The sequence below is a fragment of the Paenibacillus sp. MDMC362 genome (genome assembly GCF_003269305.1).
Classification (GTDB): domain Bacteria; phylum Bacillota; class Bacilli; order Paenibacillales; family Paenibacillaceae; genus Paenibacillus_AQ.
Genome location: NZ_QLYT01000036.1, coordinates 1 through 57,671, shown reverse-complemented (window position 1 = coordinate 57,671; position 57,671 = coordinate 1). Strand labels below are relative to the sequence as shown.

The 57,671-nt window shown below is 46.2% G+C and carries 36 protein-coding genes (1 of these 36 running past the window's edge); 28 read left to right on the top strand and 8 right to left on the bottom strand.

Features of this window, described 5'->3' with window-relative positions; genetic code table 11:
- On the bottom strand, positions 1–764 hold the 5' portion of the coding sequence (locus tag DP091_RS18585) for a flagellar motor protein (RefSeq protein WP_113059695.1). The gene continues 31 nt to the left of window position 1, outside the view; only the first 764 of its 795 coding nucleotides appear in the window; the start codon lies at positions 762–764; the stop codon falls past the left edge of the window.
- 302 nt (positions 765–1,066) lie between these two features.
- On the opposite strand from DP091_RS18585, the gene uvrB reads away from it, so the two are divergent.
- From uvrB to DP091_RS18550, 7 genes are all read left to right on the top strand, one after another.
- Positions 1,067–3,058, top strand: a complete 1,992-nt coding sequence (gene uvrB / locus DP091_RS18580) for an excinuclease ABC subunit UvrB (protein WP_113059694.1) — start codon at positions 1,067–1,069, stop codon at positions 3,056–3,058.
- A gap of 103 nt (positions 3,059–3,161) precedes the next feature.
- Positions 3,162–6,029: an excinuclease ABC subunit UvrA gene (gene uvrA, locus DP091_RS18575; RefSeq protein WP_113059693.1), complete on the top strand. Its 2,868-nt coding sequence runs from the start codon at positions 3,162–3,164 to the stop codon at positions 6,027–6,029.
- Between the two features lie 257 nt (positions 6,030–6,286).
- Entirely contained in the window at positions 6,287–7,789 is a 1,503-nt protein-coding gene (locus tag DP091_RS18570) for an S-layer homology domain-containing protein (RefSeq protein ID WP_113059692.1), read from the top strand.
- Between the two features lie 251 nt (positions 7,790–8,040).
- Complete coding sequence (locus DP091_RS18565) at positions 8,041–8,250, top strand: hypothetical protein (RefSeq protein ID WP_071219760.1); 210 nt, start codon at positions 8,041–8,043, stop codon at positions 8,248–8,250.
- A gap of 250 nt (positions 8,251–8,500) precedes the next feature.
- On the top strand, positions 8,501–9,577 hold the full coding sequence (locus DP091_RS18560) for a S1C family serine protease (protein WP_113059691.1): 1,077 nt from the start codon (positions 8,501–8,503) through the stop codon (positions 9,575–9,577).
- On the top strand, positions 9,577–11,511 hold the full coding sequence (locus DP091_RS18555) for a copper amine oxidase N-terminal domain-containing protein (RefSeq protein WP_113059690.1): 1,935 nt from the start codon (positions 9,577–9,579) through the stop codon (positions 11,509–11,511). The genes DP091_RS18560 and DP091_RS18555 overlap by 1 nt, the downstream gene beginning before the upstream one ends.
- Before the next feature lie 307 nt (positions 11,512–11,818).
- Complete coding sequence (locus DP091_RS18550) at positions 11,819–13,777, top strand: GTP-binding protein (protein ID WP_113059689.1); 1,959 nt, start codon at positions 11,819–11,821, stop codon at positions 13,775–13,777.
- A 338-nt stretch (positions 13,778–14,115) separates the two neighbouring features.
- On the opposite strand, the gene DP091_RS18545 is transcribed toward DP091_RS18550, so the two are convergent.
- A complete protein-coding gene (locus DP091_RS18545; protein WP_113059688.1) occupies positions 14,116–15,324 on the bottom strand; it encodes an MFS transporter in 1,209 nt (402 codons plus the stop codon).
- A 468-nt stretch (positions 15,325–15,792) separates the two neighbouring features.
- Here DP091_RS18545 and DP091_RS18540 point away from each other — a divergent pair, with 468 nt between their 5' ends.
- Both DP091_RS18540 and DP091_RS18535 read left to right on the top strand, forming a co-directional pair.
- Positions 15,793–16,890, top strand: a complete 1,098-nt coding sequence (locus DP091_RS18540; RefSeq protein WP_113059687.1) for a DNA alkylation repair protein — start codon at positions 15,793–15,795, stop codon at positions 16,888–16,890.
- Positions 16,891–17,636: 746 nt separating this feature from the next.
- Positions 17,637–20,150, top strand: a complete 2,514-nt coding sequence (locus tag DP091_RS18535; protein WP_113059686.1) for a U32 family peptidase — start codon at positions 17,637–17,639, stop codon at positions 20,148–20,150.
- 64 nt (positions 20,151–20,214) lie between these two features.
- Here DP091_RS18535 and DP091_RS18530 read toward each other — a convergent pair whose 3' ends face one another.
- Positions 20,215–21,261 (bottom strand): acyltransferase family protein, encoded by a 1,047-nt coding sequence (locus DP091_RS18530; RefSeq protein WP_113059685.1) that lies wholly within the window; start codon positions 21,259–21,261, stop codon positions 20,215–20,217.
- Positions 21,262–21,481: 220 nt separating this feature from the next.
- On the opposite strand from DP091_RS18530, the gene galU reads away from it, so the two are divergent.
- A complete protein-coding gene (gene galU / locus DP091_RS18525) occupies positions 21,482–22,354 on the top strand; it encodes a UTP--glucose-1-phosphate uridylyltransferase GalU (protein WP_113059684.1) in 873 nt (290 codons plus the stop codon).
- Positions 22,355–22,430: 76 nt separating this feature from the next.
- Here the strand turns inward: galU and DP091_RS18520 are convergent, their stop codons facing one another.
- From DP091_RS18520 to DP091_RS18510, 3 genes are all read right to left on the bottom strand, one after another.
- Positions 22,431–24,890, bottom strand: coding sequence for an O-antigen ligase family protein (locus DP091_RS18520; protein WP_113059683.1), 2,460 nt, complete (start codon positions 24,888–24,890; stop codon positions 22,431–22,433).
- A 109-nt stretch (positions 24,891–24,999) separates the two neighbouring features.
- Positions 25,000–25,731: an ABC transporter ATP-binding protein gene (locus DP091_RS18515; RefSeq protein ID WP_113059682.1), complete on the bottom strand. Its 732-nt coding sequence runs from the start codon at positions 25,729–25,731 to the stop codon at positions 25,000–25,002.
- Between the two features lie 24 nt (positions 25,732–25,755).
- Positions 25,756–26,532, bottom strand: a complete 777-nt coding sequence (locus DP091_RS18510) for an ABC transporter permease (protein WP_113059681.1) — start codon at positions 26,530–26,532, stop codon at positions 25,756–25,758.
- A gap of 218 nt (positions 26,533–26,750) precedes the next feature.
- Here DP091_RS18510 and DP091_RS18505 point away from each other — a divergent pair, with 218 nt between their 5' ends.
- The 4 genes from DP091_RS18505 (at position 26,751) to DP091_RS18490 (ending at position 34,785) form a co-directional block, all read left to right on the top strand.
- Positions 26,751–28,049: a nucleotide sugar dehydrogenase gene (locus DP091_RS18505; protein ID WP_113059680.1), complete on the top strand. Its 1,299-nt coding sequence runs from the start codon at positions 26,751–26,753 to the stop codon at positions 28,047–28,049.
- The gene (locus DP091_RS18500) at positions 28,033–29,109 is read left to right on the top strand and encodes a class I SAM-dependent methyltransferase (RefSeq protein WP_181469851.1); all 1,077 of its coding nucleotides are present in this window, start codon (positions 28,033–28,035) and stop codon (positions 29,107–29,109) included. Before DP091_RS18505 ends, DP091_RS18500 begins: the two co-directional genes overlap by 17 nt.
- 31 nt (positions 29,110–29,140) lie before the next feature.
- Positions 29,141–32,455: a glycosyltransferase family protein gene (locus DP091_RS18495; protein ID WP_113059678.1), complete on the top strand. Its 3,315-nt coding sequence runs from the start codon at positions 29,141–29,143 to the stop codon at positions 32,453–32,455.
- A gap of 65 nt (positions 32,456–32,520) precedes the next feature.
- Complete coding sequence (locus DP091_RS18490) at positions 32,521–34,785, top strand: alginate lyase family protein (protein WP_113059677.1); 2,265 nt, start codon at positions 32,521–32,523, stop codon at positions 34,783–34,785.
- A 90-nt stretch (positions 34,786–34,875) separates the two neighbouring features.
- Here DP091_RS18490 and DP091_RS18485 read toward each other — a convergent pair whose 3' ends face one another.
- Entirely contained in the window at positions 34,876–35,661 is a 786-nt protein-coding gene (locus tag DP091_RS18485) for a hypothetical protein (RefSeq protein ID WP_113059676.1), read from the bottom strand.
- 201 nt (positions 35,662–35,862) lie between these two features.
- Between DP091_RS18485 and DP091_RS18480 the strand changes: the two genes are divergently transcribed.
- The 14 genes from DP091_RS18480 to DP091_RS18415 all read left to right on the top strand — a co-directional run bounded on the left by DP091_RS18480 (position 35,863) and on the right by DP091_RS18415 (position 55,822).
- Entirely contained in the window at positions 35,863–36,972 is a 1,110-nt protein-coding gene (locus tag DP091_RS18480; RefSeq protein ID WP_113059675.1) for a glycosyltransferase family protein, read from the top strand.
- Positions 36,969–37,712: a sugar phosphate nucleotidyltransferase gene (locus DP091_RS18475; protein ID WP_113059674.1), complete on the top strand. Its 744-nt coding sequence runs from the start codon at positions 36,969–36,971 to the stop codon at positions 37,710–37,712. The genes DP091_RS18480 and DP091_RS18475 overlap by 4 nt, the downstream gene beginning before the upstream one ends.
- Positions 37,713–37,733: 21 nt before the next feature.
- Entirely contained in the window at positions 37,734–38,282 is a 549-nt protein-coding gene (rfbC, locus tag DP091_RS18470) for a dTDP-4-dehydrorhamnose 3,5-epimerase (protein ID WP_113059673.1), read from the top strand.
- Between the two features lie 14 nt (positions 38,283–38,296).
- Positions 38,297–39,319, top strand: coding sequence for a dTDP-glucose 4,6-dehydratase (gene rfbB / locus DP091_RS18465; RefSeq protein ID WP_113059672.1), 1,023 nt, complete (start codon positions 38,297–38,299; stop codon positions 39,317–39,319).
- Positions 39,316–40,200 carry a dTDP-4-dehydrorhamnose reductase gene (gene rfbD / locus DP091_RS18460; RefSeq protein ID WP_113059671.1) on the top strand — a complete coding sequence of 295 codons (885 nt, stop codon included), beginning with the start codon at positions 39,316–39,318 and terminating at the stop codon, positions 40,198–40,200. The genes rfbB and rfbD overlap by 4 nt, the downstream gene beginning before the upstream one ends.
- Before the next feature lie 78 nt (positions 40,201–40,278).
- Positions 40,279–41,205: a glycosyltransferase family 2 protein gene (locus DP091_RS18455; RefSeq protein WP_113059670.1), complete on the top strand. Its 927-nt coding sequence runs from the start codon at positions 40,279–40,281 to the stop codon at positions 41,203–41,205.
- Between the two features lie 111 nt (positions 41,206–41,316).
- Entirely contained in the window at positions 41,317–42,228 is a 912-nt protein-coding gene (locus tag DP091_RS18450) for a glycosyltransferase family 2 protein (RefSeq protein ID WP_113059669.1), read from the top strand.
- The gene (locus DP091_RS18445) at positions 42,225–43,625 is read left to right on the top strand and encodes an undecaprenyl-phosphate glucose phosphotransferase (RefSeq protein WP_113059668.1); all 1,401 of its coding nucleotides are present in this window, start codon (positions 42,225–42,227) and stop codon (positions 43,623–43,625) included. Before DP091_RS18450 ends, DP091_RS18445 begins: the two co-directional genes overlap by 4 nt.
- Positions 43,626–43,742: 117 nt before the next feature.
- A complete protein-coding gene (locus tag DP091_RS18440) occupies positions 43,743–44,624 on the top strand; it encodes a phosphatidylinositol-specific phospholipase C/glycerophosphodiester phosphodiesterase family protein (RefSeq protein WP_113059667.1) in 882 nt (293 codons plus the stop codon).
- A gap of 406 nt (positions 44,625–45,030) precedes the next feature.
- Positions 45,031–45,720, top strand: coding sequence for a heptaprenylglyceryl phosphate synthase (gene pcrB, locus DP091_RS18435; protein ID WP_113059666.1), 690 nt, complete (start codon positions 45,031–45,033; stop codon positions 45,718–45,720).
- A gap of 309 nt (positions 45,721–46,029) precedes the next feature.
- On the top strand, positions 46,030–48,360 hold the full coding sequence (gene pcrA / locus DP091_RS18430; protein ID WP_113059665.1) for a DNA helicase PcrA: 2,331 nt from the start codon (positions 46,030–46,032) through the stop codon (positions 48,358–48,360).
- A gap of 138 nt (positions 48,361–48,498) precedes the next feature.
- Complete coding sequence (ligA, locus tag DP091_RS18425) at positions 48,499–50,514, top strand: NAD-dependent DNA ligase LigA (RefSeq protein WP_113059664.1); 2,016 nt, start codon at positions 48,499–48,501, stop codon at positions 50,512–50,514.
- 361 nt (positions 50,515–50,875) lie between these two features.
- Positions 50,876–55,378, top strand: coding sequence for a S8 family serine peptidase (locus DP091_RS18420; RefSeq protein WP_113059663.1), 4,503 nt, complete (start codon positions 50,876–50,878; stop codon positions 55,376–55,378).
- 252 nt (positions 55,379–55,630) lie between these two features.
- A complete protein-coding gene (locus tag DP091_RS18415; RefSeq protein ID WP_113059662.1) occupies positions 55,631–55,822 on the top strand; it encodes a hypothetical protein in 192 nt (63 codons plus the stop codon).
- 63 nt (positions 55,823–55,885) lie between these two features.
- Here DP091_RS18415 and DP091_RS18410 read toward each other — a convergent pair whose 3' ends face one another.
- A complete protein-coding gene (locus DP091_RS18410; RefSeq protein WP_113059661.1) occupies positions 55,886–57,142 on the bottom strand; it encodes an MFS transporter in 1,257 nt (418 codons plus the stop codon).
- Positions 57,143–57,671: the final 529 nt, after the last annotated feature.

Genomic DNA, 57,671 nt, shown 5'->3' with positions numbered 1-57,671 from the left:
GAGGACGGAATGTCCGTGGTGCCTGCGGAAGCGAAGGAGGCTAGCTTTTTACGAACCAACAGCGGGTGCTCTCCGTTCTGAACAGCCATAATTCCTTCGAGCAGCAGCTCCATATTTGCAATTTCTTCTTCGGAACGTGCTTTAATCTTCGACGCAATGGGCAAAAAGATAATATTGGCACTTGCGACGCCGTATAAAGTAGCGGTAAACGCGACCGCGATCGAAGGTCCGAGACCGGTCGGGTCTTGCAGACTGCCCAGCACGTGGATCAATCCCATGACGGTACCTATGATCCCCATGGTAGGAGCATACCCCCCGGCAGACTCGAAAATTTTGGCATATCCTTCGTGCTTCTGCTCGGCGGCATTGATATCGAGCTCCAGGATTTGACGCACCATTTCCGGATCGTTGCCGTCCACGACCATCTGCATGCCTTCCCGCAGGAACGGGTCCTCGTGATCGGCCGAGATGCGTTCCAGCGCCAGCACCCCGTCTCTTCTGGCTGTAACCGACATATCGACGATGGCGTCAATCAGCTCGTCCGCCGAACGGTTGCTGCGGCCGAAGGCAAGCTTGAGCGCAGCCGGAATGGTGCGAAGCCGGGTAGCAGGGAAACTGACGATGACGGCAGCGATGGTGCCGCCGAATACGATAAGCGCCGCCGCACCTTGCAGCAGGCCGCTCAGATGCCCGCCTTCCCATAAAAACCCTCCGATCAACGCGGCCAAGCCGGCGAGAATGCCAAGAATAATCGTAATATCCATAACGCTGTATCATCTCCTTAAGGAAGTTAATTAACAATCATCGGTTCGCCTGAAGCTTGTTCGACATGGTTTCCGGAGCAGCCTGACCGGAGGAAGCTGAGGCTTGGAACATTCGTGCTGGAACTTATTAAAATTTAATTAAACTGTTTGCATCAAAAAAACGTAAAGGGTATAATGAGACGGGAACAAATATTCTTATTCCTTACGTAGACACCACTAATTTCCCATAGTATATCATCGGGAAGTTTCGACATATCTTTTAGCATGAATTTCATTTTAGAGTATGAGGGTGATGAAGGGCAATGAGCGATTTAGTTGTCAGTACCAAATCCTTTGAGATCCAGTCTGAATTCCAGCCGCAGGGCGATCAGCCCACGGCTATTGATGCGTTGGTCGAAGGACTTCGCCAAGGGAAAAAACATCAGACGCTGCTAGGTGCAACAGGAACGGGGAAGACGTTTACGATCGCGCAGACAATCGCCAAAGTAAACCGTCCCACACTCGTCATTGCACATAACAAGACGCTGGCTGCACAGCTGGCCAGTGAGTTTAAGGAATTCTTCCCGAACAACTCCGTGGATTATTTCGTGAGTTATTACGATTACTATCAGCCGGAAGCTTATATCCCTTCCTCCGATACGTATATCGAGAAGGACTCCAGCATCAATGAAGAAATTGATAAGCTCCGCCACTCTGCAACGAGCTCGCTGTTTGAACGGCGCGATGTCATCATTGTGGCAAGCGTATCTTGCATATATGGCTTGGGTTCGCCGCATGAATACGGCGAAATGCTGCTGTCGCTCCGGGTAGGCATGGAGAAGCCGCGGAATGAGATTCTGTCGCGGCTGGTTGATATCCAGTATCAGCGGAACGATATCAACTTCGTTCGCGGTACCTTCCGCGTTCGTGGGGATGTTATCGAGATTTTTCCTGCCTCGAAGGGGGAACAGGCCGTTCGCGTCGAGCTGTTCGGCGACGAGATTGAGCGGATCACGGAGATCGACGTCTTGACGGGCGAGCTGGTTGGAGAACGCGAGCATATCGCCATCTTCCCGGCGTCTCACTTCGTTACCCGCGAAGAGACGATGCGGGTCGCGCTCGTGAACATTGAACGCGAATTGGAAGAGCGCCTTGAGCTGCTGCGCTCGGAAGGCAAGCTGCTGGAAGCGCAGCGGCTGGAGCAGCGTACCCGTTACGACATCGAGATGATGAAGGAAGTCGGATTTTGCTCCGGCATCGAGAACTATTCCGGCCCTCTGACCTTCAGGGAGCCTGGGGCTACGCCATATACGCTCCTTGACTACTTCCCGGACGACATGCTGTTTGTCATTGATGAATCGCATGTTACGCTCCCGCAAATCCGAGCGATGTACAACGGTGACCGGGCACGGAAAACCGTGCTGGTCGATCACGGCTTCCGCCTGCCGTCCGCGCTGGATAACCGGCCGCTGAAGTTCGAGGAATTCGAGGAGAAAGTGAACCAGATCATCTATGTGTCGGCCACGCCGGGACCGTATGAGATGGAGCACTGCGATACGATGGTTGAACAGATCATCCGGCCGACAGGCCTGCTCGATCCGATCATCGATGTGCGTCCGACTGAAGGGCAGATCGATGACCTGATTAGCGAGATCCATGACCGCGTGGATCGTGACGAGCGTGTGCTCGTGACGACCCTCACGAAGAAAATGGCCGAGGATCTGACCGATTACCTGAAGGAAATCGGCATCAAGGTTCGTTACATGCACTCCGATATCAAGACGCTGGAACGGATGCAGATTCTACGGGATCTGCGGCTTGGTACATTCCACGTGCTGGTGGGTATTAACCTTCTACGGGAGGGGCTTGACCTTCCGGAGGTTTCCTTGGTAGCGATTCTCGATGCCGACAAGGAAGGGTTCCTCCGTTCGGATCGCTCGCTCATTCAGACGATCGGCCGGGCAGCCCGGAACTCGGAAGGTAAAGTTATCATGTACGGCGATAAGATCACCGACTCGATGGATCGGGCGATCAAGGAAACCGAGCGCCGCCGCAGCATCCAGGTTGCCTACAACGAGAAGCACGGCATAACGCCGCAAACGATCCGCAAGAAGATCCGCGATGTCATCGAAGCAACGAAGGTTGCGGAGGGCAAGGCGGATTATCTGGTGGGCGAAGGACAGAAGATGTCGAAGAAGGATCGTCAGAAACTGATCCAGCGTCTCGAGGCCGAAATGAAGGAAGCAGCGAAGAATTTGCAATTCGAGCGTGCGGCCGAGCTTCGTGATGCGCTGCTGGAGCTGCAAGCCGAATGAATTTGGAGAGATGAATGACAGGGGGGACGGCCTATGCGGTCGTTCTCTTTGTGAAAATATAAGCACCAACATGCATGCCATATGGAGTAGGAGATGATATCGTTTGGCAAGTGAAAATATTGTGATCAAAGGCGCACGTGCACACAATCTGAAAAATATCGACGTCACGATACCGCGTGACAAGTTCGTCGTTCTTACGGGGCTTAGCGGCTCGGGCAAATCCTCTCTCGCATTCGATACGATTTATGCCGAGGGTCAGCGACGTTACGTGGAATCCTTGTCCGCTTATGCACGCCAGTTCCTCGGACAGATGGAGAAACCGGATGTCGATTCCATTGAAGGCCTATCGCCGGCGATATCGATTGACCAGAAAACGACGAGCCGCAACCCGCGCTCTACGGTAGGTACCGTAACGGAAATCTATGATTATCTGCGTCTGCTGTTTGCCCGGGTGGGACATCCGCACTGTCCGGAGCATGGCGTGGAGATTACCTCCCAGACGGTCGAGCAAATGGTAGACCGCATTATGCAGTATCCCGAGAAGACGAGACTGCAAATTCTCGCGCCTGTCATTTCCGGGCGCAAGGGCGAGCATAAGAATCTGTTTGCCGATATTGCGAAACAGGGCTTCGTTCGGGTGCGCGTCGACGGAGAGCTGCGCGATCTGTCGGAAAGCATCGAGCTGGAGAAGAACAAAAAGCATACGATTGAGGTGGTTGTGGACCGGATCGTAGTTAAGGAAGATATAGAGGCACGTCTGGCCGATTCGATCGAGACCGCGCTGAACCTGTCAGGCGGCCAGCTTCTGGTCGATATCATGGGTCAGGAGGAGCTTCGGTTCAGCTCCAACTTTGCTTGCCCGATCTGCGGTTTCAGCATGGAAGAACTGACGCCGAGGATGTTCTCCTTCAATACTCCTTTCGGAGCTTGTCCGGATTGCGACGGACTTGGCGTCGAGATGATCGTGGATCCGGAGCTGCTTGTACCGGATATGAGCAAAAGCGTGGAGGAAGGCGCCTTCGCTGCATGGAGCGGGGGCACGTCGACTTATTATCCGCAGTTTCTGAAATCGGTCTGCGCACATTTCGGCATTCCGCTGGACAAGCCGGTCAGTACCTTTAGCCAGGAACAGATGAATAAACTGTTGTACGGTACAGGCAATGAGAAGGTTCACTTCCGTTATGAGAATGACTTCGGTCAGCGCAAGGAAGCGCATGTGACCTTCGAAGGCATCATTCCGAACCTGGAACGTCGCTACCGCGATACCAATTCCGAGGGTATTCGCGAATACATCGAAGGTTATATGAGCAGCAAGCCGTGCGATGTTTGTAAAGGTCATCGTCTCCGGAAGGAAAGCCTGGCGGTTACGATCAATGATCGTAACATGGCTTATGTGACCAGCCTGTCGATCGGAGAATCCCTGAAATTCTTCGATCACCTGGAGCTTAGCGAGAAAGAAAAACAGATTGCCAATCTCATTCTGAAGGAGATTCACAGCCGTTTGGGCTTCCTTGTCAATGTGGGCTTGGATTACCTGACACTCAGCCGTTCGGCGGGAACGCTGTCGGGCGGGGAAGCGCAGCGGATCCGGTTAGCTACGCAGATCGGCTCCAGCCTGATGGGCGTGCTGTACATTCTGGACGAGCCCAGCATCGGGCTGCATCAACGGGATAATGACCGCCTGATTTCCACGCTGGAGCATATGCGGAATCTGGGCAATACGCTCATTGTGGTCGAGCATGACGAGGACACGATGATGGCCGCAGATTATATCATCGACATCGGCCCGGGCGCAGGCATTCATGGCGGCCAGGTCATCGCGGAGGGAACGCCGAAGGAGATTATGAACGACCCTAACTCTCTGACGGGCCAGTACCTGAGCGGCCGTAAGTTCATTCCGGTCAGCAGCAAGCGCCGCAAGACCGATGGACGCTGGCTCGAGATTAAAGGCGCGAAAGAGAACAATCTGAAGAATATCAACGTGAAAATTCCGATTGGCGTCTTCACGGCGGTAACCGGCGTGTCCGGTTCAGGCAAGTCGACACTGGTCAACGAAATCCTTTACAAGACGCTCGCTCGTGATTTGAACAGAGCGAAAGTCCGTCCGGGGCAATACCGGGAGATGAAGGGTCTGGAGCATATCGAGAAGGTCATTGACATCGACCAGTCACCGATTGGCCGTACGCCTCGCTCCAATCCGGCGACCTACACGGGCGTCTTCGACGATATCCGGGATATCTATTCCCAGACGAATGAAGCGAAGATTCGCGGATACAAGAAGGGCCGCTTCAGCTTCAACGTGAAGGGCGGACGCTGTGAGGCCTGCCGCGGGGACGGTATCATCAAGATTGAGATGCACTTCCTGCCGGATATCTACGTGCCTTGCGAAGTATGTAAGGGCAAACGCTACAACCGCGAAACGCTGGAAGTTAAATATAAAGGCAAGAACATCGCTGAGGTACTGGAGATGACCGTTGAGAATGCAACGGATTTCTTCCAGAACATTCCGAAGATTCACCGAAAGATGCAAACGCTGATGGATGTCGGTCTGGGTTATATTACTTTGGGTCAGCCTGCCACCACGCTGTCCGGTGGTGAAGCCCAGCGCGTGAAGCTGGCTTCCGAGCTGTACCGCCGCAGCACGGGCAAAACGATGTATATTCTGGATGAACCGACTACGGGCCTGCATGTGGACGATATCGACCGTCTGCTCGTTGTCCTTCATCGCCTGGTGGAATCCGGGGAATCCGTGCTCGTCATCGAGCATAATCTCGATGTCATTAAGACAGCAGACTATCTGATCGACCTGGGTCCAGAGGGCGGCAGCGGCGGTGGTACCATCATCGCTACCGGAACGCCTGAGGATTTGGTGAAGGTGCCCGAGTCTTATACAGGGAAGTACCTGAAGCCCATCCTGGAACGGGATACGAAGCGAACTAAGGAATTGAACAAGGTGGAAGCGGCACGTTAACAGCTGCTCCCTCGCTTCGGTTAGGGAGACCGGATGAAATGGCAGCTTTTAAGACGAATCTGCTCCATGCTGGAGTGAACTGTGGGTACACAGCTTATTGCATTTCATATTTCAGCAGATGAACAAGGTTAGCGTAATAACAGAGTCCCTGGTTTTATTAACGGGGACTCTTTTTCTATTTTCATATCATCTTCCAATATCTTCGCATTCCAGGATATGGTATGATCTTGATGATTGCGACAAAATGGAGGGATTGTATGAAGAGGATCACCTGTTCCGTTCTGATAGCTCTGGCAGCAAGTGCTTTATACATAAACTCATCCGATAGCGTTCAAGCAGATGATGTTGTACCCGTCCCTGTTTCAGATAGGGGGCGCTTCGATGCACAGGAAGCCATTCCCCAGTTAACCGTGGAAGGACTCCATCCCGGTGACGGTAGTAGGGATCTCCATTCGAACGCGGCCATCACCCGGCAGGATTTTGTCATAATGATTGTCAAAGCTCTAAACCTTAGCACGGCTGAACGTCCGAAAGTCGCTACATTCAAGGATGTACCTAACGATCACTATGCTTTCTCCGCCATCGAAGGTGCGGTTCATGCAGGGCTGGTGAAAGGGGTAGGAAACGGTAGGTTTGGACTTGGACAATCGCTGACACGTCAGGATATGGCTGTGCTGTATCAAAGAGCTCTGCAAGGGATTACTGATAAAGAAAATTCGGACGGGGAAGCCAAGCAGCTGGAGTTATATGAGGGCTCCTTCAGCCCTTATGCTAAGGAAGCTATCGAACTGGCCATGGAATTAGGCCTCTTTCAGGAATCCGCGGCCGATGCTTGGAATCCCAAGGGGATCGTTACCCAGGAAGAAGCAGCTTTGGTTACAGCGAAGTGGTTGAAAGCCGTGGGGAACATCAGCTCCAATATGGCGGAGAATGAGGTGGAGACAGCACCAGAAAGTCCTCACCCGGTCATCCATGGTATCGTAACCTCAACATCGGGATCAACATCCACAACATCCTCCGTTCCCGGAACAGCACAGTCCCATACGGGGACAGAGAACTTGGCATCTCGGCCGGTGTTGCCGACAACGGCACCAACTGCTCCGACGGATCTGAAGTTCCGATATGTGAAGGGGCAGATTCAATTAACCTGGACAGCGCAACAAGGGGAGACCTACAATATCTATTTCAGCGAGAAGTCCGGGACGGGTTATACATTATTGTCAGACGGAGCGAATGTGAAGTCAGGCAGTTACGCAACATCCGACGTGCGTTTTCAGGAGACGGCTTACTATGTGGTCGAGGCGGTGAACAGTTTCGGCAAGAGTGGTTATTCTAACGAAGTTTCGAGCCGTCCGAATAAAATATCCAGTCTTCAGGCCATCCTAAATGAGGAAGATGAATCCATTGGTTTAACCTGGACAGATGTGCAGGAAGGCGTAATCTATCATGTATACTACATAGGACCTGACGGAGTACTGTACCGTTTGAATGAGGAGCCGTTAGTGAGCCGTTCATATCTTATTCCGAACCGCAATATGTTAGTAGGTCCGTCCGGCCGGTATGCGATCCATGTCGTTACTGTGAACGAATTGAATGTAAGCAGCGAACCGTCCAATGAGGTTGCGCTGGAGGTCAAGAAGGACCCGGAGGATCGGATTACGATCACAGATCCTTCCGTCGCGCTGCCAAGTGAGGACTTGGAGGAGGAAACGGCAACAGAGCAGGTATCGACTCCTGAGGAGTATGAGGCACAGAAGTGAATGTTTTCTCGATCCTGTCCGGACTTGGATATACGAAGCAGCCTATGCCTGAATCCATAACGCAAGCTTGATCTAGCCTCTGCCGTGATGAAAGTCATGCTAATATCTGAAAATTTGGTTAAAAATGAGAAAATTATATGACTTTTTTTGATTTTTAGGGGCGGAGGGCTTGCATCTGGACGGGCACATGGATAACATAGAAGAAGATATGTAAAATTGCCCGAGAAGAAATCCACGAGGAGGTACGTTTCATGATCCTTGCAGCTGCATCGGATGCGAGCGCGACATTTAAGACATTTGATATTTTCATGATCCTGTTTACGATTCTGATCTTTGTTGGTGTGGTTCGCTTGTTGATGGCCCGCCAAAAAAATAAATTCGCAATCGCTTTCGGTCTCGTCAGCTTATTTGTGTTCTTGTACTCTGACTATGCCATGATTACAGGATGGTTTAACAATTAGGTTGGCCTAGGCACCTTATGTAAAGCGGCTTCATATGACGAATGTAATGAGTTACATACAAACAAGACGCCCGTCTGCTGTTCGCAGTGTGGAGGCGTCTTTTTGTTTCTTCGGGGTAAAGTTACACGGTCCGCAGGAAAAACGTATAAGAAATAGGTCTAGAAGCAATGGCTACAAATGGAAAAACATGATAAATTGAGGAGTACAGGTTGGCTGGGTAGAGGATGGAACCGGGGGAGGAACAAACGAATTGAAGAATATACAATGGCAAAAACGATCGGTGGCTGTACTGCTGGGGGCCATTATTATGGCGGGAAGCGGCGATGCGGTTATGCATACAGACGTTGCGGCTGCAGCAAGCGCTAAGCCCAAGAATACATATGAACAACATGCGGTGCCTCAGGTTATCAGCCGGATGTCGCCATCGGTTGTTGGCATTATCGGAAAGGCCGCACAAGGAAGCAGCGAAGTGGATGACAGATACAACCTGGCGCACGGTACGGGGGTGATCTGGAAGTCAGACGGCTGGATTGTCACCAACGCTCATGTAGTGGACGGGCTTACCGGAATCACGATCGTGACGTCAGACGGCAAATCCTATAAAGCCAAGGGCGTATACAGCGATCCTATGAGTGATATTGCATTAGTCAAAATAAACGCCAAGTCTCTGAAGCCGGCCAAATTTGCCGCATCCGCGCAAAATGCGCTGGTTGGAGAAACGGTGGTCGCCATTGGTACGCCAATCTCTTTCTCGTTACGAAACTCGGCATCCGTGGGTGTGGTAAGCGGCCTGAACCGGAGCGTCGACGGCTCTTATCGCCTGATTCAAACCGATACCGCCATTAACCCGGGCAACAGCGGAGGGCCGCTCGTCAATCTGAAAGGCGAGGTCATTGGCATCAACAGCAAGAAGTTTGCCGCCGTTGGCATCGAAAATATGGGCTTTTCCATTCCTGCGGAAACCGTCCATTATATTGTGGATCACTTATTGGAATATGGCGAGGTTCGAAGAGCCGGCCTAGGGTTGGAATTGGAAGAAAGCTGGTCCGCTATCGTGGGTCTGCCTTCAGACGATCCATTGACCGTTACGAAGGTGCTGTCCGAGCAAGCCCGAAAAGCTGGAATCCAAGAAGATGACGTGTTATATGCAATTAACGGAAAGCGCATCTATTCCGTTGTTGATATCAACGAACGGTTAAAGCCCTTCATCCCAGGCCAGCAGGTTCAGCTGCTGATGCAGCGGGATGGAGATATTATAAATGTAAAACTGACGCTCAGCCAGGATGGTAATCAAGCTGCTTCGTCAAGCGTTGGGGAGGCCGAGTAATGGTGAAGAGAGAAAGAACGAAGTCAAGCCGGCGTTTGCGGCAGATGACAGCAGGAACCTTATCGGCTTTGATGCTATTCACGTCATTATCACTTCCCGTATGGGGAGATGACGTTGTGCCGGAGAAGCGTATCCTGACCGTGCAAAGCGGCAGCAGTACAGCTTCGGTCAATGGCACCTCCTATACGATTGCCAAGCCGCAGCTGAAGCAGGGCGTATTGATGGTGCCGCTGGGCGTGTTTAAAAAAGCGTTTGGCAGCGAGATCAAGCTGGAGGGCGAGAACCGGGTTCGACTGCTGCAAGGACCGCATACGGTTGTGCTCGTTATCGACAACAAGACCGCATGGATTGACGGGAAAAAGGTGCAGCTGCCGGTAGAACCGACGATGGTGTCCGGAACGCTGATGGTACCGCTTCGTCCGGTTGCGGCGGGGATTGGCGCCAAGGTAAGCTCCTCGCAAGGCAAGCTGTCCATCAGTCTCATGGTCACGGATAAGGAAGAGAAGCATGACGAGGGCGAGATCAACAATACGACCGGGAAGACTCGAATCGGAAATAGCTATTATGAATGGAGTATGAATTATCCTTCCTGGATGATCGTTGGGAGAGGAACGGACGACGAGAGCGGTGCTGCTTTCAACGATGCTACGGGCCGCTATTATCTTGAGGTTCATGCCTCCTCCCAGAAAGTGAAGCTGAGTCCGGATGATCTGTTAGAACGGCTCCTGAAAGAACTGAGCGATTCTGGAGATGTTGTGCTTCACCAAGAGACGGTCGCAAGCGGAGCTGTACCATATGCCAGAGTCATTTCCCGTGATGTCGACGGCGTTCTATGGGAAGGCCGGCAGTATTATGCCAATGATCGCGTCTATGAGCTGTATTTTGCCGATGCGGAAGCGGTTCACTATAAGGATATGGACAAGCACGCGAACTTGCTGGGTTCTTTTAGAACGTCCTATAAAGCGGGGGACAAATCGTTAAAAGACGTCTCTTCCATCGTAGATGGGCTCCGCGAAGCAGGAAATGAGGAATACGGCATATGGTTTGGCATTCCTGCAGGCTGGGAAATCAACAACAAGGATATGTTATACGGCAGCGAAGGGCAAGGTTATCTGTCCGTCTCGGTGACATCCGCCCCGGCAGGGGTTGAGGGCACGCTCGCAGCTTGGGGGCAGCGGCTTAAAGACTGGCTGTCGGAATCCTTCGTCCAAGATTCATACGAATACGTCGGACTTACGCCTGTGGAGATCTCGGGCGTCAAGGGGCAGATTCAAGAGGTGCGGTACAACTTCGGAGATAAATGGGTGACGGAATATGAAGTGATGATCCAGAAGAACGGCTACCGTTATTATCTGGAATATGCGGTACCAGATGGCCAAGAGAAGACGGCTACCTACTGGAAGAAGGTGCTGGAATCGATCGAGATTGACTATGATGTGGTACCGCAGAACTTCGGCCGCATTGGCGATGAAGGCTATCTGACCGATAAAACCAAGATGCGGAGCAAGAACTCCGAAACGTACCGCTATCATATCGACATTCCAAAGTACTGGGAGCCGCTGAATGATCAGTTCGAACAGGGAACGGTGGAATATGGATTTGCCGGAGGCGGGTTTGAAATCCATGCACAGAAGGATTCATCCGCAGAATTCATCGTCAGCAATCTGAAACGTTATTATAATGAAGCCAGCACGGCTTCTGGGACGACGGTGAAATTGCTTGGCGTGGATAACATTACGTTTGCCGGTGTCCCGGCCGTATCGTTCAAGGTGCATCAGGTGAAGAACAGCGTTGGCTTTACGACTCAGGAGATCGTATTTGAAAGCGGAGGTATCGCGTACACGATTACGACAACGTTGAATGATGCCAATGCGACGGACATGCAGAAAGCGGCTTTGGAGCGTGCGCTGTCCTCGTTTGAGCTGGTGAAATAGTCCTAAGGATGGAATGATAAAACGTAGATCTCATTTTAGTGGGCAATCATAGTTTTGATAACGCGGATAGCTGTCCTGCTGCATCCATACGGGTGCCGGCAGGCAGCTATTTTGTTATAGAGGTTGTTCAAAACCTTCTCGGTGCTGAAAGTTGACCTTTTTGCACACGCACTTATAGAGAAAAGGAGCGATTCTCCCCTGAAAATATAGAACATATGTGCCGTTTATGCGATCTGGTATGGTAAAATTAAATCGTGAGAGCAATGGATACGTAATTAAACCGGCTTACAGAAGAGGGAATAAGCGGATGAAAAAAACGATAGGCATGTTCGCCCATGTGGATGCAGGCAAAACCACGTTGGCGGAGCAGTTGTTATATATGACCGATACGATTCAGGAGCGCGGCCGTGTGGATCATCAGAGTGCTTTTCTTGATCGACATGACATTGAAAAGGAACGGGGCATCACCGTATTTGCCGATCAGGCCACCATGCATTTTAACGGGTCCACTTATTATTTAATCGATACGCCGGGTCACGTCGACTTCTCGCCGGAAATGGAGCGGGCCATTCAGGTCATGGACGCCGCCGTCGTCGTCATAAGTGCCGTGGAGGGTGTTGAAGGGCATACGGAGACGGTATGGCAGTTATTGCGCAAACATGGCGTCCCTACGTTCTTGTTTATTAATAAAATCGACCGGGAAGGCGCGGATGTGGCGCGTGTGTTTGCAGAGATTCGGAGTGAGCTTACCGAAGACGTCTGTATGATCACAGAGGAGGATATGCTGCACGAAGGCGTGATGCAGTCCTCGGTCATTGAGACTATCGCGGAGCGGGACGAGAAGCTGCTGGAGCAATATATGGAACAGGGATATGAGGTTTCACGGTGGCTGGATACGATGACCGCGATGATTAGGAAAGGGCAGCTATTCCCCTGCTTCGGCGGATCAGCTCTGCAAAACGTGGGCGTGTCCCATTTCTTGCATCAGCTGGATCTGCTGACGGTTACGGACTATGATCCCGAGATTGATTTTGCCGGAAGGGTATATAAGATTCGCCATGACGAACAGGGCGCAAGATTGACCTATATCAAAGCCACGGGCGGAACGCTGCGGGTGCGCGGCGAAATGACTTATTTCTCCGGAACGGAGACGATCACGGAGAAGGTGACGCATATCCGTTTGATCAATGGGGGGCGCGTGACGAATGTCGATCAGGTGCATGCGGGTGATCTGTTTGTCGTTACGGGTATTTCTTCAGCTGCGGCAGGGGATGGCCTTGGGACTCTGGGGGGTGGCCGGACGGTATATGAGCTTGTACCGACGCTGAAGTCGAAGGTGCAATTCGAGTCCTCGATTCATCCCAAGGATATGCTGCGCGAATTCCGTCTGCTCGATGCGGAGGATCCTTCCCTGTCTGTGCAGTGGGATGAGCATGCTCAGGCGATCCATATCCATGTGATGGGGATCATTCAGCTTGAAGTGCTGGAACGCATCGTGCTCGAGCGGTTCGGTTACCGGATCACCTTCGGTGAACCGGAGATTCTATATAAAGAGACCATAACGGAGCCGGTTGTGGGCTGTGGTCATTTTGAACCGTTGAAGCATTATGCGGAGGTGCATCTCCGGCTGGAGCCTGGAGAGCGGAACAGCGGCATCGTGTTCGCCAATGCTTGTCATCCCGATGTGCTTCCGGTCAATTATCAGCATCTGGTCGCCCAGCATGTCGGCGAGAGGGATCATCACGGGCTGCTTACAGGCTCTCCCGTCACGGACATCAAGATTACCCTGCTCAAAGGGCGGGCGCACAACAAGCACACGCATGGCGGAGATTTCAGGGAAGCCACCTACCGTGCGTTACGTCAAGGGCTGGAGAAGGCAGTCAATATGCTCCTGGAGCCTTACTATCACTTCAAGGTGAAGGTGGATGCCGAGTATATCGGACGGCTGATGTCGGATCTGACCCAGGCGAAGGCAAGCTTCGAGCCGCCGGAAACGGCGGGAAACAAGGTGACGGTTACGGGATCGGCCCCGGTATCGACCATGATGAATTACAGCATGGAATTAGCCGCCTACACGAAGGGAAGAGGTACGATATCCCTGGTTTACGGCGGGTATGGCCGGTGCCATAACGAGGCCGAGGTCATTGAACGTAAAGGATACGATAAAAATGCGGACCCGGAATACAGCTCCTCTTCGATATTTTGCGCGAAGGGAAGCGGATATGCGGTGCCGTGGGATGAAGCGGACCGTCATATGCATGTCTAAGTGGCGGAGGAGAATAGGTGTGCAGGCAAGATGTGCGCCCTAGTGGGAATATTCGTCGATTTCATATCGCTCGTGACAAGTGAATGATGCATGCAATGAATTGAAAGATGTGTAGCGAGCCAGAATGCTGCTGTGAAAGGCAATCATGCGTAACGAAGCCATTATTAGCAGGATTAAATATCAATGATATTAATTATGCAATGGTGTACGTAGGGAATTGAGGGAATATAAGTTAACGATGTTGAACTATTTAAGCACCCCGATGGTTCAATTTAAATCCGTAATGAAATACGCACGCGTGATTTGAATCCATCATGCGTGCGCATCGTAAAGAGATTTTATGAAGAGAGCGATCCTTTTTCAACAGGCTGCTGTCGCGTTCGCCGCATTGTCCAATAAGTAATGGCGGTCGTAATCAGCATTAACACACCGGTCATCAAGAATACCGAATGGATGTTAAAGATGCCGCTGATCATGCCGCCCGCGAGGGGCCCGGCCATCCCGCCGATTTGGTTGGCTGTCTGGTTGAGGCTAAACGCACGCCCGCGGAATTCGCTTGGCGTATGTTTGACAACAAGGCCGTTGAGTGCCGGGAATACGGCACAGAAGAAGGCGCCGTAAGCAAAGCGGATGGCCGAGAATGCCCAAATGTTGCTGAACAGGATTTGGGCGAGCGATCCGATTCCGCCGGCGAGCAGACCGATCAGCAGCACCTTTTGGAATCCGATTTTATCGGATAAGCGTCCCCAGCGGGCCGCAAATAGGATGCTGGCGATCCCGACGATGGAGAACACAAAGCCGGCAATCATCGAGGTATGCGATGAAGAGCCGCCGATCTGAGCGATATACAGCGGCAGTACGGGCTCGATCGTCATGACGGAGAACTGCGTCAGCACCGTAAGCATAAGCACGGTCATCAGCGCCTTGTTATGTCCGGCGACCTTAAACGTGTTTATGACGGAGACGCGCTCTTTGCTGGGTACGAATTTCTCTTCCTTGACCCAGAATATGACAAGCAGCGTGGCTGCGAAGCACAGCATCCCTGCCAATCCGAATGCCATTCGGTTGCTGAACAGGGAGGCCAGGGTGCCTCCGATCATCGGGCCCATGATGCCGCCGGTTGCGGTTGCCGTGGACATCATGGAGAGTGCGTAGCCGACCTTTTTCTCGGGGGTATTGGTGCCTACAATGGCGATTGCACCCGGGATAAAGCCGGAGAGAAGGCCTTGGAGCAGGCGGAGAATTAGCACCTGATACTCATTCGTGACGAACGCCATCAGAATATAGATGACAAAGAGCACCAGCCCCGCGCGGATAATCATCGGTTTGCGTCCATATTTATCCCCGACGGCTCCCCAGAAGGGAGAGGACAAGGCGCCCGCAAAAAAAGCGGAACTGAACAGCAGTCCCGACCACATTTCCGTATGCTTGGTAACGCCGAGCTCAATCAGAAAAAGCGGGAGAAATGGTATGACCATCGAGAAGCTTGATGAAACGATAAAGGAGCCGAACCATAGTATCCATAAATTCTTTTTCCAGCTTTCCATGTCTTCTTCATCTCCTGGTGTGCGATTTGTTGTAATCCTTCGAGCTTCGCCTCCTGTCTTTTGAATTGGGATAATGATGTATGTATTACATTTTTAGAGATAGCAAAAGTATGAACTTCGAGACTTGAGTCCTTGTTCGATAGACGTTTTTCTTTAGAGATAAGAAAGTTGTTCATATATACATTGTGACACCCTATCAGCGGGAGGCCGGATACGGATAAAGCAAAACGCCCCACTAATTTGGCAAACTGGAATGAACCAGACTGCCGCGCTAAAGCGAAAGGCGTGCAACTTCATCCTACACCACATGTTTTGGATTGGGAAGAGGCGGGGATGGGGTTAGAGCGGTTGGCGGCTCTTTTGGAGATGGGTTGGAACCGCCGGCTTATCGCATAAATAAAGGGCTTTCAGGATTCCATAAGACGTGGATGCCATATCGTAAAAATTATTTTTTTAGGGAGATCTTATATGAGAGAAACGCTGAAGGATCTATATTCAAATACGTTGTTCCAGCAAGTGACCGACCGGTTGAAGGAGGTTTATCCGGCATTCGATTCGAACCGGTTCATGGAGCTGATTCATAATGAAGCCTGGGGACAAGAGGAGTTCAAGCAGCGCATCCGGCATATTACGCTGGCCTTAACGGACACGCTGCCTGCTTCTTACCCGGAAGCCGTTCAGATTCTGAAACAGGTAGCCCCGCATTTTAGAGGCGTGGAATATGTGTTCTTTCCGGATTACGTAGAGGTTAATGGGATGGAGGATCTGGAGACCTCGATGGAGGCTTTGGCGGTATTCACGCATTCTTCCACGGCGGAGTTTGCGGTGCGGCCTTTTATCATCCAGGATCAGGAACGGATGCTGGCTCAGATGATGACATGGGCACAGTCCGATGACGAGCATCTGCGCCGGTTGGCGAGTGAAGGCTGCAGACCGCGCCTGCCTTGGGCACCGCAGCTGCCGGCCCTGATTAAGGATCCGCGTCCGGCGCTGCCGATCCTGGAGCAGTTGAAAGAGGATCCTTCCTTATACGTTAGAAAAAGCGTTGCCAATCACTTGAACGATATCTCCAAGGATCACCCGGAGCTTGTGCTTGAGATTGCCGCCAAATGGTATGGCCAACATCCGTTAACGGATTGGATCGTGCGGCATGCGCTGCGTTCGCTACTGCGGAAGGGGGATATCCGGGCACTGGCCATTTTCGGGTATGAGGAGCTTGAAGAGCTGGAGGGACTTGAGGTGCGCGAGCTGCGGATCAAGCGTTCCGTGATCGCGATGGGCGATGATCTGGAGTTCGCTTTTCAGGTGGTCAACGAAACCGGCTATCCGATGGCGCTCCGCATCGATTATGAGATCGATTATATGAAGGCAAGCGGCAAGCTTGCGCCGAAACGCTATAAATGCTCGGACAAGATCTATGCGCCGGGAAGCTGGAAGGTCGAGAAGAAGCAGTCATTTAAACCGATCTCCACGCGTCGTTTCTATTCGGGTGATCACCGTCTTCACATTGTTGTGAACGGCAAGCGGTTGGCGAGCATGGATTTTGTGCTGGAGGGTGCGGAGTAAGAGTAAGAGTAAGAGTAAGAGGCATGGTCCAGGACGATGTACTGGCAAACTTGGGGGCAGGTCATGCACTGGCAACCTGTGATGAAGAAATGCTGGAACCAGTTGACGGTTGGGGCGATTCCGTTCCAAAGTTTTGCACACTGCTCCATGTGCGCACGGTGTGTGGTCCGGGGCATGCTTGGATGGCTGTCGACCGCTGAGATGTTAAGGAAGTTCTGACTAAAGGATACGGAGATCAACATGCAGTATCCCGGCTCCCTGATAAAGGTAGGAGGAAGTAATCTCCATATGCAAAAGAAAAAGATAACACTAGCCCCGCACGGATAATCATCTGCTAGTAGCAGTCGCTGCGGATGATGTGAGGCAAGCCTTCCGATGGGAGGGCTTGTTTATTTTTCTTTTAAAGATGTTATGGCTATGAAGATAACAGGGAGTCAGATCATCACAGGGAGTTTTAACGTCCGTGTCCCCACCAAACTAGATAATGAACCGCAGGCAAGCGAAACCGAGTGTGCTATGCGGATTATGGCAACACTATCAAAAGTGTGGAAATCAAGTTAGCAGGTAGAAGAGAAGCCGGACTTTTGGTAAACTAGATAAGTTGAAAAGCTTTCAAAGTATTTACAAAATCAATTGATATAGATGTCGGATGCCCTGTTCTATGAAAATAGAGTATGGCTTGCAGGTTTCAATGAAAGAATAGTAGTACACAGCACGCCGGCTTGAACCGGCCTGGGAGGATATAGATGGACACGAAAGCACTACGAAGAGAAGACGTGGAGCTGCTGGCACCGGCAGGGGATTGGGATTGCATGCGGGCCGCGGTGGCGAATGGGGCGGACGCGATCTTTTTTGGGGTCGAGAAATTTAATGCGCGCGCACGGGCGAACAATTTCCGGATGGACGAGCTGTCCGAGATTATGGCCTTCTTGCACAGTTATGGGGTTAAGGGGTTCCTGACCTTCAATATTCTGGTGTTCGAGAACGAACTGGAGGATGCCAAGGAACTGATCGATGCGTGCGTAGATGCAGGCGTGGATGCGGTGATTGTACAGGATTTGGGTCTGGTAAAAATGATTCGTGAGATTTCCCCGGACTTCCCGATCCATGGTTCTACGCAAATGACGATTACGTCGCCGGAGGCCGTTGAGTTCACGAAACCGTTCAATATGGAACGTGTCGTACTGGGACGCGAGAACAATCTGAAGCAAATCCAGAAGATCGGGGAGCAGGCGAAGCTTCCAATGGAAGTATTCGTGCATGGTGCGCTGTGCGTGTCCTATTCGGGCCAATGCCTGACTTCCGAAATGTGGGGCGGCCGCTCCGCCAACCGCGGAGAGTGTGCGCAGGCTTGTCGTCTGCCGTACGATCTGATCGTGGATGGCGAGCAGAAACCAATGGGCGACGTCGCCTACTTGCTCTCACCGAAAGATCTGGCTGCGATTGATCTGATGCCGGAGCTGATTGAAGCGGGCGTGACCTCGTTCAAGATTGAGGGCCGGTTGAAGACTCCAGAGTACGTGGCTAACGTTGTGAGCAAGTATCGGAAGGCGATCGACCGGTATTTTGACGGCGAAGATGCGAGACCGAGCAAGGAAGAGGTTCGCGAGCTGCAGCAGAGCTTCTCCCGCGGCTTCACGCATGGCTTCCTGGATGGAACGAACAATAAAAAGCTGGTTGAGGGTACGTTCCCGAAAAGCCGCGGTGTGTACCTCGGCCGGGTGGAACAAATTCTGCGTGACGGTGTCGTCTGCAAGCTGGATGCGCCGCTGAAGCGTGGAGATGGCATTGTGTTCGATGCCGGCGACCCAACGAAAAAAGAAGAAGGCGGACGCGTCTACGACGTGCGCCGCAAAGGCGTCAAGCTGGAGGGTGAAGCGCAGGAAGGCTGGATCGTCGATATCGTTCCCGGCCGGAGCGACGTGGACCTGCGCAAGCTGCATGTGGGCGACCGGATCTGGAAGACGAACGATCCGGCGCTGGATAAGCGCCTCCGTCAGACGTACGAGACGGAGAAGCCGTACCGGGTATTCCCGGTACATGTGCGTATCAGCGGCCGTCCCGGACAGCCGCTGTCGACCTGGTGGACCGATGTGCAGAAGGGCACGACGGTCCAGGTGGATTCGGAGCTGGAACTGGAGATAGCCCAGAAGCGGCCGCTCAGCCAGGAGATCCTGGAGGAGCAGCTTGGCCGCCTGGGCGGAACGGTGTTCCAGCTTGAGGCACTCGACGTCGACCTGTACGGCGACGTCATCGTGCCGATTCGCGAGCTCAACAGCATCCGCCGCCGTGCGGTGGAGCTGCTCGCTGGCGAGCGGCCGAAGCCGCCCGTGTACGTGAAACGGGCGGTGTCGGTGTATGGCGATGCGGCTAGACCCGCAGCGCCCGTGGCTCGCGGTGAGGCGAAGCTCACCGCGCTGTGCCGCAGCCTCCCGCAGGTTGAGGCTGCGCTTGCGGCTGGCGTCGAGATGATCTACGCCGACTTCGAATTCATCAAGCAGTTCCCGGCAGCGGTGGAAGCCGTGCGTGCAGCCGGCAAACAGATTGCGCTGGCAACGCCGCGCATTCACATGCCGGGCGAGAACGGCTACCACAACAACATCCTGCGCCTCCAGCCGGACGCCGTGCTGGTGCGCAACACCGGTGCGCTGTATTTCTACCTGCGCCACCGGATGGAGAACCCGGGGGCGAAGCATCCCCGGTTGATCGGCGACTTCTCCCTGAACATTGCCAACCACAAGGCGGTTGACCTGTTCCTCGAAGCCGGATGCGACACCGTCACGCCTTCCTATGATCTGAACATCCAGCAGATGGTGGATCTTCTTGGGAAGGCCGACACGTCCAAGATGGAGATCGTCATCCATCAGCATCTGCCGATGTTCCATACCGAGCACTGCGTGTACTGTACGTTCCTCAGCGAAGGAACGGACTTCACGAACTGCGGTCGTCCGTGCGAAGAGAGCCGCGTGTCCCTGCAGGACCGGATCGGCATGTCCCACCCGGTACGGGTCGACGAAGGCTGCCGTAACACCGTCTACAACGCCATCGAGCAATCCGGCGCCGAATACCTGGCCAACTTCATGGAGCTAGGCGTATCCAGCTACCGCGTGGAGTTCCTCGAGGAAACGCCGGAACAAGTCCACGAGGTCATCGATCTCTACAACCGCGCCCTGCGCGGCGAGATCAGCGGCACCCAGGTGTGGAAGAAGCTGAAGGCGACCAACCAGCTTGGCGTAACGCGGGGGCAGTTGGTGAAGTAAGGAAGCAGCACGCGTATTGCGTATATATCGAGCGATTTAATGAATAAGAGGGAGTGATGCCAAGTTAGGCATCACTCCTTTTTGCGTCGGAACGCTTTGTTTCAGCTCGTTCATGGCGGTGCTTGGATCGATAATGGAATAGAAATCCGACGTTCGGCTCGACGATCCACCCGAAGCCGCGTTTGATCCAGGAAGAGGATAGCAGCCAGGTCAAGAGTGCGCCGAGCAGGATCAACAGCAGTTTGCCTCCCATGGATCGGAACGCTTCGAACCCGTTGAGATGCAACATCGTTTTGACGATGAACCCGTGAAGCAAAAAGACGTACATGGTATTGACCCCACGGTCGGTGAAGGGCGTCTTCGAGACCGGGATGAGGGAGAGGACACACAGTCCCATGATGATAGTGAACGCGTAGGTAATCATTCTGTAGAAGCCTGCATACCACGAGTCCAAGCCGAACTCCAGGTAAGGCATCGCCCCGTAGAACCAGTTAGTTGGCAAGATCGGCGATATGACGTACAGCAAGGCAAATCCGGCGGAGAGCAGGATGATCGATAGCAGTTGAAATGGTCGGGCCTTGATGGCATCCAGCCATTCCCTTTTGAAAACATATCCGATGAGAAAAAAAGGCAGGAAGTACAGCGTGCGCGAAATGCTCGCGTAATAGTCGACATCGATCGAGTACCCGAGCATGATGGACATCGCGAAACAGATGACAAGCGGGTATTTGAGCATCAGCAGGTACGGCAGAAGCATTTTCCACAGCATCATGCTGAACAGGAACCACAGGATCCAGTTGGGGTAAAAGTACGTGAAATCGAGCCGATCCAAGCCTTGCATGTAATAGTCGAACAGGGTATAAAGCGTCTCGAATATGAAATACGGCACGACCAGTCCCGACAGCAGGCCGACGTATTGTTTGGGGGATTGAATGCATTTGGCAAAATAACCGGCCGCCAAAATAAACAGCGGCATATGAAACGAGTAAATGAACTGATAAATCGCTCCCATTGCTGCTTCGCCGTTAAACGGCTCGATGAGATGCCCCACGACCACCAACAGGATCAGTATGAATTTGAGGTTATCGAAATAGGCGTCTCTCTCTTTCATCAGTAACCAGCTCCTTTGGCTTTTTGGTCCATCGAAGTTTCGTACTAGTATATCGGAGGAGTCTTGGCTATTTCCATGGATAAAACTGGGAGGCGTCATTTCCAGTTATCGGCCCCACCTTGAAAAAGCCACATCAAAACCGATTTTAATCGATGGGTTGGCCGGACTCATGGTACAATGTCATCAATATGTTGAGACTTACGGGAATGGAGAAGATAGGATGAACATTCGTAAAGCGATCATACCTGCCGCTGGACTTGGTACACGGTTCCTGCCAGCCACGAAAGCGATGCCGAAAGAGATGCTTCCTATTGTGGACAAGCCGACCATACAATACATCATCGAGGAAGCGGTCGCTTCCGGCATCGAGGACATTATTATTGTGACGGGTAAGGGGAAGCGGGCGATTGAGGATCATTTTGATTCATCATTTGAGCTGGAACATAACCTAGCAGAGAAAGGGAAATGGAACCTCCTCGAAGAAGTTCGCAAGCCCTCCAACATGGCAGATATTCATTATATCCGTCAAAAGGAGCCTAAGGGGCTGGGTCATGCCATCTGGTGCGCACGAAAATTCATTGGGGACGAGCCGTTTGCCGTGCTGCTAGGCGACGATATCGTGGAGTCAGAGGTCCCTTGCCTAAAGCAGATGATGAAGGTATATGATACCTATCAATCTACTATTGTGGGCGTACAGCCTGTATCATGGGACGAAGTGGACCGTTATGGGATCGTAGATGGGCTACAGAAATCAACTAGAATCTATGAATCCTCGAGATTAGTAGAGAAACCGTCTCGTGCGGAGGCACCATCCAACCTGGCCATCATGGGCCGTTACATTTTGCCGCCGGATATTTTCGACATGCTGGAGAATCAGGAGGTAGGGAAGAACGGCGAGATACAACTGACAGATGCTCTCTCCACCTTAGCTCATCACAGCCCGATCTATGCTTATCACTTTGACGGAATACGTCATGATGTCGGCGAGAAGTTGGGATTTATTGAAACCAGTATTCATTATGCATTGCAACGGGAAGATTTGAGAGAGGATTTGATTGCTTATTTAAGCGGGATTTTGGCGAAAGTTCGGTAAAAGCGATTTTATACACATAAGAAAAAAAAGGGGCAGTTGGGTAGAAGATTTCTACCACGAACTGCCTCCTTTTTAATTAGAATTGAAGATTAGCAAGTTGTTGAACATTGTCCTTCGCATTCGGATCAACTTGGGTTAGTTTCCCCATAAGGGCATCATCACTCAAGTTTTGTTTTTGTAATGCTGCCAGATACCAACGTACAATCTCCTGTTGGGTTGTCTGCGAGAGATCTTCTTGTATGCCAAGCTTAAGTGCTTCGGCTGCTTGCTCCGGTTGACTCATCATGAAGTACATTTTGCCTGTATGGAGGATCATGTCGGGTGTGTTTTCAAAAGGGCGTCCTTGAAGCTGCCCTTCAGGTAGAGTAGCTAAATGTTGAATGCCTTTTTGAACCTCAGCAAACGCCTTAGTTGCTTGCTTGAAGTATTTGTTCTTCGCTTCCGTATCACCTGTGCCGAGAGCCACGGTTCCCAACTCGTATCCTTTATTAATAATCTGTTCGGACCAGTTAATGTCCCATTTAAATTTATAGGCATTGTTAACTAAGACCTCATAAGCTTGCTCGGGTTCCTGCTTTATTTCGTAACTTTCAATTAATTGCGTGTACATGTATTTGTTAAAAGGCTCTTCTTTCAATGTTTTATTAAGTAGATTGACAGTCGCATTATAGAATCCTTCATCGCCGGTTTGCTTATACACACTTTGATAGAGTGATGCCAGTAACACTACTGAGTCTGGATGGCTCGGGCGGATATTAAGATCTATATCTAAAGGCGCTTTAATCTCTTTAAATGAAGTGCTTACCTGCAGAATTCTCCGCGCTTCCATTCCCGCGTCGGCTGCTTGCACATATCGGATTGATGTAATGAGCACTAGAATAGCGACAAGGCCAATAAGTCCACTATATGCACCTCTAGCAGTTGAATCTTTAAGGTTCCATTTTTTCCAAGGTTTATTATCCATTACAGCTGCCATTCCGCCAAGTCCCAGAAATACTAGGATTCCCATGAACACGTAGCTCATGTTAAAGTCCAAAATACTATGAATCAAAATGGAAAGGACGATGATGAGATAAAGAAAGTGACTGTTACGCTTCTCATCATTCCCTTTGATATAACCGCGAATATACTTGTAGAAAATATACAGGATAAACGACATGAATATCACAAATCCGACAATGCCGACCTCGATCAAGTATTGTAAGAAGAAGTTATGTGCTTGACGACTTGTATACGGATTGTTCTGATACTGCTCATAAAGAGACGCCCAAGCTCCTCCTCCGGCTCCGATGAAAGGGTAGTCCGCTAGCACTTTCATGGCATCCTTATAAAATGTAAGGCGTTCCAGAACACTATGCTGATTAAAGTTGATGTTCTCGAGTCGGACACTGATGTTTTGCGGCAGTACATTTTTCAATCCGGTACCGATAAACAAGAAAATGAGTAGGCCTCCAATTATAACGGAACCAAGCGGAATCCATAGGCTAGAGTTTTTTCTAGCTGACCAATTGTTTAGTAACAGTTCCAGTTTTGGAGCAACAAACCTTTGAATAATCCATCCGAGGAGCCCCATAACTGTAGACACACCGAGCAGAATTCCCCATCCTTTAAGAGCGCCACTACCGTTAAATGTCTTATTTAACTGTAAGCCTATCTCTGTAACCGGTTTTGAGATGATCAGTGAAGCCACGCCAGCTATTCCGCAATATAAAATCCACAGCAATTGTTTGGCTGGTTTTAGGAATAGAAGCAGCAGGACAAATACAACTGGCAGCATCACCAGACCGCCGCGAGACAGCGTCAAGAGCAGCGAGACAATTATGGGTACCAGCATGAAGCTATGAAAGGCTTGGCTGTACCATTTTCGCGATGTCGTAACAAAAAAGACAGTAGCAAACAAGAAAGCCATGAGAAATGCTGCATATGTATTGGCATACTGGAATACGGAAGTCAGGCGCAGACCGTTGGAGTCAGTCATGACGGCATCGGTATACGTCCCGTTCAAGACCGTGTTAGAAAACCATTTTGCAATTGAACCCGCAGCTTTGCCCTGACCAAACCAATGAAGTAGACCGAAACCAACAATAAGGTAAGCCACTGCCATAAATGTGTTTTGAATGATTCGGTTTCCTAACCTGTCACGAAGAACGAACAATCCAACAATAAACATAATGGCATAAATACAATTAATAATTATCATATTCATAGCGAGAATATGGGAAGCAGCACTAATTAGTGAAAGTATGTACGATAAGGGGAGTAGAAGTACACCAACAGCAAGCCAATCTCTCTCATCCTTAAACTGGATGGTATTATAGTATTGTATGATCCAAAGGAAGAATAGCAGAGTCGCTAGAATAGCAGCCCAGAAGATTGGTTTCTCAAATTGTAGTTCTTGTCCATTAAATAGAGCTGTTTGAAATGACGTCCAAAACAAAAATAGGACAATTCCTGATAGTAACACCCAAAACAAAGCCGATCTCGTCTTACCTTTCTTTGACGGAGCGGGCTTCTTACCGTATGCTGGATTCGACAACGTATTTAGCTCCTTTTCGTGTAGATACGACAATATTTTAGCACAACTCTAGTGAACCAGACCACTTCATAAAAAAACTGCTACACATATATACTGGTAGCAGGTTCATTTAATTCAATTTATATTTATCACATACTTCTGTCGCAGGACCAAGTTCTTTAACAAGACCATGCTCTAACCATAAAACTCTATCGCACATATTCTTCATCTGTTCAATTGAATGTGAGACAAATAAGACAGTTGTTCCAGAACCCATCATCGACTTCATTTTTTGTTCAGACTTTTCTTTGAATTTATGATCGCCAACGGATAATACTTCATCCACAATTAATATATCCGGTTTTACTAAGGTAGCAATAGAGAAACCTAACCGAGCTTTCATTCCTGATGAATAGTTTTTTAATGGTGTATTTATGAATTTATCCAATTCGGCAAACTCTATTATTTCATCAATTTTTTCCTTAATGAACTTTTTTGAGTATCCGAGAAGCATACCATTTAGATAGATATTTTCCACACCAGTTAATTCCCCATTAAATCCCCCGCCCAGTTCAATGAGAGGAACAAGTGAGCCATTTCTAACAACATTCCCAGTAGTTGGTTTGAGGATACCTGCAACTATTTTGAGTAAAGTGCTTTTTCCAGCGCCATTTAAGCCTACAATTCCAAACACTTCACCTTTTGCAATATCAAAAGAGACGTTAGTAAGTGCGGAGAACTCTTCATAAGTAATTTTACGATTAAGAGCTTGGATAAATAGATCTTTAAGAGAATTAATTCTTCCGGACATTAGGGTATATTTCATTGAGACATTATCAACTTTTACAGCAATTTCAGGCATTTAATTCACCGCCAGTTTTTATTCTTAAAGGTAGAATATAAATTTATCTTGTTTTTTATAAAAAAGAAATAAACCGATCCCTATTAAAATCAATGCATAAATGAGAGAGAATAGATGAGACTCTATCGAAGGGAAAGAATGATTGATCATAGCGTCTCTAAACATCTCGATGATATTAAAAATAGGATTAAACTGAATTATCGGTAAGAATCTTTCAGGGATAATATCTGCTGGATAAAATATAGCTGAAGTATACATCACAATTACTAAAGCAAGAGAGTATATGTGCTGCATATCTCGAAAGAAAACATAGATTGTTGATAGTATTAATCCAATACCTATACAGAAGAGAAAAAGATAAAACAATGGAAAAACAATCATGAGATTCATCCAAGAGAAATTTAAATCACTAAATAGAACCACTGGAATTACAGAAATCATTGCTAGTAAGGTATTTATATAAGAAGAACATATTCTAGAAATTGGAAAAAAATATTTGGGAACGTAAACCTTTTTAATAAGCGAAGCATTTGACACGACCGATTGCATTGCAAAATTAGTAGTTTCTGAAAAACAAGCATAAATTAATCTTCCTGACAAAACATAAATAGCAAAATGCTCAATAGAACTGGAAAAGACTTGTTGAAAGATGATTGTAAGGACCAACATAAATAATAAAGGATTAAGTATGCTCCAGATAATTCCAAGTATTGAATTTCTATATTTTAATTTGATATCTTTTCTAATCATTTCAAACATTAAGTCTTTGTATCTATAAAAATTAGACAGGTAATTATTCATAAGGACTCCTTTAAGGTTCTTTGCACGAATTATGTTAACACAATCAAGTGGCCTCCACAATTGAATAAAACATTTGACAAAATGATTAATTGTCTAATCAGAAAAACAATTATTTTGTCGTTTTAGATGGTATAATAGGGAAATATGTATACGACGCTATTCTCGTGTTTCTAATAGTCTTAATTTTAAATGTATTACTAAGGAGATGTAGCAGAACCATGAAACTTTGTGTGATAGGATTGGGTTATATAGGGTTACCAACAGCAGTTATGTTTGCTAAACATGATACTGAAGTCCATGGAGTAGATATAAGTGAAGAGACTATACAAAAGCTTGTAACGGGGAAAATCCACATAGAAGAGCCAGGGCTTGAAGAAATGTTAGGTGACGTAATAAAGTCACAGAAAATTAGTTTTGGATTAAAGCCTAAGCAAGCGGATGCATTTATAATATCTGTTCCAACTCCTATCAACTTCGATAAGAGTGCTAATTTAGAATACGTTAAAGAAGCCACAAGATCCATTGTACCGTATATAAAAAAGGGAGACCTGATTATTCTCGAATCAACAGTTCCTCCTAAGACAATCGAGGATGTAGTTCTCCCAATACTTAAGGAGAGTCAACTTAATGTGTACGAAGATCTTTATGTATCTCATTCTCCTGAGCGTGTACTGCCGGGAAGACTTCTTCATGAACTCGTCCATAATGATCGCATAGTAGGTGGAATTAATACTGAATCAGCGATAAAGACCTCAAGTTTATATAGAACATTTGTAAAAGGTAGTATTCACCTTACAGATGCCACTACTGCAGAAATGGTAAAATTGATGGAAAACACATATCGTGATGTTAATATAGCTTTTGCGAACGAGATGGCCAAAATAGCTGAGCATGTTGGATTTAATGTGTGGGAAGCAATTGATTTGGCAAATTGCCATCCGCGTGTAAATATTCATAAACCTGGTCCAGGGGTAGGAGGACATTGTATTGCAGTAGATCCATGGTTCATATATGATTCTGCACCATCATTGGCAAATTTGGTTCGGATGTCTAGAACAATCAATGATGGAATGCCTGAATATGTTGTAAATAAGGTTAGAGAATTACTCCCAGGACAAAATAAATATACAATCGCAGTGTTTGGTTTGGCGTTTAAAGGGAATATAGATGATATTAGAGAAAGTCCAGCTTTAGAGATAGTAGAACGATTGCATAATCAATACAACATTCAAATATTCGATCCTCATGTGAGGGAAAATATACCAGATAAAAAGGACAGCGTTCATGCTGCAGTTAAAGGTGCTGATGCAATACTCATATTAACTGATCATAATGAGTTTAAGGAGATTGACCCGACGGAACTATTACTCTTAATGCGAGGAAATCTCGTCCTTGATACCAGAAATGTCGTAGACCATGAACTTTGGAGTAGCTCAGGGTTTATTAATTATGTTTTAGGGCAACCACTTGTAAATTATTCGAATGTTGGTGGTGAATACATTGAGACGGTTAGATAGGGTTTCCGAGGCGTATTATGGACAACAAGGAGATAAAATCGCAATAAAAACAAGGGAAAGAGTTCATTGGGTATGCTCAAAGGTAGAAGGAAAATCAGTGCTAAATGTTGGATGTTCTCAAGGGATTACAGAAATTATCCTAGCAAAAGAGGGAAAACAGGCTGTTGGCATAGATATTGAAGAACAGTTAATAACCTATGCGAATTCTGTTTTGGAAAATGAGAGTGATACAGTAAAATTGAATGTCAAATACCACGCCTGTAGTGTATTTGATTTTGAATGCAATCATAATTTCGACACACTCATCCTGTCAGAAATAATGCAACATTTTACAACAACCGATTTTTTGCTTAAAAAAGTCAAAAATCTTCTGAAGGATAGCGGTACAATTGTAATAACTGTTCCCTTTGGTATAAGTAGTTCAGATGACAATAAAAAAACCTACTATTTAATGAAATTACTGAGAGAGGTTGAACCGTACTTTGAAGTTCAGCAAATTGAGTTTCTCAGTGATTGGGTTGGCTTAGTAGGAAGAAAACTAAGTGATGGGCATGAAAGAAGAGTGGATTTATCAAGGGAGCTTATTAGAGAGGTCGAGGAAACGTTCTCTGGGATAGAGCAAAGATTGGTTAATGATATCACATCGATGAAATTAATGATAAATGATATGGAATTGAAGCTTACCAATCAACAAGAAATGTTTAAAAATCTTCAAAAAGATTATGAAAATTTAAAAAGTGAAAATCAAAAATTAAAGAAAGAAAACGACTTTATTCAAAGTAAGCTTACATCTAGTAATGAAGAGGAACTTGCTATGGACCAAAAAAAGATTGAAGAACTTGAAAAAGCTGTTCAATCAAAGAATGAAGAAATTATTGAACGTTTAGATAGTGAAGAAGAAACATTAAAAAAGTTTAGGGACTCTATTTTTCAATATAATCAGTTAGAAGCCAAATACGCTAATATTTCAAAAAAATACAATCTACTAAGTAATGCAAAATTAGGGAGACTTACTCTTAAATATTGGAAGTATAAAAAGAGGATACCAAAAGATTTTTAAATATTTAGAGGATAATTTAGGGGATAGGTAAATGAGCATTGATTATATCAATAGGAAAATAAGGGAAATTAATTTAGCCAGAAACAAGATAATGAAGGAAATGAGCGTAAACAAAACAGAGGGGCAAATTGTCAAAGACATAGAACAGATTCTGGATAACAATTATAAACGTAGCTTTAATAACTTGAAGGAAATGAAAGTTGCATGTATTATGGATGAGTTTACATATAATTCATATCAACCAGAGTGTATTCTGATGCAAGTTACACCTGAGAACTGGTTAGATCAAATGATTACGTTCAAACCGGATTTGTTTTTTTTAGAGTCGGCATGGCGAGGGAAAGATGGCCTTTGGCATACTAAAGTTCCACACCTTAGTAATGAGTTAATTGATCTATTGAGTTATTGTAAAAAAAATGATATACCAATTATCTTCTGGAATAAAGAGGATCCAGTTCATTTTGATACATTTTTAGCTACAGCAAAGTATGCGGACTTCGTATTTACAACCGATATCGATTGCATTAAGAAATATAAAACAATGCTAAAGCATAATAGGGTTTATCTCTTGCCATTTGCAGCCCAATTAGAGTATCACAATCCAATTGAAGCTTTTGAAAGGGAAGACAAATTTTGCTTTGCTGGCGCATATTACAAACGTTATCCAGAACGGGTTCGGGACTTAGAAGCTTTTATTGAGATAGTTACTCAAAATAAAGGTCTTGATATATATGATCGTAATTATTTTGAAAATGACCCCAATTATTCATTTCCAAGCAGCTACAAGAAGTATATTAAGGGAAATTTGAAGCCAACCGAAATAGAAAAGGCTTACAAAGGTTATCGATTTAATATAAATATGAACTCAGTAAAGCAGTCACAGAGTATGTGTGCTCGAAGAGTATATGAATTGCTGGCATCTAATACAGTTACCGTAAGTAATTATTCAAGAGCTATAAGAAATTTATTTGGTGATTTGGTTGTTTGTACCGATGATGGACAAGAATTATCAAATCAAATCAATAAGTTTAGTGATATTGAATACTATAATAAATACAGATTGTTAGGTCTTAGAAAAGTTCTTTCAGAACACACATACACACACCGATTGAATTTTATAGTTAATAAAGTTTATGAAAATACATTAGAGCTGCCCCTAAAGAGAGTTGCAATAATTTCAAAGGCTGAAACTGAGGACCAATTGCATCATATTCTAAGCCAATATAAACGCCAAACGTATACGTTAGCTAAGTTATTCATTGTCTTAAAGAGAAAATTGGAAGGTAACTATTTGATCCCTGATAATGTCGAAATTTTTAATGAGTTTAATAAGGAAAAGGCAGAATATATAAAACAGAATTTCGAGTATGTAACATATTTCTCATCGCAAGACTATTACGGTGCAAATTATATTAATGACTATATATTAGCGACACAGTATACAGAAGTACCAGTAGTAGGTAAGAGTATGGTTTTCGAAAATTTCAACGATAGCATTATTAAGAACACGCAAGGAGTAACTTATTCAATAACCCGGAATGCACTAATTAGAAGATCATTAATAAAATGTGAGTATTTAGTCGCTGAGCAAATAGTAAGCTTTACTGAATTCATTGATGAAAGCATTATTCCTGAAGAGTATTTTGCAATTGATGAATACAATTACTGTGCAAGTTATTCTAAGTATTCTTGCCCTGTAGTTGATGATTTTGTATTGACAGATCAAGGCTTAACTATGGATAAAGTAAATCAATGTGTACAAGCCATTGAAGAAAGCAAAATAATGAATAGTAATTATACTATTGATAACAATGAAATGTTTAAATACCTGAAAAAGTCTAATCAAATTGATTTCACTTTAGAAAATGATGGGATTCAGGTTGTCTCAAATTTAGAGAAATCACATGAATATACTTATTTGAATAAAGATTTTGATATACTAGATTTGAATGTGAGACCTGAACTAGATATATATTTGGATGTTGATTATTATACGAAATTTGGAGTGGAAATTGTTGCCTTATTATTAGATAAGAATAAAAACAAGATTGAAGCGATAATTAAACCATCAGGAAGGAAAATATCGGTTAACATTAATCCAAATGTGAAATACATTAGGTTTGGGATTAGATTTTCAGGAATAGGAAGTTGCAACATTAAAAAATTGATAGTAGGGAATATACAATTTGACAATGGATGTTTTTTGAGTAAATCAAATGCAATACTTATTACAGATAATTATCCGGATTATCAAAACCTCTATAGGTATGCTTTTGTTCACAGTCGAATTTATGAATATAAGAAAAATGACTTAATAGTTGATATTTTCAAATTTAATGAAAGAGAGGGGAAATGTAACAGTGAATTTTCGGGTGTAGATATTTCCAGTGGGTATATTGAAGAACTGAGTAGTACTTTAATTTATGGAGATTATGATACCTATCTAATTCACTTTTTAAATGAAACTATATGGGAAAGCACAAAAAAATTCATTGAATCAAAGAGAGCGATTGTTTGGATTCATGGTTCTGAAATTCAACCTTGGTGGAGAAGAGAATACAATTACTCTACACAACAGGAATTAGAAAAAGCAAAAGAAGAATCGAAGTCTAGAGTTCAATTTTGGCAGCAGGTATTTGAAGAGGTGCTTCTTAATAAGTGGAATGTTCATTTTGTTTTTGTATCAAATTATTTTGCACAGGAAGTTTTTGAAGATTTAAAAGTTACTTTGCCTGAAAACCAATATTCCATTATTCATAATTATATAAACAGTGAATTATTTGAACATAATGAGAAGGATATAGAATCGAGAACTAAAATTTTATCTATTAGGCCTTTTGCAAGCGCCAAATATGCTAATGATCTTACTGTAAAGGCGATACAGCATTTGTCCAAAGAGTCTTTCTTTTCCGAATTGGATTTTATGATAATAGGAAAAGGTGAGCTTTTTAAGTCAACTGTGAAACCCATACGAAAATTCAAAAATGTGAAACTCGAAGAAAGATTTTTAAGACAAGAGGAAATAGCCTCAATTCATAAAGAATATGGAATTTTTCTAGTCCCTACCAGAATGGATTCCCAGGGAGTATCCAGGGATGAGGCAATGTCCTCAGGGTTAGTTCCGATTACAAATAACGTAGCCGCGATTCCAGAATTTGTTGATGGAAATAGTGGGGTATTAGTTGAGGAAGAGGATCATATCGGTTTAGCTGAAGGTATAAAAAAACTGTACTATAATCCTCAGTTATTTTTGACCATGTCAAAAAATGCGACCCAACGTGTTCGTAATCAGAGCGGATTTCATAAAACCATACTGAAAGAAATTGAGATTATAAAAGGATACTAAACGTGTCGTTATATTTTTTGATTCGTTGGTAATCAATATAAATCGAAAGGTTTGCGTTATTTAATATGACATTAAACCATAACAGTAATTTGTTTGTTGGATTTGCTAATCGATTGCTGAATAATGATCTTGTAGTTAATGAAAAAATTAATATAGAAGTATATTATGATATTGATAATATAAATTGGGATATTAATGCGTCTGTATCACCAAATACTTTTTTGTTATACTTGCATTCGCTAAGGCCTGTCTTATTTCTTACTAAGGCTTACTTAGAAAAAAAGGATATCAACTATCTGAATGCTGCTTTGAAGTTTATATTTTCTTGGAGAGAATACTCTGTTTCTGAAACCAACCATAATAGGTATACTTGGTACGATCATTCTGTAGCAGAAAGAACAGAGAATTTAATTTTTTTTCTTGAGGTGTATCAAAATCTAGAAAATGTAAAGGAACGATACGAGAGTATTCTAAGTATCATCAAAACAAATGCTGAGTGGCTGTTTGATGACAACAATTACACTAGAAGGCATAACCATGGAATATTTGAAGATTTTTCGTTAATTAAATCTGGTTATTTTTTGAATGACGACGGTTATATCCAGAAAGGTATCACTAGGCTGGATGAACAATTGAAATATGCATTTCCAAATAAATATATACACATTGAGAATTCAGTAGGCTACCATATTGGAATAACCGCATATATCAAAGAGATATACAAATATCTAAAAAGCGTAAGTAATGAATATGCAAAAACTGCATATGATTATTTTAGTGGCGCGGTTGAGTTTCTTGTGTATGTGTACAAGCCCAATTTAGCTCTCCCGTTACTGGGAGATACTATTGGTTCAAGAGAGTCGGGGAAAATAGAGGAAAATTATCTCAACAGACAATTAGAGTATGTTCAGAGCAAAGGGTTACAAGGAGAAGTTCCTGAGAATAATATAAAAGTTTATAGCAATGATGGGTATTTTATATTTAGAGAGTATTGGGATTCAACAGATTTTGACCAATCAACTTGGATGCTTTTTAAGGCTGGATATTTATCTAGTACACATAAGCATGCGGACGATTTATCCTTTTTGTTATATTCAAAAGGACATGATATATTTATTGATCCAGGAATGTACAATTATATGATAGGGGATAAGATCCACGAATATACTAACAGTAATTTTGCACATAATACTTTAATAGTAGATGGTAAAACATATTCTGTTAGTAAATTTAATTCAAATAAAGTTGGTTTGTATTCGTATAACAAAAAAAATGGGTACCATTCAATTGTGGCATTTAATAATATATTTAATGGTGTTCAGATCGATAGAACTGTAAATATCATTGATGGGGATAATTTCATTATAATTGATGATATTTTATCACGTGACTATCATAAATATACCCAGGTATTTCATTTGTCTAATGATGTTGAGATAATGGATCTAAGTAAAGACTATGCTTTACTAAACATAAAAAAAACAAAATATTGTGTTTTGTTAGAACAACTTAATTCTTCAGACAGTGTTGCATATATAGAAGGGAATAAGAACAATGAGCAGTTTAGTTTAATGTCTATTGGCTTAAATCAAGTTGTCCCGACCACTACTATAGTATTTAATAAGTTGGACTATAATACTCGATTTGTTACTTCTATTAGAATATTAGAGAAACGAAACCTTTATAAAAACAATGTTTTATATTCTAATAACAAAGTTCTAATAAATGGTGTTAGTATCGAGATTTCATCAAGAGAAAGGTTACCAGAAAACGAAGTCGTTGTTGAAATATATGGTAATAAAGCGAAGCTTATAAATAAAGCAAACTCGGACAATCAAAAACTCTCTTATTCATTCTATTTATTAAATGAGATTACCGGAAGAAAATATGACTCTAGACCCTACAGCTTTCTGAATCATGCTGAATTTAAATTGGATAAAAACTGTTCATATGCAATTATGAGCTATTTAAAAAACACTGCAAGAGAGACAGTGGTAAAGCTTGTTGGATTTATTAGATATGTTGGTGAAGAATTTCTCTTTGAGAAGTTAGACAAGAATCAACAACAACCAATAGTGGAAGAGGCAAATATCATCTCGCAAGGAAATAACCTATTCAAGTTTGAAGTCAGTATAAGTAATTTTAATGTACTTACATCAAAATGGTATATTTATAAAAACGGAGCCAGTCACCAATATATTGGAAATAATTCAAATTTTCTAGAATATCAATTTACGGAACCAGGTATTTATTCAGTTTTATATAGAATGAATGATATATACTTTGGTGAAGTTGTTTTTGATAATTTTGAAGAAATTAGGATTGATTAGTTAGAATGTGAATCCCAATGTTTTCGAGATTATCACAAAAAATATAGGAGGGTGATTTCTCCCTCCTATAAACTTGATCTTCAATACATATTAGCAGGAAATAGAAGAGGTGTAATTCAAAGAAAATTCATCCAATTTTCGCAAAAAGGGTTCGACTATATCATCATGTTTATCTATATCAAGTGTTTTTATTGATATTGCTGAATCTTTAATTCCATTTTCTTTTGCATACTTAATAAAGTAATTGATGTGATTCTCTAAATATAGAGTGTTAAGACCTGTAAGGATTTCAACGTTCCCTTTAAACCTGCTTCCATATTGCTTTATTATCTCCTCGAATTTATTGTTAAGCGGCTCCCTATCTTCATCTTTTATTCTCCCAAGCATTGCATAAGCTATACTTTTGAAATACTCTGCTGTTTCCCATCCCTTTCCAAACAAAAAATCCCCTATTTTTATTTGAGGTTCTCCGGCTATAATATTGCCGAAGCCTAACATCATTCCAAAAGCTAATGCTGTTGTGCCTCCTTTTGAAGTACCAACTAGATATAAGTTTTCCTTACTTATATTTAATTGCAACAATGCTTCTCTTATAAGTGCCAGAACGACATTTCTAATTTGATTATCTCCTGAGATATTGAGTAAATAACAACCATGAGCGCCGAAATTATCTTTAATATGTAGTACATTACCATCAAGAGTATCTCTAAGTCCATAATAAGACATTCTTGTAAATCCAGGAGTACTATCAAGACCGGAAAAAACAATAAACAGTTTGTTCGAATCCTTTTTTTTCAACGAATAGATAATATAACGGTTTTTGAATTTAAATACACCATCTTCAAGTAATTGATTAGTTTTGTTTAAATTGTCCATGCTCCACCTCTGATATTGAACTTTATAACGCCTAATATGTTATTTGATTATATTTAAAGTAAGTCAATATCAGTAAAATGTAAACATTAATTCTTGCTTTTAAGATACCCTTACTAGGTTATAATAAAAAATACTAGTTAAAGAGGAAATCCGATACAATGTGATTCTGTAGCTTTTGTCGCTATGAAGGAGGTTAATTTTTTGAAAGTTGCGTATCTAATGCATGTTGATTGGAACTGGATCAAACAACGCCCCCACTTTTTGTATGAGGAACTTACGTTCTACTATAATGTGGACCTATTTTATGTACAAAAAATATATAATAGAAAATCAAATGAAATTAATAATTCTCGAGATGTACATAGTTTTTCGAAAATTAATATTCTAAAAAAAATCCCTTATTCAGGACGGTTCAGAAAGTTGCAACTTGTTGAGAAACTCATCAATCAAAAGACTATTATTCCTCTAAAAAACTATGATTACATATGGATTACTTCACCAATAATTTTGGACTTTGTTTCTCTTGATAACTTTCAGGGGAAAATCGTAATTTATGATTGTATGGATGACTTTTTAGGGTTTTATTCAGGAATGAATGGTATAGACAGGTTGAAACAGTTAGAAATAGACCTTGTGAAAAGATCTGATGTTATCTTTACTTCTTCAAGTTATTTGAAGGAAAAAATGAAATCGATTTATCGCGATGAGTTGAAAGAGCCCCCTCTATTAGTGAATAATGGAATAAGTTCGACCTTATTTAAAAAGGGAGACATAAATGATTCTGCAATTATAAACATTAGCAAATCTGAGGGCTTGTTGAACTTAATGTATATCGGAACTATTGGAAATTGGATTGATTTTGAAACAATTTTATATATGCTTCAGCAAAATCCAATTGTTAAATTCACGATGATTGGGCCAGTGGATGTAAATGTTCCACGGCATTCCCGAATTAATTATATTGGTGCAGTTAAACATGAACAACTTACGACATATGCAAACAATGCAGATGCATTTATAATGCCTTTTAAACTTAGTGAATTGGTTCGATCGGTTGATCCAGTGAAAATATATGAATATATTCTCTTTAATAAACCTGTTTTAGCAATTGACTATGGGGAAATGCATAAGTTTTTGCCTTTTGTAAATCTATACGCTAATAAAGAGGAATTACTAAAATTGGTTGGAGACTTACAAACTGATAAAATAGAAACATATTCAAGGAAAAAAGCACTATCTTTTCTGAATCACCACACATGGAGCGCAAGAGCCGAACAAATTGTCAGTATACTAGAAGGAGTTTCGAAATGAAAGCTATCATACTAGCAGGCGGGACAGGTTCCCGCCTATACCCTTTAACTAAGGTTACGAATAAACACCTCCTTCCTGTGGGGAAATATCCAATGATCTTTCATCCTGTTTTCAAACTTAAACAAGCAGGACTTTCCGATATTCTTATCGTCACAGGCAAAGATCACATGGGGGATGTTGTGAATTTACTAGGCAGTGGTCGTGAGATGGGGGTATCGTTTACTTATAAAGTTCAAGATGAAGCTGGCGGCATTGCTCAAGCTTTGAGCTTGGCAGAACAGTTTGCAGGAGAAGATAAGATAGTGGTCATTTTAGGTGATAACGTGTTTGCGGATGATATTTCGCCTTATGTCTTAAATTTTAAAAGTCAGGCTAAGGGAGCGAAAATTCTTATTCAGCAAGTAACTGACCCATCACGTTTTGGAGTTCCTGAGATACAAGGTGAGAACATTATTTCAATCGAAGAGAAACCTCAACGGCCCAAGTCTGAATTCGCAGTAACTGGAATATACATGTTTGATCATTATGTATTTGATATCATACGTACATTAAAGCCCTCAGCACGCGGGGAATTGGAGATCACCGATGTCAATAATGCATATATTAAACGAGGTGAACTTACATTCGATGTCCTGCAAGGCTGGTGGACGGATGCAGGAACACATAAATCGTTGGCAAAGGCCAATCAGTTAGCAAGAAACATTGAGTTTGGAGAAGAATTCGGCAAGTTTAAAATGTAATTTAAGGGGGAGCAAAAAGTCATGAGAGTCCAACCTCTTAAGTTAAAAGGTGTAACTATAGTGGAACCGGTGGTTCATGGCGATCACCGGGGCTTTTTTATGGAAAGTTATAATGAGCAAATATTCAAGGAACACGGAATTCATAACAACTTCATCCAAGATAACCACTCACTTTCATCTGAACCTAGCGTTTTAAGAGGGCTTCATTATCAGCTCAATCCCAAGGCTCAGACGAAGCTCATTCGTGTGTTGACGGGTGCTATTTATGATGTAGTTGTAGACATTCGCAGAAACTCACCAACCTTTGGCCAATGGGTAGGCGTTATCTTAAGCGAACACAACAAGCGGCAACTCTTAGTCCCTAAGGGTTTCGCTCACGGCTTTTGCACGCTCGTTCCTAACACGCAAGTGCTGTATAAAGTAGACGAATATTATTCCCCGGAGCATGATCGCGGCATATTATGGAATGATCCGGCGTTAGGGATTGACTGGCCGATGTCGAACCCGATCCTTTCGGATAAAGATCAGCGTCATCCTTTGTTAAAGGATGCTGAAATGAATTTTGAGTAGGGGAGTACTATGCCATGAAACTATTAGTAACCGGTGGTGCCGGTTTTATAGGTAGTAATTTTATTCTATACATGATGAAGCAGCATCCAGAATATAAAATAATAAATATGGATGTTCTTACGTATGCCGGGAACCTGGAAAATTTGAAGTATGTTGAGAAGGAAGCTAACTATACCTTTATCCAAGCGGATATTGCGGATAAGGTAGCAGTGAATCAAATCTTTCAACAAGGCATCGATGTTGTAGTTAATTTTGCTGCTGAGTCCCACGTGGACCGCAGTATTTTGGAGCCCGAAGTATTTGTGAATACAAACGTACTGGGTACACAGGTGTTATTAGATGCATCTAAAAAATACGGGGTAACCAAATTTGTGCAGGTTTCGACGGATGAAGTGTATGGATCCCTAGGGGAAACAGGACTCTTTTCTGAATCGACACCTCTTGCTCCGAATAGCCCTTACTCAGCGAGCAAAGCGGGAGGAGACCTGATCGCCAGAGCTTACCATGAAACATTTGGTCTTCCGGTGAATATTACCCGCTGCTCAAATAATTACGGTCCGTATCAATTTCCAGAGAAGTTAATTCCGCTTATGATTTCTCGTGCGCTAAATGATGAGGCATTGCCGGTTTATGGTGACGGTCTGAATATTCGCGACTGGCTGTATGTCGAAGATCATTGCAGCGCAATTGATCTTGTCATTCATCAAGGCCAAGTTGGTGAAGTCTACAACATTGGGGGCAATAATGAGCGTACTAATATACACATCGTCAAGACAATCCTTGAAGAACTAGGAAAACCGGAGTCCCTAATTAGTTTCGTTGAGGATCGACCAGGCCATGATCGAAGATATGGCATCGATCCAACCAAAATTACGAGTGAGCTCGGCTGGAAGCCAAAACATAACTTCGAGACCGGAATAAAGGAAACCATTGCTTGGTACCTGAATAACCAGGAATGGTTGACTAGAATTCAATCCGGAGTATACCGTGACTATCTGGTCAAGCAATATGGCAGCCAATTAGGTGAAGAGCAATGAAGGTTCTGGTAACAGGAGCACATGGACAGCTTGGGCGAGACGTTATTCATATTTTTGACCAGGCTGGACATGAAGTGATTCCGTGCAGTCGACAGGAGCTGGATATTACGAGCTTAGATCAATGCCGGCAAGTAATTTCTTCGCATAAGCCTGATTGCGTTGTTCATTGTGCTGCCTATACTGCTGTGGATGCCGCTGAAGCCGATATTGACGGAGCTTATTTAGTTAATGCTATCGGTACGAGGAATGTTGCCCAATCTGCTGACAGAGTGGGAGCTAAGCTCGTTTATATTAGTACAGACTATGTTTTTAACGGTACCAGTGCTGGAGCCTACCACGAGTTTGATCTCACTGATCCGAGGACGGTATACGGTCAATCCAAACTTTCTGGAGAACAGATCGTAAAAGATTTCAGCACAAAATGGTTCATTGTCCGCACATCATGGGTTTTTGGACTCTGGGGAAGCAATTTTGTTAAGACAATGCTACGACTTGGACAGGAAAAGCCGCTCCTGCAAGTTGTTGATGATCAAAAGGGCTCACCAACGTATACGGTTGACTTGGCTCGTTTCTTATTACAAATGTCGGCTACTGAAAAATACGGCATTTACCATGCCTCCAACAGCGGCTCTTGTACTTGGTATGAATTCACGCAGGCTATTTTTGAAGAAGCACGGGATCAATTGGGACTAGAGATAACGGCTGAGCTGCAACCCTGTACGACTGCACATTTCCCTCGCCCAGCTCCTCGCCCAGCTAATTCCGTAATGGACCATCTTTCGATCCGTTTAAACCAATTGCAAGATTTACCGCATTGGCGAGAGGGATTGAAGGAGTTTATGCTGGATATAAAACAGCACCCTGAACTATACTTGAAGTGAATACAGCAAAATGTCGGCCTGATCTGTATGATCAGGTCTTATGTTATATTTAGCAGTAGTTTGGAGGTCATAAGCGAAATGAAACAGGTTCAGGTGCTGTTGTCTTCCTATAATGGGGAGAATTATATATTCGACCAGCTACAGAGTATTTTAAATCAAAGTTACCCTCATATCTCTGTTCTTATACGAGATGATGGATCTACTGATCAAACGCTTGCATTGCTAAAGGAATATACTAAAGCTCATCCTGACCGAATCAAAGTGATCGCCGGGAGTAATGTGGGCGTTGTTTCCAGTTTTTTTGAGCTGGTTCAGCAATCCGATCCCCAATCGGATTATTACTGCTTCTGCGATCAGGATGATGTATGGCTTGAGCAGAAAATTGAGCGTGCTGTAACTATGTTAAGTTCTCAAGCGGATCATATTCCTGAGATGATATTCACATCTACGGAGCTCACTGATAAAAATTTAAATTCTCTCGGTACTTGGCCCAAGCCCCCTTTAAGGGGACCTTCTTTTTACAATGCTTTGGTGCAAAATATTGCTGTCGGAGCAACCATTACGTTAAATAAGGCAGCGAGGAATAAGTTTATGGAGGGTAATCAGATAGATCCCAACAAGATCATCATGCACGACTGGTGGTTTTATCTATTGGTATCTGGTTTCGGCAATGTAATGTATGATAAGAATCCTTCGATGCTGTATCGCCAGCATGAAAATAATGTTGTAGGTGGTAGTAATTCATTATTCAACAAACTAAAACAGAAATATCGCAGTTACATAAAACATAAAGGAGAGCATCTTCTTGTCAAACAAGCAAGTGAGTTTTATCGAGTGTACGGTCATTTAATGGAGGATAGTAAGAGAGAGCAGCTCGAACTTTTTATTGCCCCCAGAGAACGGCTAAGAGAAAAAATCGATTTTCTTCAAAAATCAAAATTATATCGTCAATCCATTGTAGAGCAGTTACTCTTTCGCTTTTTAATTCTTGTGGGCCATATATAAAGAGTCATCAATAACTAGATTTTAGTAATAGAAGTTCTTTATTCCTGCCCGTTCTGCGTCTTTATGCTATAATGTCGATAGATTACTATATTTGTCAGGAGACGTTATGCAATGGATTTAAGCATTTTAATCGTGAACTACAACACCTGTCAGTTGACGGTGGATTGTTTACGATCCGTGTTTGCATCGGAGACGGAATATACATATGAAGTCATTTTGATAGATAACAACTCGAAGGACGAGTCGGTTCCGACCATTCGAGAGTTATTCCCGCAGGTCAAGCTGATCGAGAACACGGAGAATACCGGCTTTGCCAAAGCCAACAATCAGGGAATGGAAGTGGCGGAAGGTCGCTATATGCTGCTGCTGAATTCCGACACGATTATCCAGCAGGATACGATCCAGACGATGGTCGCTTTTATGGACTACAATCCGATCATAGGCGCTTCCGGCTGTAAAATCGTCCTCCCGGACGGCTCGCTGGATAAGGCCTGCAAAAGAGGGTTCCCAACGCCTTCAGCGTCCTTCTGTTATGCCTTCGGGCTTAGCAAGCTGTTCCCAAACAAGCCGGAGTTTAACCAGTATCAGTTGGGGTATTTGAATCCGGACGTTGAGTTTCCGGTGGATTGTTTGGTTGGTGCGTTCATGCTGGTACGTCGCGAGACGATTGAGCAGGTTGGCGGGCTGGACGAGACGTTCTTTATGTACGGAGAAGATATCGACTGGTGTTATCGCATCAAGCAGGCGGGTTGGGGAATTCACTATTATCCTCGGACGACGATTATCCATTATAAAGGCGGCAGCGCCCGGCGCAGGCCGTTTAAGATCATATATGAGTTCCATCGGGCGATGATTCTTTTTCATCGGAAGCATTACCGGCAGAAATACAACATATTCGTTAATGGAGCCGTGTATGCAGGCGTAGGTTTGAAGTTACTCTTGTCCTTGCTTACAAACCGGCTTAAGCCCATTCGTTCAGCAACCATAACGCAATCTTCAGGTGGAGTGGAGGTGAAATCATGATCCGTAAGAATCAGGGTTTCCTGCCAAAACTATACATGATCACTGATTTTGCTTTTATTCAACTTTCTTTTTTGCTTGCATGGTGGATTAAATTTGAGAGTGGATGGCTTCATTTTGATAGACCACTTCCACTGAATACATATACAATTTGGAGCTTTGTCTACGGTGGGATAGCAGTGGCAGTCGGTACTTTGGTTACGCTGTATTCGCCAAAACGGAAAAAACGCTTTGCCGATGAGTTCATGAAGATCTTCCACACGCACTTGATAGGGATGTTTATCCTGTTGAGTTTGTTGTTCTATGTGAAGGAGATTGATATTTCACGGGGATATCTCGCCATCTACATGATTCTCAATGTTGCTTTCATCATCCTATACCGTTATTTCCTCAAGAAATCCCTCAAGCATTTTCGGGAAAAAGGCTACAACCGCCAATTTGTGCTCATCGTGGGTGCAGGGTCGTTAGGCAAGCGCTTCTTCAAAAATCTGAAGCAATACCCGGAGCTTGGTTATGAAGTCATCGGTTTCCTGGATGATTACCAGCAGTGGGACGACATCGAGGCGAGACGGCTTAAACCCATTCTGGGGTCCGTCGGTGATCTACATAAGGTGTTAAACGAAAAGCTTGTCGACGAGGTCGTACTAGCCCTTCCGCTAAATGCGCACCACAAATACCCTGAAATCATTGCCGCTTGTGAAAAAGCCGGTGTCCGGACGCTGATTATCCCCGACTTTTTCGATTACCTCCCGGCACGGCCGGTGTTTGATAACTTCGCGGGGATGCCGATGATCAACGTGCGCGATATCCCGCTGGATCTAGCGGCAAACCGGCTGTTCAAGCGAGCGTTTGATATCATATTTTCCCTAGTGGCGATTATTCTCACCCTCCCGGTGATGATCGGGATATACCTGGGTATCCGTTTGACTTCCCGGGGACCCGTCATTTTCAAACAGGAGCGGGTTGGGCTGAATCGCCGGAACTTTTATATGTATAAATTCCGCTCCATGAAGCCGCTGCCGGAGGGGGCACCGGATACAGGCTGGACGGTGGAGAATGATCCACGCCGCACCAAGTTCGGCTCTTTTCTTCGGAAGACCAGTCTGGATGAGCTGCCACAATTCTTCAATGTCCTGTTCGGTCATATGAGTGTGGTGGGCCCTAGGCCCGAACGTCCTTATTATGTGGAACAGTTCAAAGAGGAGATCCCGAAGTACATGGTGAAACACCACGTACGCCCGGGTATCACGGGATGGGCGCAGAGCAATGGTCTGCGCGGAGACACTTCGATTGAGGAACGGATCAAGCACGATATTTTTTACATCGAGAATTGGTCCATTCTATTTGATATCAAAATCATTCTGCGCACGATCCGCAACGGATTTAAGAACGCATACTGATTTTAATGAATGTAGACGTCATTTGGCAGCAGCCAAGTGGCGTTTTTTGTTTGGTCGACCCTTCAACTGGGTATTTACCTAGCAACAGGGATGAACGAAACAAAGGGTGGGGATACCATGAAACGGATCGCAGCTGTCCTTCTATTATGTTCCGCCATTATGATACTGCTTCTGACTCATCTGGAGTTGGAAGAGGAAGCATCGCAAGGCTTCACGGCCTATCGGCTGATCGCCCATGCCATGGGGAGCATAGGGGAACAGTCCTACACGAACGCCTACGAAGCCATGGTTGTTAACTACGAGAAAGGCACCCGGGTATTTGAGATTGATTTAATGCTGACGGAGGATCGCAAAGTCGTGGCCAGGCACGAGTGGACAAAGAGCATGACACAGCAGCTGGGTCAGAAGGAGAAGCTCCCCGATGATAAGCAGGCAGCGCGCCTGAGCCATGAGGAATTCATTAATACGCCGATTTTGGAGCAATACCAGCCGATGGATATTGAGGGGATCATGGATATGATGGAGCGTCATCCCGATATCTACATCGTGACGGATACGAAGGAGCAGGAGGATCAGGATATTCAGCACCTGTTCACGGAGATTGTAAGTGCTGCTAATGAGCGAGACCCGGAACTACTGGATCGGGTAGTCGTCCAAATTTATAATGAGCCGATGCTCGACATGGTTCTGGACATCCATCCGTTTGAGTCCATTATCTATACGCTGTATGCCACGCAGGATTCCCCTGCCGAGATCACGACCTTTGTGCAGGAAAACAGCATTGATGCCGTTACCATGCCGGAGTACAAGGTCAGTCCGAATTTCGTAGCGAAGCTGAGGCAAGCGGGTGCCGTGACCTATGTCCATACCATCAATGACACCAACACCGTGAATAATTATGAAAAATGGGGCGTGTACGGCGTTTACTCGGACCTGCTGACAGAGCCGGAGCTGGAGCAGAACAGCTTGAGATATACGATGACAAAGCGACTGGAGTAGAAGTAACCCTACATGTCGGGCATCATATCGCATCCGTCTGCGGAAAAGTTTGTTTGCATCCATAATAATGCTGGGATGGAAGTCCGTGATCTCCTTAAGAGATCGCGGGCTTTTTAGATGATATCAGAAGATATAAATTCGAAGCATGGCCTACTTGATATCACAGAAAACCACCATCTATATGTCTGGGATCGTGCGTCATACGGTATGTCGGTAGACGCTTTTTTAAGCGAAGTATCAGCCCCAATCGCTTTCCAGAGGTTCGGTTCGTATATCGGCTAAACCGATAAACCGCAATTACCAAAAAAATGTTCGTATTTTATGCGAACATAAATTGACTTGCTTACCGTGCTAGCATAGACTTATTTTAGTATAATAGTAACCCGTGAACGTGGAGGAATGACGCTTGAAAGAGATGATACAATCCTGGAGGCATGTGTTTAAGCTGGACCCCGACAAGGAGATCGATGACGAGACCCTTGATGCGGTATGTTTGTCAGGAACCGATGCCATTATGGTCGGAGGCTCAACCGGAGTCACTTATGAAAATACCGTGAATCTGCTGTCCCGAGTTCGGCGTTACGAGCTGCCTTGCGTGCAGGAGGTATCCGATCTGGAAGCCGTTGTACCCGGATTTGATCTATATATGGTCCCGATGGTTTTGAATACGCAGGATCCGACCTGGATTATGGGCCGGCATCGTGAAGGTATCGAACGCTACGGGTATATGATCCCGTGGGATCTGGTTGTGACCGAGGGGTATATCGTGTTGAACGAGAATGCCGCGGTGGCGAAGCTGACTGGAGCTGAGACTTCAATTGAAGCGAGCGCTGCCGCCGCTTATGCCCAAATTGCGGACAAGCTGATGAATCTGCCGATTGTGTATTTGGAATACAGCGGCGTTTATGGGGATATGGAGACCGTCCGTACGGTTCGAAGATCGCTGGATAACGCCCGTTTGTTCTATGGTGGCGGAATAACGAGCGCCCAGCAAGCGTCGGAGGCAGCTGCTATCGCTGATACGATCGTTGTTGGAAACGTTGTGTATGATCATCTGGAGCAGGCGCTCGAAACGGTCAAGGCCGTGAAGGACTGACTTGTCTCTGTTATAAGATATTAATAAGATCTGCCCAAAAATATTGAGACGCGTTAAGCCAGCTCAGGCTCTATAATAGTGTGTTTTCTCCATCCGCCTTGTGACGGTTAAGCATGCATTTATTTAATGTTTAATTTTATATTCCATTTAATCAAGCAAGCAGAACACACCGTGCCATAGACAGACAGCATTATATACATTCATTATCTTTAATTTTATCTATCTGCCAGACCCTATCCCATTTTTCCGCTTTTCATCGTTAACCAAGTTTCTCCCTTACCAAATCTACACCTATTAGGAGGCAATACTATGCATTCCATTGATATACACGACGCCGTCAGACGGCTGAATCCACAGCAGCGTCAAGCCGTTGAAGCAACCGACGGACCGCTGCTCATTATGGCAGGTGCCGGCTCCGGTAAGACGCGGGTCCTGACACACCGGATCGCGTACCTGATCGCCACGCGCAAAGCTGCACCATGGAGCATCCTGGCGATTACGTTTACGAATAAAGCAGCCCGTGAGATGCAGGAGCGGGTATCCAAGCTGGTCGGCCGGGAAGGCCAGGACATCTGGGTATCGACGTTCCACTCGATGTGCGTGCGGATTTTGCGTAGAGACATTGAACGGATTGGCTTTACATCGAATTTCAGTATCCTAGACTCGACTGATCAGCTGTCCGTGATCCGAAACGTGATGAAGCAGCACAACATCGATCCGAAGAAATTCGAGCCGAAGGCAATTCAAGCAGCTATGAGCGCCGCTAAGAATGAACTGATTTCCCCGCAGCAGTATGAACAGAAAGCCGGAGATTATTTTGAAACCCTTGTTGCCAAGGTATATACGGAATATCAGAAGCGCTTGAAGAGCAACAACTCGCTCGATTTTGACGATCTGATCATGACCACGATCCAGCTGTTTAAGGAAGTGCCGGAGGTTCTCGACTTCTACCAGCGCAAGTTCCAGTACATTCACGTGGATGAGTATCAGGATACCAACCGGGCGCAGTACATGCTTTGCCGCATGTTGGCGGACAGCCATCACCGCATCTGCGTTGTCGGGGACAGCGATCAGTCGATCTACCGCTGGCGTGGCGCGGATATCACGAACATCCTGAATTTTGAGCAGGATTATCCCGAGGCGCGGACGATTCTGCTGGAGCAGAATTACCGTTCTACAGCGAATATTTTGAATGCTGCCAACAATGTGATCGGCCTGAACACAGGCCGCAAACCGAAGAATCTGTGGACCGAGCAAGGTGAAGGACCGAAGATCAAGGTGTTCCGTGGCGATACGGAGCATGATGAGGGGTATTTTGTTACCTCGGAAATTAGTAAGAGCGTTACCGCCGGCAAAAGCTATCAGGACCACGCAATTCTGTATCGGACCAATGCGCAGTCACGGGTGATCGAGGAAATTCTGATCAAGTCGGATATTCCGTACCAGATCGTCGGGGGCATCAAGTTCTACGATCGCAAAGAGATTAAGGACCTGCTCGCCTACCTACGCCTGATCTCCAACCCGGACGACGATATCAGCTTGACGCGGATCATTAATGTGCCAAAAAGAAGCATCGGCGACACGACCGTCGCGAAGCTGGCTGCTGCAGCCGCAGAGCGGGGCATCTCGATTTTCCGCGTGCTGGAAATCGTGGACGACCTCGGTTTTGCCGGACGGACGCGTAATGCGCTGGTGGGCTTCTACGACATGATTGCCGCGCTTAGCCGAATGGTTGAGTTTCTGTCGGTCACCGAGCTTACGGAAAAAATACTGGAAATGTCCGAGTACCGCCTAGAGCTGCAAAACGAGAATACGATCGAATCCAGATCCCGCCTCGAGAACATTGACGAGTTCCTGTCGGTGACGCAAGAGTTCGAGAAGAACAACGAGGATAAATCGCTCATCTCCTTCCTCACGGATCTTGCGCTGATCGCGGACATCGATTCGATGAACGATGACGAAGAAGATCGTGACGACGCTGTCGTGCTTATGACCATGCACAGTGCTAAAGGTCTGGAGTTCCCGGTGGTGTTCATCATCGGCATGGAGGAAGGGGTATTCCCGCACAGCCGTGCCTTTATGGATAACGAGGAGCTGGAAGAGGAACGCCGACTTGCTTATGTGGGCATCACGCGCGCCGAGAAGCAGCTGTTCCTATCCTGTGCACGTATGCGTACCTTATTTGGCCGCACGACGGCGAACATGCCTTCGAGATTCCTGGAGGAAATCCCGGAAGAGCTGAAGGAAGACACCCAGATGGCACATGACCGATACCGCCGCGGCGGCGGTAGCAATGTGGGCGGGTCTTACGCTGGACGCGGCTTCGACGGAGGCGGAGGCAGCAACTTTGGCGGCGGCCGCAGCGTGGACCTCTCCCTCAGCGGATCGACCGCTTCCGCGCAAGCTGCGCCGAAGAGCCGGGTGACGATGACAACCGGTGGGTCATCCCGTCCGGCTGCTGCTTCGGGCAGTGGGGAATTTAAAGCCGGCGATAAAGTGGCCCATGGCAAATGGGGAACCGGTACGATTGTAGCGGTAAAGGGCAGCGGCAACGACATGGAATTGCAGATTGCATTCCCGGCGCCGGTGGGCGTGAAACGTCTGCTTGCCGGCTTCGCGCCGATTACGAAGGTGGAATAACCGAGGACGATGGTGGTTGCTGCATGTTAAGGGCAGGATGTTTGGACAACAATGTAATACAATGGTTGAACAACAGTCCACATAAGTCACAATGCAACCTATTATGGCCTTATTATATTGAAGGAGGATTGCCCCTGCATGGATTTCAAGGAAAAGATGGAGAAGCTCATTGCGGAGCTGAACAATTACAATTACCATTACTACACGCTGGATCAGCCGCTTGTAAGCGACAAGGAATATGATGCCCTGTACGACCAGCTGGTAGCGTTGGAGGCCGAGACCGGAGTGACGCTTCCGGATTCTCCGACCCAGCGGGTGGGCGGGGAGATTCTGAAGGGTTTTGCCCCGCACCGCCATTTGGCTCCGTTATGGAGTCTCGATAAGGCTCAGAACATTGAGCAGCTCCGTACCTGGCATGATCGCGTAGTCAGGCTGGTCAATGACTATAATACGAAGAATCCCGGCAATCCTCTCAAGGCACCTTGTTATGCACTGGAGCTGAAGTTTGACGGGCTCACGCTGAATCTGACCTATCAGGACGGCAAGCTCGTTCAGGCGTCGACACGGGGCAACGGTGCAGTTGGCGAAGGTATTTTGGCTCAGGTGAAAACCATCAAGTCGGTGCCGATGACGATCCCGTACACGGCAGGTACGATTGAAGTACAGGGCGAAGGCATCATGAACCTGTCCGTGCTGGACAAATACAATCAAACCGCGGCTGAGCCGCTCAAGAACGCGCGTAATGCCGCCGCAGGGGCGCTCCGCAATCTTAATCCCAAGGTGACGGCTGAGCGTAAACTGAACGCTTACTTCTATAATGTAGGTTATTCGGATGGAATCACCTTTGCCGATCACAAGGAAATGATGGATTTCCTGCGCGAGAACCGGCTCAAGGTAAATCCGTACATTTTCTATTTTGAGCAGTTTGATGACGTGATGGAGCAATTGGCCGATATCGAGAAACGTCGTTCCGAGCTCGATTATCTCATTGACGGAGCGGTGGTGAAGGTGACCGATTTCCGCATCCGCGAAGCTCTTGGATATACCGACAAATTCCCGCGCTGGGCAGTCGCTTATAAATTCGAAGCGGAAGAAACCACGACCGTGCTGCAGTCGGTAACCTGGAATGTGGGGCGGACCGGGAAAATCACGCCGTTAGCGCGTGTAGAGCCTGTTGAGCTTGCCGGAGTCACGGTGCAAAATTGTACGCTGAACAATATCGGGGATATTGAGCGCAAGAACCTCAAGTTCGCACTGGGCTCCCGAGTCTTCATTCGCCGTTCGAATGACGTTATTCCCGAGATCTTAGGCAAAGTAACGGAGGAGCAGGACGGAGAAGAGATCCTGTATCCGGAACAGTGTCCATCCTGCGGATTCCCGCTGGAGCAGCGCGGCGCTCATCTCTTCTGCAACAACAAGACGGGATGCAAACCGCAAATCGTGGCCCGGATCACGCATTTTGCTTCCAGGGATGCCATGGACATTGAAACATTCAGCGACAAAACCGCGATCCAGTTATACGACGAACTGGGTGTAAGAGAACCGGCTGATCTTTACACGTTATCTTTTGATAGCTTGCTGAAGCTGGAGCGCTTCGGCGAGAAAAAAGCCCAGAATCTGCTGGATGCCATCGAGAAGAGTAAGGAGCGGGATCTTGCATCGTTCCTCTTTGCGCTGGGTATACCGAATACCGGCAAATCCACAACCAAAATGCTGGCCGATCACTATCGCGATCTGCACCGCGTGATGGCGGCGACCGCAGAAGAACTGGTCGAGCTGCCGGACGTGGGCGGCATCGTGGCCGAAAGCATCGCTGGATACTTCGCGGACCCGTTTGCCCAAGCAAGCATTCAGAAGATGCTCTCGCTGGGTGTCCAAGCAAAAGCGCCGGAAGCACTGAAGCCGGTCAGCACCGATTCCTACTTCAGCGGCAAAACGGTGGTGCTGACAGGCACCCTCCACCTGCTGACCCGCGAAGAGGCGACCGAACGCTTGGAAGCGCTCGGCGCCAAAGTCACCGGCAGCGTGTCCAAGAAAACCGACCTCCTCATTGCAGGCGAAAAAGCCGGCAGCAAGCTGGCGAAAGCCCAGCAGCTCGGCATCGACATTCTGGAGGATGAGGAAGAGTTCGTGCGATTGCTAGACGAATCATAATACAACTTGGATATATCTTGCAGAATCAGTTGCAACTCCATGTGAACCGAGGCTATCGATAGCCTCGGTTTTTCTTTTTCCCCGGTTCCCCGACTTCTCCCTTACTTGCGATGTAAGCCATATTTTCTATGAATCTCTGACGTTTTCGATCATTCGTCAAAAGCTCCTATGTATTCGACTGAATTTAACAAAAGCATACAGAAAAGGATGAAGGAATCTAATTTTGGATTCTAGAATAATTTACCACGGGTCAGTCTTATGCGGAAAGGAGTGGATACCATCGTTAGGCAGCGCAGATATGCTGATGACATCCCAGACCCTAATGTGATTGGGAAATCTATCTTATGGGAGGGGCAAAGCCTTGAGTAAAAAGTTATGGTCCGCACTACTAAGTTTTGTATTAACGCTATCACTCGTTGCACCAGCGGCTGGGGCCGCTCCGTCAGAACGGCAGATCGAGCTGGACAATCCGCTCAGTGCCGATGAAGCTAGGCAGGTAAAGAGTATTCTGAAACAGCGAGCTAAGCTTGCCGAGTTTCCGGTGCTTGATCAAAGCCTGCAGAGATCTGCCGGGGGTCCTACAAGAGTCATTGTAGAGCTGTCTACTGAGCCAGTGGCCTTAGCCAAAGGGCTTTCCTCTATTCAGGGTCAATCCTTTAGTTCATCCGCAGAGGCGAAGGTTGAGGCACAGGTACAATTGGAGCAGCAGACTTTTATACGCAGCCTGAGCACGAAGAATATAACGCACGAAATTTCGGAGCAATATAGTTACGCATTCAACGGGGTGTCCATGGAGATTGACGGCAGCAAGGTTGAAGCGCTGCTGGATCTTCCTGGCGTTCTAGGCGTATATCCCGATCTGGAGGTAACGGTTGGACCGAAGGGCGAAGTGAGTCCATACATGAAGGATACGGGGCCGTTCATCGGTGCTCCGGAAGTATGGGATCTCGGTTATACAGGTAAAGGCGTTAAAGTAGGCGTTATCGATACGGGTATTGATTACGTACACCCTGTTTTGAAAGATGCTTATAAGGGTGGATATGATTTCGTCGACAATGATAACGATCCCTATGAGGCGACTCCGCTCGACTGGGAGAATGACCCTTCCAATCCCCCACAGGTCGATGACAGGGGGAGTACGTATTGGACGGATCACGGAACGCATGTAGCGGGTACCATCGGAGCCCGTGATGCCGGCGAATATGGAGTTGCAGGCATTGCGCCGGAAGCGGATATCTATGCTTACCGTGTTCTTGGACCGTACGGAAGCGGCTATTCCAGCTGGGTACTGGGTGGTATTGACCGTTCCGTTCAGGACGGAATGGATATAATCAACCTCTCGCTTGGCAATTCACGTAATGATCCGGACTATGTGACGTCCGTGGCACTTAACAATGCTGCGCTGGCTGGTGTCACGCCAGTCGTTGCAAGCGGCAATTCGGGGCCTAACCGCTGGACGGTTGGATCGCCGGGGGCGGCCGCTTTTCCGATTACGGTAGGTAATTCAACGGGTCCAAGTGACGAGATTGCGGCAACATCGCACTTTTTCACGGATTCGGAATTGCCGGGTGAGCCAATGGATAACAATGAGGATCCGTTGGAGCTTGGAGCAGGGCCAACACAACCCGCTACGCCTGAAGAGCAGACGGATGTAGGAGCACAGGCATATGAAGCAGTTGGGCCAACATCGATTGATGACACGGCAGCTGTCGATGAGACTTCCGATTCTATCGATACGGAGCAAGATCTAGAGCCGGCTCAACCGACTGAAGGAGCCGGAGAGGAGCCGGTCACGGAAGAAGAGGCTGTTGAACCTGTCAAGGATGAGGAAGGGCCTTCAGCAGACGATAACGCTCCGATTACTGTGGTAGATGCAACATATAAGCTTGAATTAATGGCATGGAATCTGGCCGAAGATCCTGGAGTTGTCCTGGATGGCGATTTCGGACTGGTTTATGCGGATCTGGGTAAGCCAGAGGATTTCGAAGGTAAAGACGTAGCGGGCAAAATCGCTTTGATTAAACGCGGCGAAATTGCCTTTGTCGAAAAAATTGCCAATGCTAAGGCGGCAGACGCGAAGGGTGTTATTGTGTTCAACCAGAACCCTGGGCCTATCGGTGTGTTGCTTGGAGACAGTTTTGCCTTCATTCCAACCTTTAGTATGAGCAAAGAAGACGGCGATTATATCAAATCGCTGCTCGATGCCAACCCGAATATGAAAGTGAATTTTACGGATTTTATCAAAAACCGAACCGCAGGCGATGAAATCAATGATTCCAGCTCCCGCGGCCCGGCTAAAAAGACGTTGGACATTAAACCTGACGTGGTTGCACCGGGAACCAGCATTTTGTCATCCATTCCGGCGTACGGTAGGGACATTGCCGATGCAGATTACAGTCAGTCCTATGACCGTTTAACAGGTACCAGTATGGCATCCCCGCATGTGGCAGGGCTTGCAGCTCTCATTTTGGAGAAGCACAGCGACTGGACTCCATTCGATGTCAAAGTCGCATTGATGAATAACGCCAAAGTGCTGAATACCGAATCCTACGATGTAACGGATCAAGGAGCCGGGCGTGTACAAGCACTTAATACCATCCAGGCAGAGGCTCTGGTGAAGGTCATGGACAAGACTTCGTATCAGGAGAACGGAACAAGTAAAGAGCAGGATAATATTACGGGGAGCATTAACTTCGGTAATTTTACCGGCAAAGCTGCCAAGACCGTTCAGAAAAAAATAAAGGTAGAGAGTATTGGAAATGCAGGCGGAACTTTTAACGTGCAAATCAATAACACGCAGGTCACGCCGGGGGTAAGTGTTACAACCGATAAAAGCACCTTCGCCCTCAACGGTCAAGAAGAGGTCACAGTAACCCTTCAAGTGCCGGAAGGGATAGAGGGCGTATCGGAACAACAAGGGTATATTACCTTTACCAATGGAACCCACACCTATTCGGTTCCTTATGTTGCGTACTTTAACCTTGAGATCACAGGCGTGAAATATACAAAAGCCTACAGTGACAAAGAGAACTATTTACCGCATGTTCCGTTGACCAAGACTGGTGAATTGGGCAAACTCAACCTGGCTTTTGAATTCTACAATCCGATGCAGATCGTCATTGTGGACTTGTATGACAGTCTTAATCCAGGAGCGGGTGTTGACGGCGACGGTATTATTGGCCAAATATTCGGAGGGGAAGCCTACTTTGATGCAAACACCTCGTTTACGATCGGCTGGAACGGGAAGTATGCCGATTATGAAACCGAGAAAGAGGTAGAGGTTCAGGACGGATTATATTCGATCGAGCTTTTATCCCTGGGTACGGATGGAATCGTTTATTCCGATTATGCCACGATTCCTTTCTTCGTGAAGAGATCAGCACCATCGATCCAAACCGAGCTGGATGTCAATATATCCGGCAAGAGTAATCCTGCACTAACCGGTACGATCGATGACCTCTATGTAACGGCTGTTCCGGCTCTGTGGGATGAATGGGCAATTGATTTTGATGTAAGCGAATGGTTAGATGCCAATTACGTTATTAAAAGAGCTAACAAAACGGTCGCCAAGCAAGGCACCTTTGATGTTGGACAGGATGGTGCATTTAGCATTGCCCTAGACACATTATCTTCAGGCAACTATACCGTTGAGCTTTCCGTCAAGGACCGTCAAGGACTTCAAGGAACGGCTTCCGTATCTTTGCAGTTGACAGGCGCGCCTGGACCAGGCAACCCGGATCCAGGTAACCCAGGTGGCGGATCTGGAGGCGGCGGTGGAGGCGGCTCGTCCTCCGGTGGGGGTTCCACAGGAACTCCAACCACTCCAGCACCTGAAGTAACGGGTGATGCCAAAGTAACCACGAAGAAAAATGCGGATGGTACCGATTCTGCAACGGCCGCTCTGTCAGAAGCAGCGGTTGCGGCAGGGATTACCGGAGACGGCAAAGAAGTGAAGCTGGATATATCGAAGCTGGATTTCAGCAAATATAGCGATGTAGCCCTTACCCTCGGTAAGGCTGCCGTGGATAAGCTGAAAGCATCCGGCAAACCGCTTGTGATTGCGGGTAATGGATTTACCTTGACGGTGCCTGCTGATGCCTTGGATGATTTCACAACGAGCAGCGGATTCAGCTTAGCGGTTTCCGTAGCTGCAAGCAAAGCAGGATCTGAAAACACATTGAACGCTGTATCCCCGATCGTTTCGATCAAGCACGGGGATAAGTTTAAACATCCGCTTTTGCTGACATTGAACTATGACCCAACAAAAGTGAAGGATGCGCGTAAGGTAGGTGCCTACGTGCAGTCGGATAAAGGGGACCTGCAATCCGCAGGATTGCTGCAATCGGCTGAGCGTGGATCGATCACGTTCCGTATTAACGGTCCAGGTTCATATATGGCTGCCGAGAATAACGTAACCTTTAACGACATCATCAGCCACTGGGCTAAGGATGAGATCGAGGTTGCTGCCTCGCAGCATATCACGAACGGTACAGGTGCAGGCCGCTTCTCTCCAAACAATGCGGTGACCCATGCCGAGTTCGCGACATTACTTGATCGTATTTTCGAAACAGGCATCGATTGGGAAACACGCAGCAAAGAAGCGGGAGCGAAGAATCCGCTGACCCGTGAGGATATGGTGGTCATGATTGCGGAAGCGCTGAAGATTGATTCCGATGCAGGCTCCTTGTCATTTAATGATACGAATCTGATTTCGGAGGATGCACGCGCGGCCGTAGCCTTTGCTGTGAAGGAAGGTCTGGTGAAGGGAGTGAATCGCAACCGCTTCGGACCGGGTGAAACTTCCACTCGGGCTCAGGTATCCGTGATTGTATACCGTTTGCTGGATTATCTGAACAAAATCTAATGAAGGCGATACTGAATCATCTGGAATACAATTGTGAGTAACAAAAGAGGAGCTGCTCTATGTCATGCGAATTGACGGGGCATCTCCTCTTTTTATATGCGCCTGCTTTGATACGCGTCCATGCTAACATCGTTGCTCCTTTTTTTAAGTTGGCCCTCGTTTATTGGAATCGTCGATCAAAAAAGTTGATTACGCATCCCGTGATGTGTAATATTCTGGTAGCATGAGAAGTCGGATGAAGGGAGGATGGGGATGAGATATAGCTCTGTCTTCTATATAACCATTGCCATAGTTCTATTTTTCATTTTGGTTACTGTGCTCGGGGATATCGCGGCTGAGGATGCTGCTGGAATGATTCGCATAAGCATCGAGTGGCTGACGAAGTACGTGCTCCCATGGATATTCCTGTACTGGTTCATTAAACTTGTCAGAAAAATAAAGTAAAAAGACACTCAATGCATGCACGTATTGTGCAGCATGATGAGTGTCTTTCTTCCATAATCTCGATTATTCCCTCGACCACTGGTCCAGCTTATCATCACCGGGAAGAAGCAGGGCAAGCAGACCAAGCAGCGGCAAGAAGCCGATGGCGATCATAACATTGCCGATTCCCCAAGCATCCCCGAGATTACCGAGCACAAGCGAACCGACCCCGCCCATGCCAAAAGCAAACCCGGTAATCAGCCCGGATACCGTACCGATATTGCCCGGATGCAGCATTTGGGCATATACGACGGTAACTGAAAAACTGGACAATAGAACAAATCCGCCAATCAGCAGCAATACAGCCGCCCAGAACGGGGAGGCGAACGGCAGAATCAACGCAATGGGTGCTGTGCCGATCATGGAGAGCATGATCATGTTGCGGCGCCCAAAGCGGTCGGCCAGCGGACCGCCGAAGAAGGTACCCACAGCTCCGGATGCGAGAAATAGAAAAATATAAATCTGAGCGTTATCAATCGTGATCTTGTACGCATCCATGAGGTAGAACGCATAATAGCTGCTAATGGCTGCGCCATACCAGGAGCGGATAAACACGAGAATAACGAGAACCAGCGTTGCATTGCGTACGCTTTTGCGGCGGGCGGGATCAAGCATGCGTCCGGCGGCTTTCTTCTTAAACGTGTAACCAGCTTTCAGCATGCCATGATACCAATGGGCAACATAAGATTGCACGAGGATACCGGCCGCGGCAACGAAGGTGAAACCGATCGCGCCAAACTGCCCGAACGGTACGAAGATGTATCGTGTCAGGAGCGGAGCAAGTGATTGCCCGGCATTGCCTCCTACTTGAAAGATCGATTGGGATAACCCTTTTCGCATACCTGCAGCCATATGAGCGACTCGCATTCCCTCAGGGTGAAAGGTCGCCGAGCCTAATCCGATCAGAACGACGGCGAACAGAACAAGGATATATGTATCTGCATATGCAAGAATGAATACGCCTGCAAACGTGAAACACATACCGATCGGAAGCAGAATTGGTGTCGGCCTTCGATCCGCGGCATACCCGATAACCGGCTGGATAATGGATGAAGTAAAATTAATGGCAAAGGAGATCCAACCGATCTGCGTAAAAGTAAGCAGCAGATTATCCTTTAATATAGGAAAGATAGCAGGGATCACGGACTGGATCGAATCATTAAACAAATGAACGAAACTGATGGCGATTAGAATTTTATATACGGTAGCCTGATTTGCCTCTCCGTGCGCAGGGCTTGGAGTATCTGCGGGCTTTTGGAGAGCGATGCTTTTGTCTGCCATTCGGCGAACTCCTTTCTTATGTATGTAGTCGGGCATTAGAAAAGCGATGAACTAACCTTAAAACCTTTTTCATAGGAAATCAATTACATTTCGAGATGATACTTCATGAACTTGAGGTCTACGATGAAGCAAATGTATAGCAAGGTCGCCGGCAGGCGGGGTTAAATATCGTTCTCTATAAGGTATACATCTTGATAGGAGCGATGTTATGCGAAACTTTACATATTTTCTTTTAAAAATGCTTGCTATATTTTTTGTATCATGGTATATTACTAACTGTCGCTTTTGACGAAAGCTTTTGAAGCTTGTCGAACGGCGTCGAAAAAAAGTGTTGACATCAAGTTAAATACTTGATAAGATATAAACCTGCGCTGCTGATTGAGATGATCGGCAAAGCAGCCAACAAGTTCCTTGAAAACTGAACAAATGGATCACGTCAATGTAACACAAGCAAACGTTAATACGTTAGCTTTGAAATGAGCAAGTCAAACACTTTATTGGAGAGTTTGATCCTGGCTCAGGACGAACG

Bases quoted from the DNA above. Each gene is read 5' to 3' on its own strand.
- uvrB (WP_113059694.1), top strand. From the start codon at position 1,067: ATGAGCGATTTAGTTGTCAGTACCAAATCCTTTGAGATCCAGTCTGAA.
- DP091_RS18570 (WP_113059692.1), top strand. From the start codon at position 6,287: ATGAAGAGGATCACCTGTTCCGTTCTGATAGCTCTGGCAGCAAGTGCT.
- DP091_RS18565 (WP_071219760.1), top strand. From the start codon at position 8,041: ATGATCCTTGCAGCTGCATCGGATGCGAGCGCGACATTTAAGACATTT.
- DP091_RS18555 (WP_113059690.1), top strand. From the start codon at position 9,577: ATGGTGAAGAGAGAAAGAACGAAGTCAAGCCGGCGTTTGCGGCAGATG.
- DP091_RS18550 (WP_113059689.1), top strand. From the start codon at position 11,819: ATGAAAAAAACGATAGGCATGTTCGCCCATGTGGATGCAGGCAAAACC.
- DP091_RS18545 (WP_113059688.1), bottom strand. From the start codon at position 15,324: ATGGAAAGCTGGAAAAAGAATTTATGGATACTATGGTTCGGCTCCTTT.
- DP091_RS18540 (WP_113059687.1), top strand. From the start codon at position 15,793: ATGAGAGAAACGCTGAAGGATCTATATTCAAATACGTTGTTCCAGCAA.
- DP091_RS18535 (WP_113059686.1), top strand. From the start codon at position 17,637: ATGGACACGAAAGCACTACGAAGAGAAGACGTGGAGCTGCTGGCACCG.
- DP091_RS18530 (WP_113059685.1), bottom strand. From the start codon at position 21,261: ATGAAAGAGAGAGACGCCTATTTCGATAACCTCAAATTCATACTGATC.
- galU (WP_113059684.1), top strand. From the start codon at position 21,482: ATGAACATTCGTAAAGCGATCATACCTGCCGCTGGACTTGGTACACGG.
- DP091_RS18515 (WP_113059682.1), bottom strand. From the start codon at position 25,731: ATGCCTGAAATTGCTGTAAAAGTTGATAATGTCTCAATGAAATATACC.
- DP091_RS18510 (WP_113059681.1), bottom strand. From the start codon at position 26,532: ATGAATAATTACCTGTCTAATTTTTATAGATACAAAGACTTAATGTTT.
- DP091_RS18505 (WP_113059680.1), top strand. From the start codon at position 26,751: ATGAAACTTTGTGTGATAGGATTGGGTTATATAGGGTTACCAACAGCA.
- DP091_RS18495 (WP_113059678.1), top strand. From the start codon at position 29,141: ATGAGCATTGATTATATCAATAGGAAAATAAGGGAAATTAATTTAGCC.
- DP091_RS18490 (WP_113059677.1), top strand. From the start codon at position 32,521: ATGACATTAAACCATAACAGTAATTTGTTTGTTGGATTTGCTAATCGA.
- DP091_RS18485 (WP_113059676.1), bottom strand. From the start codon at position 35,661: ATGGACAATTTAAACAAAACTAATCAATTACTTGAAGATGGTGTATTT.
- DP091_RS18475 (WP_113059674.1), top strand. From the start codon at position 36,969: ATGAAAGCTATCATACTAGCAGGCGGGACAGGTTCCCGCCTATACCCT.
- rfbC (WP_113059673.1), top strand. From the start codon at position 37,734: ATGAGAGTCCAACCTCTTAAGTTAAAAGGTGTAACTATAGTGGAACCG.
- rfbB (WP_113059672.1), top strand. From the start codon at position 38,297: ATGAAACTATTAGTAACCGGTGGTGCCGGTTTTATAGGTAGTAATTTT.
- rfbD (WP_113059671.1), top strand. From the start codon at position 39,316: ATGAAGGTTCTGGTAACAGGAGCACATGGACAGCTTGGGCGAGACGTT.
- DP091_RS18455 (WP_113059670.1), top strand. From the start codon at position 40,279: ATGAAACAGGTTCAGGTGCTGTTGTCTTCCTATAATGGGGAGAATTAT.
- DP091_RS18450 (WP_113059669.1), top strand. From the start codon at position 41,317: ATGGATTTAAGCATTTTAATCGTGAACTACAACACCTGTCAGTTGACG.
- DP091_RS18445 (WP_113059668.1), top strand. From the start codon at position 42,225: ATGATCCGTAAGAATCAGGGTTTCCTGCCAAAACTATACATGATCACT.
- DP091_RS18440 (WP_113059667.1), top strand. From the start codon at position 43,743: ATGAAACGGATCGCAGCTGTCCTTCTATTATGTTCCGCCATTATGATA.
- pcrA (WP_113059665.1), top strand. From the start codon at position 46,030: ATGCATTCCATTGATATACACGACGCCGTCAGACGGCTGAATCCACAG.
- ligA (WP_113059664.1), top strand. From the start codon at position 48,499: ATGGATTTCAAGGAAAAGATGGAGAAGCTCATTGCGGAGCTGAACAAT.
- DP091_RS18415 (WP_113059662.1), top strand. From the start codon at position 55,631: ATGAGATATAGCTCTGTCTTCTATATAACCATTGCCATAGTTCTATTT.
- DP091_RS18410 (WP_113059661.1), bottom strand. From the start codon at position 57,142: ATGGCAGACAAAAGCATCGCTCTCCAAAAGCCCGCAGATACTCCAAGC.